Annotated in this window: 49 protein-coding genes (1 of these 49 running past the window's edge); 31 read left to right on the forward strand and 18 right to left on the reverse strand. The window is 68.4% G+C overall.

The window, feature by feature from the left end; translation table 11 throughout:
• The 7 genes from F3J18_RS03005 to F3J18_RS03035 form a co-directional block, all read left to right on the forward strand.
• On the forward strand, positions 1–719 hold the 3' portion of the coding sequence (locus F3J18_RS03005; RefSeq protein WP_025098562.1) for an ABC transporter ATP-binding protein. The gene continues 367 nt to the left of window position 1, outside the view; 719 of the gene's 1,086 nt are visible here — the last part of the coding sequence; its start codon lies beyond the left edge, outside the window; its stop codon occupies positions 717–719.
• 109 nt (positions 720–828) lie between these two features.
• Positions 829–1,650 carry an ABC transporter permease gene (locus F3J18_RS03010; RefSeq protein ID WP_240154643.1) on the forward strand — a complete coding sequence of 274 codons (822 nt, stop codon included), beginning with the start codon at positions 829–831 and terminating at the stop codon, positions 1,648–1,650.
• Positions 1,651–1,736: 86 nt separating this feature from the next.
• A complete protein-coding gene (locus tag F3J18_RS03015; protein ID WP_025098560.1) occupies positions 1,737–2,531 on the forward strand; it encodes an ABC transporter permease in 795 nt (264 codons plus the stop codon).
• Positions 2,532–2,600: 69 nt separating this feature from the next.
• Positions 2,601–2,954 (forward strand): (2Fe-2S)-binding protein, encoded by a 354-nt coding sequence (locus tag F3J18_RS03020; protein ID WP_166911282.1) that lies wholly within the window; start codon positions 2,601–2,603, stop codon positions 2,952–2,954.
• The gene (locus F3J18_RS03025; protein ID WP_166911284.1) at positions 2,951–4,420 is read left to right on the forward strand and encodes an NAD(P)/FAD-dependent oxidoreductase; all 1,470 of its coding nucleotides are present in this window, start codon (positions 2,951–2,953) and stop codon (positions 4,418–4,420) included. The genes F3J18_RS03020 and F3J18_RS03025 overlap by 4 nt, the downstream gene beginning before the upstream one ends.
• Complete coding sequence (locus F3J18_RS03030; protein ID WP_240154826.1) at positions 4,413–5,627, forward strand: FAD-binding oxidoreductase; 1,215 nt, start codon at positions 4,413–4,415, stop codon at positions 5,625–5,627. The genes F3J18_RS03025 and F3J18_RS03030 overlap by 8 nt, the downstream gene beginning before the upstream one ends.
• A gap of 71 nt (positions 5,628–5,698) precedes the next feature.
• Positions 5,699–6,745: an ABC transporter substrate-binding protein gene (locus F3J18_RS03035; RefSeq protein ID WP_166911288.1), complete on the forward strand. Its 1,047-nt coding sequence runs from the start codon at positions 5,699–5,701 to the stop codon at positions 6,743–6,745.
• Between the two features lie 46 nt (positions 6,746–6,791).
• Here F3J18_RS03035 and F3J18_RS03040 read toward each other — a convergent pair whose 3' ends face one another.
• A complete protein-coding gene (locus F3J18_RS03040) occupies positions 6,792–7,931 on the reverse strand; it encodes a zinc-binding dehydrogenase (RefSeq protein WP_166911290.1) in 1,140 nt (379 codons plus the stop codon).
• A gap of 136 nt (positions 7,932–8,067) precedes the next feature.
• The gene (locus tag F3J18_RS03045; RefSeq protein WP_025098554.1) at positions 8,068–8,982 is read right to left on the reverse strand and encodes a LysR family transcriptional regulator; all 915 of its coding nucleotides are present in this window, start codon (positions 8,980–8,982) and stop codon (positions 8,068–8,070) included.
• A 267-nt stretch (positions 8,983–9,249) separates the two neighbouring features.
• Here F3J18_RS03045 and F3J18_RS03050 point away from each other — a divergent pair, with 267 nt between their 5' ends.
• Entirely contained in the window at positions 9,250–10,224 is a 975-nt protein-coding gene (locus tag F3J18_RS03050) for an oxidoreductase (RefSeq protein ID WP_166911292.1), read from the forward strand.
• 90 nt (positions 10,225–10,314) lie between these two features.
• Here the strand turns inward: F3J18_RS03050 and F3J18_RS03055 are convergent, their stop codons facing one another.
• Positions 10,315–11,082, reverse strand: coding sequence for an SDR family oxidoreductase (locus tag F3J18_RS03055; protein ID WP_166911294.1), 768 nt, complete (start codon positions 11,080–11,082; stop codon positions 10,315–10,317).
• 96 nt (positions 11,083–11,178) lie between these two features.
• Here F3J18_RS03055 and F3J18_RS03060 point away from each other — a divergent pair, with 96 nt between their 5' ends.
• The gene (locus F3J18_RS03060; protein ID WP_025098551.1) at positions 11,179–12,114 is read left to right on the forward strand and encodes an AraC family transcriptional regulator; all 936 of its coding nucleotides are present in this window, start codon (positions 11,179–11,181) and stop codon (positions 12,112–12,114) included.
• Positions 12,115–12,121: 7 nt separating this feature from the next.
• On the opposite strand, the gene F3J18_RS03065 is transcribed toward F3J18_RS03060, so the two are convergent.
• Positions 12,122–13,066: an AraC family transcriptional regulator gene (locus tag F3J18_RS03065; RefSeq protein ID WP_025098550.1), complete on the reverse strand. Its 945-nt coding sequence runs from the start codon at positions 13,064–13,066 to the stop codon at positions 12,122–12,124.
• A gap of 103 nt (positions 13,067–13,169) precedes the next feature.
• On the opposite strand from F3J18_RS03065, the gene F3J18_RS03070 reads away from it, so the two are divergent.
• The 3 genes from F3J18_RS03070 (at position 13,170) to F3J18_RS03080 (ending at position 16,393) form a co-directional block, all read left to right on the forward strand.
• Positions 13,170–14,249 carry a zinc-binding dehydrogenase gene (locus F3J18_RS03070; protein WP_166911296.1) on the forward strand — a complete coding sequence of 360 codons (1,080 nt, stop codon included), beginning with the start codon at positions 13,170–13,172 and terminating at the stop codon, positions 14,247–14,249.
• Between the two features lie 155 nt (positions 14,250–14,404).
• Positions 14,405–14,836: a VOC family protein gene (locus F3J18_RS03075; RefSeq protein ID WP_013690350.1), complete on the forward strand. Its 432-nt coding sequence runs from the start codon at positions 14,405–14,407 to the stop codon at positions 14,834–14,836.
• A gap of 264 nt (positions 14,837–15,100) precedes the next feature.
• Positions 15,101–16,393 carry an MFS transporter gene (locus F3J18_RS03080; RefSeq protein WP_230954765.1) on the forward strand — a complete coding sequence of 431 codons (1,293 nt, stop codon included), beginning with the start codon at positions 15,101–15,103 and terminating at the stop codon, positions 16,391–16,393.
• A gap of 115 nt (positions 16,394–16,508) precedes the next feature.
• Here F3J18_RS03080 and F3J18_RS03085 read toward each other — a convergent pair whose 3' ends face one another.
• Together F3J18_RS03085 and F3J18_RS03090 are read right to left on the reverse strand one after the other, a co-directional pair.
• The gene (locus F3J18_RS03085) at positions 16,509–17,894 is read right to left on the reverse strand and encodes an MmgE/PrpD family protein (protein ID WP_166911298.1); all 1,386 of its coding nucleotides are present in this window, start codon (positions 17,892–17,894) and stop codon (positions 16,509–16,511) included.
• Between the two features lie 103 nt (positions 17,895–17,997).
• On the reverse strand, positions 17,998–18,690 hold the full coding sequence (locus F3J18_RS03090; protein WP_240155311.1) for an FCD domain-containing protein: 693 nt from the start codon (positions 18,688–18,690) through the stop codon (positions 17,998–18,000).
• A gap of 43 nt (positions 18,691–18,733) precedes the next feature.
• Between F3J18_RS03090 and F3J18_RS03095 the strand changes: the two genes are divergently transcribed.
• From F3J18_RS03095 to F3J18_RS03145, 11 genes are all read left to right on the forward strand, one after another.
• The gene (locus tag F3J18_RS03095; protein WP_155636777.1) at positions 18,734–18,949 is read left to right on the forward strand and encodes a hypothetical protein; all 216 of its coding nucleotides are present in this window, start codon (positions 18,734–18,736) and stop codon (positions 18,947–18,949) included.
• 64 nt (positions 18,950–19,013) lie between these two features.
• Positions 19,014–20,312, forward strand: a complete 1,299-nt coding sequence (locus F3J18_RS03100) for an MFS transporter (protein WP_166911300.1) — start codon at positions 19,014–19,016, stop codon at positions 20,310–20,312.
• Between the two features lie 142 nt (positions 20,313–20,454).
• Positions 20,455–21,750, forward strand: coding sequence for an MFS transporter (locus tag F3J18_RS03105; RefSeq protein ID WP_166911302.1), 1,296 nt, complete (start codon positions 20,455–20,457; stop codon positions 21,748–21,750).
• A complete protein-coding gene (locus tag F3J18_RS03110; protein WP_025098543.1) occupies positions 21,747–22,502 on the forward strand; it encodes an SDR family NAD(P)-dependent oxidoreductase in 756 nt (251 codons plus the stop codon). The genes F3J18_RS03105 and F3J18_RS03110 overlap by 4 nt, the downstream gene beginning before the upstream one ends.
• A gap of 124 nt (positions 22,503–22,626) precedes the next feature.
• Entirely contained in the window at positions 22,627–23,796 is a 1,170-nt protein-coding gene (locus tag F3J18_RS03115) for a porin (RefSeq protein WP_166911304.1), read from the forward strand.
• A 75-nt stretch (positions 23,797–23,871) separates the two neighbouring features.
• Complete coding sequence (locus tag F3J18_RS03120; RefSeq protein ID WP_036038759.1) at positions 23,872–24,426, forward strand: heme-binding protein; 555 nt, start codon at positions 23,872–23,874, stop codon at positions 24,424–24,426.
• 28 nt (positions 24,427–24,454) lie between these two features.
• On the forward strand, positions 24,455–25,216 hold the full coding sequence (locus F3J18_RS03125; protein WP_166911306.1) for a gluconate 2-dehydrogenase subunit 3 family protein: 762 nt from the start codon (positions 24,455–24,457) through the stop codon (positions 25,214–25,216).
• Positions 25,217–25,334: 118 nt separating this feature from the next.
• Positions 25,335–27,119, forward strand: a complete 1,785-nt coding sequence (locus F3J18_RS03130) for a GMC family oxidoreductase (protein ID WP_166911308.1) — start codon at positions 25,335–25,337, stop codon at positions 27,117–27,119.
• Between the two features lie 10 nt (positions 27,120–27,129).
• A complete protein-coding gene (locus F3J18_RS03135) occupies positions 27,130–28,455 on the forward strand; it encodes a cytochrome c (protein WP_166911310.1) in 1,326 nt (441 codons plus the stop codon).
• Between the two features lie 235 nt (positions 28,456–28,690).
• Positions 28,691–30,046: an MmgE/PrpD family protein gene (locus tag F3J18_RS03140; RefSeq protein ID WP_166911312.1), complete on the forward strand. Its 1,356-nt coding sequence runs from the start codon at positions 28,691–28,693 to the stop codon at positions 30,044–30,046.
• Complete coding sequence (locus F3J18_RS03145) at positions 30,039–30,770, forward strand: MmgE/PrpD family protein (RefSeq protein ID WP_166911313.1); 732 nt, start codon at positions 30,039–30,041, stop codon at positions 30,768–30,770. Before F3J18_RS03140 ends, F3J18_RS03145 begins: the two co-directional genes overlap by 8 nt.
• A 49-nt stretch (positions 30,771–30,819) precedes the next feature.
• Here F3J18_RS03145 and F3J18_RS03150 read toward each other — a convergent pair whose 3' ends face one another.
• Positions 30,820–31,560 (reverse strand): GntR family transcriptional regulator, encoded by a 741-nt coding sequence (locus tag F3J18_RS03150; protein WP_025098535.1) that lies wholly within the window; start codon positions 31,558–31,560, stop codon positions 30,820–30,822.
• 168 nt (positions 31,561–31,728) lie between these two features.
• Here F3J18_RS03150 and F3J18_RS03155 point away from each other — a divergent pair, with 168 nt between their 5' ends.
• On the forward strand, positions 31,729–32,112 hold the full coding sequence (locus F3J18_RS03155; RefSeq protein WP_166911315.1) for a VOC family protein: 384 nt from the start codon (positions 31,729–31,731) through the stop codon (positions 32,110–32,112).
• 232 nt (positions 32,113–32,344) lie between these two features.
• Positions 32,345–33,436, forward strand: a complete 1,092-nt coding sequence (locus F3J18_RS03160) for an alpha/beta fold hydrolase (protein ID WP_240154804.1) — start codon at positions 32,345–32,347, stop codon at positions 33,434–33,436.
• A gap of 95 nt (positions 33,437–33,531) precedes the next feature.
• Here F3J18_RS03160 and F3J18_RS03165 read toward each other — a convergent pair whose 3' ends face one another.
• From F3J18_RS03165 to F3J18_RS37780, 5 genes are all read right to left on the reverse strand, one after another.
• Positions 33,532–35,001 carry an efflux transporter outer membrane subunit gene (locus tag F3J18_RS03165; RefSeq protein WP_166911317.1) on the reverse strand — a complete coding sequence of 490 codons (1,470 nt, stop codon included), beginning with the start codon at positions 34,999–35,001 and terminating at the stop codon, positions 33,532–33,534.
• A gap of 8 nt (positions 35,002–35,009) precedes the next feature.
• Positions 35,010–36,218, reverse strand: a complete 1,209-nt coding sequence (locus tag F3J18_RS03170; protein WP_025098531.1) for an efflux RND transporter periplasmic adaptor subunit — start codon at positions 36,216–36,218, stop codon at positions 35,010–35,012.
• Positions 36,208–39,426: an efflux RND transporter permease subunit gene (locus tag F3J18_RS03175; protein WP_166911319.1), complete on the reverse strand. Its 3,219-nt coding sequence runs from the start codon at positions 39,424–39,426 to the stop codon at positions 36,208–36,210. The genes F3J18_RS03170 and F3J18_RS03175 overlap by 11 nt, the downstream gene beginning before the upstream one ends.
• A 254-nt stretch (positions 39,427–39,680) precedes the next feature.
• Entirely contained in the window at positions 39,681–40,475 is a 795-nt protein-coding gene (locus F3J18_RS03180) for a hypothetical protein (protein WP_166911321.1), read from the reverse strand.
• Positions 40,476–40,682: 207 nt separating this feature from the next.
• Positions 40,683–40,880 (reverse strand): hypothetical protein, encoded by a 198-nt coding sequence (locus F3J18_RS37780; RefSeq protein ID WP_167219454.1) that lies wholly within the window; start codon positions 40,878–40,880, stop codon positions 40,683–40,685.
• Between the two features lie 375 nt (positions 40,881–41,255).
• On the opposite strand from F3J18_RS37780, the gene F3J18_RS03185 reads away from it, so the two are divergent.
• The 3 genes from F3J18_RS03185 to F3J18_RS03195 all read left to right on the forward strand — a co-directional run bounded on the left by F3J18_RS03185 (position 41,256) and on the right by F3J18_RS03195 (position 44,222).
• Entirely contained in the window at positions 41,256–42,287 is a 1,032-nt protein-coding gene (locus tag F3J18_RS03185; protein WP_166911323.1) for a glycosyl hydrolase, read from the forward strand.
• A gap of 244 nt (positions 42,288–42,531) precedes the next feature.
• Entirely contained in the window at positions 42,532–43,620 is a 1,089-nt protein-coding gene (locus F3J18_RS03190) for a retroviral-like aspartic protease family protein (protein ID WP_166911325.1), read from the forward strand.
• A gap of 122 nt (positions 43,621–43,742) precedes the next feature.
• A complete protein-coding gene (locus tag F3J18_RS03195; RefSeq protein ID WP_166911327.1) occupies positions 43,743–44,222 on the forward strand; it encodes an Ivy family c-type lysozyme inhibitor in 480 nt (159 codons plus the stop codon).
• 323 nt (positions 44,223–44,545) lie between these two features.
• Here the strand turns inward: F3J18_RS03195 and F3J18_RS38515 are convergent, their stop codons facing one another.
• Entirely contained in the window at positions 44,546–44,674 is a 129-nt protein-coding gene (locus F3J18_RS38515; RefSeq protein ID WP_275691123.1) for a hypothetical protein, read from the reverse strand.
• A 313-nt stretch (positions 44,675–44,987) separates the two neighbouring features.
• On the opposite strand from F3J18_RS38515, the gene F3J18_RS03200 reads away from it, so the two are divergent.
• On the forward strand, positions 44,988–46,841 hold the full coding sequence (locus F3J18_RS03200) for an amidohydrolase (RefSeq protein ID WP_166911329.1): 1,854 nt from the start codon (positions 44,988–44,990) through the stop codon (positions 46,839–46,841).
• Between the two features lie 214 nt (positions 46,842–47,055).
• Here the strand turns inward: F3J18_RS03200 and F3J18_RS03205 are convergent, their stop codons facing one another.
• The 3 genes from F3J18_RS03205 to F3J18_RS03215 all read right to left on the reverse strand — a co-directional run bounded on the left by F3J18_RS03205 (position 47,056) and on the right by F3J18_RS03215 (position 50,229).
• Positions 47,056–47,847, reverse strand: coding sequence for an ROK family protein (locus F3J18_RS03205; RefSeq protein ID WP_205195278.1), 792 nt, complete (start codon positions 47,845–47,847; stop codon positions 47,056–47,058).
• A 103-nt stretch (positions 47,848–47,950) separates the two neighbouring features.
• Positions 47,951–49,630: a glucose-6-phosphate dehydrogenase gene (gene zwf / locus F3J18_RS03210; protein ID WP_166911331.1), complete on the reverse strand. Its 1,680-nt coding sequence runs from the start codon at positions 49,628–49,630 to the stop codon at positions 47,951–47,953.
• 254 nt (positions 49,631–49,884) lie between these two features.
• On the reverse strand, positions 49,885–50,229 hold the full coding sequence (locus tag F3J18_RS03215) for a cupin domain-containing protein (RefSeq protein ID WP_013690335.1): 345 nt from the start codon (positions 50,227–50,229) through the stop codon (positions 49,885–49,887).
• A 1,423-nt stretch (positions 50,230–51,652) separates the two neighbouring features.
• On the opposite strand from F3J18_RS03215, the gene F3J18_RS03220 reads away from it, so the two are divergent.
• On the forward strand, positions 51,653–52,357 hold the full coding sequence (locus tag F3J18_RS03220) for an autoinducer binding domain-containing protein (RefSeq protein WP_025098523.1): 705 nt from the start codon (positions 51,653–51,655) through the stop codon (positions 52,355–52,357).
• A 57-nt stretch (positions 52,358–52,414) separates the two neighbouring features.
• Here the strand turns inward: F3J18_RS03220 and F3J18_RS03225 are convergent, their stop codons facing one another.
• Positions 52,415–53,248, reverse strand: a complete 834-nt coding sequence (locus tag F3J18_RS03225) for an alpha/beta hydrolase (RefSeq protein ID WP_166911333.1) — start codon at positions 53,246–53,248, stop codon at positions 52,415–52,417.
• 38 nt (positions 53,249–53,286) lie between these two features.
• Entirely contained in the window at positions 53,287–54,528 is a 1,242-nt protein-coding gene (locus F3J18_RS03230) for a cation:proton antiporter (protein ID WP_166911335.1), read from the reverse strand.
• A 355-nt stretch (positions 54,529–54,883) separates the two neighbouring features.
• On the opposite strand from F3J18_RS03230, the gene F3J18_RS03235 reads away from it, so the two are divergent.
• A complete protein-coding gene (locus tag F3J18_RS03235) occupies positions 54,884–56,371 on the forward strand; it encodes an amino acid adenylation domain-containing protein (RefSeq protein ID WP_025098520.1) in 1,488 nt (495 codons plus the stop codon).
• The last annotated feature ends 23 nt before the right edge of the window (positions 56,372–56,394 follow it).

Raw genomic sequence — 56,394 nt, forward strand, 5'->3', positions numbered from 1 at the left:
TCGACGCCTATGCGCAGCGCTTTCCTCGCGAGCTGTCGGGCGGCCAGCGTCAGCGCGTTGCGATCGCACGCGCGGTGGTGATCGCGCCGCCGGTGCTGCTGCTCGACGAGCCGATGTCGAACCTCGACGCCAAGCTGCGCGAGGAGATGCAGTTCGAGCTGCGCGAGATCCAGCGCAAGCTCGGCACCACCACCGTGATGGTCACGCACGACCAGGCCGAGGCGCTGTCGATCAGCGATCGCGTGGTGGTGATGGAGGCCGGCCGCATCACCCAGGTGGACACGCCGTATCGCGCCTACGAACATCCGGGCAGCAGCTTCGTCTCGCAGTTCATCGGCAAGACCAACCTGCTCGACGGCAAGGTGGTGACGCTCGAAGGCGGGCGCATCCAGGTCGATCTCGGCGCCCGGCTGCACGAGGCGGGCGCGGCCGGCCAGCTCGACATGCAGACGCTGCGCGCGGGCGACGCGGTCACGCTCTGCATCCGCCCCGAGAAGCTCACGCTCGGCGCGCCCGGCACCGGGCGCCTGGCCGGCCGCGTGACCAGCCGTTTCTTCCTCGGCAGCCAGTGGCTGTACCGGCTCGACAGCGAGGCCGGCGAGATGCTGGCCTGCTGCCAGAACGAGGGCAGCGAGCCGCTGGTGGAGGGCGCGCCGGTCGGGATCGACTGGCGCAGCGAGGCGATGCGCGTGATGCCGCGGGAGGCCGCCCGTGGATGAGGTCCTGAAAGCGGCGGGCGGCAAAGCCGGCGAAGAAGCGCGCGACACCGGCGGCGCGCCGCGGCCGGCTTCGCGCCCACGCTGGCGCGCCTGGCTGCCCTTGTGGCTGATGAGCGCGCCGGCCGCGCTGCTGTTCAGTGCGCTGGTGCTGGTGCCGCTGGCCATGACGCTGGCGCTGTCGTTCTATCGCTTCGATCCCTCGGTCGGCCCGATCGCCGCCTTCGACTCGCATTACTACCTCGAGGTGCTGAGCGAGTCGTACTTCCACACCATCTTCCTGCGCACCTTCGGCATCGCCGCGCTGACCACCCTGCTGTGCATCGTGATCGGCACGCCCGAGGCCTACATCCTCTCGCGCATGCGCGATCCGTGGCGCTCGTCCTTCCTGCTGGTGATCCTCGCGCCGCTGCTGGTCTCGGTGGTGGTGCGCGCCTTCGGCTGGAGCATGCTGCTCAACACCAACGGCCTGGTGAACCAGTTGTTCGGCCTGTTCGGGCTGGGCCCGTTCAAGCTCGAATACACCACCTTCGCCATCGTGATCGCGCTGGTCCACGTGATGCTGCCGTTCATGGTGATCCCCGTCTGGACCACCCTGCAGCGGCTCGATCCGCAGACCGAGAACGCCGCGCTGTCGCTGATGGCCTCGCCGGCCACGGTGCTGCGCCGCATCGTCCTGCCGCAACTGATGCCGGGCATCCTGTCGGGCAGCCTGATGGTGTTCGGCCTGTCGGCCAGCGCCTTCGCGATTCCGGGCCTGCTGGGCGGGCGCCGGCTCAAGGTGGCCGCCACCGCCGTCTATGACCAGTTCCTGAGTTCGATGAACTGGCCGCTCGGCGCCGCCATCGCGATCCTGCTGCTGGTCGCCAACCTGGTCGTGATGCTCACCTACTACCGCGTGCTCGAACGGCGCTACACGCGCAGCCTCGGCTGAGGCCGGCCTCAGCCGCCACTCGCTGCCATTCGCTGCCATTCGCCACGATCCCAGCCGCCCACGAACCTCCAGCCCGCCACCTCGTCATGCGCAAAAACGGCCCGCTCGCCCTCGCTTTCCACACGCTCGTGATCCTGTTCATGCTCGCGCCGCTGGCGATCGTGGTGCTGGTCGCGTTCACGCCCGACGAAACCCTCACGCTGCCCACGCACGGCGTGTCGCTGCGCTGGTTCCGCGCGATCCTCGACTATCCCGACTTCATCTCGGCCTTCGCCAACAGCCTGAAGCTGGCGGTGCTGTCGGCCAGCTTCTCGCTGGTGATCGCGCTGCCGGCGGGCCTGGCGATCGGCCGCGCGCGCTTTCCCGGCCGGGAGTTCCTCAACGCGCTGCTGCTCTCGCCGCTGGTGATCCCGGGCCTGGTGCTGGGCATCGCGCTGCTGCGCTTCTTCGCGCTGATCGGCGCGACCGGCTCGTTCGCCTGGCTGGTGGTGGCGCACATGATCATCGTCACGCCCTTCGTGATGCGCCTGGTGCTGGCCTCGGTGGCGGGGCTCGACCGCAGCGTCGAGCACGCCGCCGCCTCGCTCGGCGCGAGCGTGTGGACCACCTTCCGCCGCATCACGCTGCCGATGATCGTGCCCGGCATCACCGGCGGCTGGCTGCTGGCCTTCATCAACAGCTTCGACGAGCTGACCATGTCGATCTTCGTCACCTCGCCGCAGACCGTCACGCTGCCGGTGCGCATGTACATGTACGCCACCGAATCGATCGATCCGATGATGGCCTCGGTCTCGACCCTGGTGATCGCGATCACGGCCGGCGCGATGCTGATCCTCGATCGCGTCTACGGCCTGAACCGGATCCTGATCGGTCAGCACTGACGCGAGCCTTCGCCGCCCGTTCGTCGTCTTGTCCAACTTCATGCCCACCGCGCCTCGCGCCCGATTTCGATGACCCATCGTTTTCCGCTTTCCCCGCCGCAACTGATCCGCGTCGCCGAGACCCGGCGCGCCAGCCTGTCCTTCGTGCTCGACGGCGTCGCGGTCGAGGCGCTGGCCGGCGACACGCTGCTGACCGCGATCCTCACGCAGCAACGGCACCTGCGCGTCAGCGAGTTCGGCGACGGCCCGCGCGCGGGTTTCTGCCTGATCGGCGCCTGCCAGGATTGCTGGGTGCGCGACGAGGGCGGCGCGCGGCTGCGCGCCTGCTCGACGCTCGTGCGCGAGGGGATGCGGGTGGTGACGGGCAAGCCTTGCCAGGCCAGCGCGACGGCTTGCGGCACGAACGCGGGAGGCGGGCAATGAGCGAGACGAGCACGGCCGCCGTCGATGTCCAAGGGGACGAGGACGGCGCGCGCGTGGTGATCGTCGGCGCCGGGCCGGCGGGGATCCGCGCCGCGCAGACCTTGGTCGCAGCCGGGCTGCGGCCGATGGTGATCGACGAGAACGCGCGCTGGGGCGGCCAGATCTACCGGCAGCCGCCCGAAGGCGCCGGTTTCGTGCGCGAGAAATCGACCTTGTACGGCTTCGAGGCGGGCAAGGCCGATGCGCTGCACCGCTGCATGGCCGAGCTGCTGCCAGGGCTCGACTACCGGCCCGACACGCTGGTCTGGTCCTGCGAGCCGGGCGCGCTCGACGTGCTGCGCGCGGGGCGCGAGGCGCGCCTGCGCTGGAGCCACCTGATCATCGCCAGCGGCGCGACCGATCGCGTGATGCCGGTGCCGGGCTGGACCCGGCCCGGCGTCTACACGCTCGGCGGCGCCCAGGTCGCGCTGAAGGCGCAGGGCTGCGCGATCGGCCGGCGCACCGTGTTCGCGGGCACCGGGCCCTTGCTCTACCTGGTCGCCTATCAATACGCGCGGGCCGGCGCCGAGGTGGCCGCGGTGCTCGATACCAGCCCCTACGCGCGGCAGGTGGCGGCCACGCCCAAGCTGCTGCGGCAGCCGGGCACCTTCGCCAAGGGCCTCTATTACCTCGGCTGGCTGCGCTCGCACGGCGTGCGCGTCGAGCGCGGCGTGACGCTGGACGGCGTCGACGGCGGGCCGGCGGTGCAGGCGGTGCGCTGGCGCTCGGCCGACGGCGCCCAGCATCGGATCGATTGCGATGCGCTCGGCCTCGGTTTCGGCCTGCGCCCCGAAACGCAGCTGGCCGACCTGGCCGGCTGCCGCTTCCGCTTCGACACGCTGAACCGCTGCTGGCTGCCGGAGCGCGACGCGGCCGGGCGCAGTTCGGTGCCGGGCGTCTACCTGGCCGGCGACGGTGCCGGCATCGCCGGTGCCGATGCGGCCGAGCTGGCCGGCCGGCGCGCCGCGCTGGCGCTGCTGGAGGATCTCGGCCTGAAGGCCGGGCGCGACGACGCGGGCCCCGGCGCGGCCGCGATCGAGCAGCGCCTGGCGCGCATCGGCGTGTTCCGCGCCGGCATCGAACAGGCCTTCGCGCCGCCGCCGACCGAGGCGGCCCGGCACTGGCCCGACGACATGATCGTGTGTCGCTGCGAGGCGGTGACGGCGGGCCAGTTGCGCGGCTGCATCCGCTCCGGTATGGCGAGCGAGGTCAACCGCCTCAAGGCGCTGACGCGGATCGGCATGGGCCGCTGCCAGGGCCGCATGTGCGGCGAGGCCGCGATGGCGCTGCTGGCCGCGGAAACCGGGCGCGCCCTCGACCAGGTGGGCCGCCCGCGCGGGCAGGCGCCGATCAAGCCGATCCCGATCTCGCCGATGCTGTTCGAGGACGGCGTCAGCGTGCTCGAGGAGGAGGCCCATGATGAGTGAGATCCGGCATGTGACGGTGGCGATCGTCGGCGGCGGGCTGGTGGGGGCTTCGGCGGCGCTGGCGCTGGCGCGGCAGGGCGTGGACGTCGCCCTGTTCGAGCGGCGCTGGTGCGGCGCCCAGGCCAGCGGCGTGAACTACGGCGGCGTGCGCACCCACGGCCGGCCCGAGGTGCAACTGCCGCTGGCGATGCGCGCGCGGCGGATCTGGAACCGGCTGCCCCAGCTGATCGGCTGCGACGGCGAGTTCGTCGTGTCGGGGCACCTGCGGCTCGCGCGGCGCGACAGCGACATGGAGGTGCTCGAAGCCTGGGCGGCGATGGCGCGCGGCCACGGCGCCAGCTCGACGCTGATCTCCGGCGAGGCGTTCCGCCGCCGTTATCCCTGGCTCGGCGCGGCGGCGATCGGCGGCGCGCTGTGCGAGAGCGACGGCCATGCCAATCCGCGGCTGGTCTCGCCGGCCTTCGCGGCGGCCGCCCGGCGCGAGGGCGCGCAGGTGTTCGAGCAGACCGAGCTTAGCGAGATCGAGTACGACGGCCGGCGTTACCAGCTGCGCGCCGGCGAGCTTCGCTTCAGCGCCGACTGGCTGATCAACTCGGCCGGCGCCTGGGGCAATACGCTGGCCGGCCGCTTCGGCGAGGCGGTGCCGCTGCGCTCGATCTACCCGAACATGTGGGTCACCGAACCCTTGCCGCCCTTCATCGAGCACAACCTCGGGGTGGTCGGCGGCGGCATCTATGCGCGGCAGGTGGCGCGCGGCAACTGCGTGATCGGCGGCGGGCGCGGCCATGGCGACGGCGAATACGCCCAGCCCTCGACCGAAACCACGCGCGCGGTGATGCGCGATGCCTGCGCGCTGCTGCCGGCGCTGCGCGAGGCGCTGCTGATCCGCACCTGGAGCGGTGTGGAGGGCGAGACGCCCGACAACCATCCCGTGATCGGGCCGAGCGGGACCACGCCGCAACTGCTGCACGCCTTCGGCTTCTCGGGCGGCGGTTTCCTGCTCGCGCCGGGCGTGGGCGAGGTGCTGGCCGACCTGGTGCTGCGCGGCGAGACCGAGACGCCGATCGAGGCGTTCTCGATCGCGCGCTTCGCCGCCGCGCAGGCCGGATCCACGCAAGCGGTCGCGTCGCCGAGTTCCGGCGGCTCGCTTGCTTCGTCGGGTTCGCCTGATTCCGCCGCCGCCTCATCGGCGCGGGCTTCCGCCTGAGCACGGCCTCGCATCGATATCGATTCCCATCCCCAGTCCAATACCCCGGAAAGCCACAAGGAAGATCCACGATGAAACTGTCACGCACCCTCGTTTCGCTCGCGGCGCTGTTCGCCGTCGGCCTTGCCTCGCCCGCCTGGTCGCAGACCAAGACCATTTATATCGGCATGAACGGCGGGCCGATGGAGAAGGCCTACACCAGCCAGGTGCTGCCCGATTTCGAGAAGGCCAACAACGTGCACGTGGTGGTGGTGCCGGGCACCTCGTCGGACGTGCTGGCCAAGCTGCTGGCCAATCGCAGCAACCCGCAGATGCACGTGGTGTTCCTCGACGACGGCGTGATGGCGCGCGCGGTGAGCCTGGGCGTGTGCGAGAAGCTCGACGACGCGCCGGTGCTCAAGGAGCTCTATCCGTTCGCGCGCATGAAGGGCGATGTCGGCGCGGGCGTGCAGCTCGGCATGACGGGGATCGGCTACAACACCAAGCTGTTCGCCGCCAAGGGCTGGGCGCCGCCGACTTCCTGGATGGATTTCGCCGATCCGAAATACAAGGGCAAGGTGGTGTTCCAGTCGGCCTCGAGCAGCACCTTCGGCCTGCACGGCTTCCTGGCGATCAACCGCATCCTCGGCGGCAGCGAGACCAATGTCGAGCCCGGCTTCACGAAGTGGGCCAGCACGGTGGGACCGAACGTGGTCGAGTACATCCCGAACTCGGCCAAGCTCTCGGAGATGGTGCAGACCGGCGAGGCGGCGATCTTCCCGCTCACGCCCACCGCCGTGGGTGACCTGAAGGACAAGGGGCTGCCGGTGGCCTATGCCTCGCCCAAGGAGGGCGCGGTGCTGCTGCTGGTGGACGTCTGCGTGGTGAAGAACAATCCCGATCCGCAACTGGCGCAGAAGCTCGCGCAGTTCCTGCTGTCGGCGCCGGCGCAGACCAAGGCCGCGGTGGCCGGCAAGCAGATCCCGACCAACCGCCAGGCGACCATGCCCGCCGACATGCAGAAGAACCTCGGCGACCTGGACCAGCTCGTGAAGAAGGTCACGGTGGTGGATTGGGATGCGATCAACGCGCGTCGCGCGCAATGGGATTCGCGCTGGAACCGGCAGATCGAGCAGTGAAGCACGGCGAGCCGGCGCGTGTCGCCGCCGGCTCGCTCGGCCAGGCTCAGGCGCCGAGGTTCGGCGCCACCAGGAATTTCTCGCCGGTCGCGCGCCGGGTGTAGCGCCGGATCGTCTCGGGCTCGACCAGTTGCGCCAGCGTGATCCGCTCGCCGTAGCGGCTGGCGAAGGTGGTCTCCAGCTCGGCGACGATCCGTTCGCGCATGCGCGCCGCCGTGGCCTCGCCGAACTGGCGCAGGCGCCAGGTCAGCAGCCAGCCGCCCACGCCCCAGGCCAGGCCCGAGCGCCGGGTCAGAATCGTCGGGCTCGGATCGAGCGTACCGTAGAGATAGACCTGGCGATGCGTCGACGAGCCGTAGCGGTCGTAGCGCGTCATGCGGCGCGTGGTGACCACGCCCATCGCCGTGAGCAGGCGCTCGGCCATGTCGCCGCCGCCGATCGCGTCGAACGCCAGCGTCGCGCCGGTGGCCTCGATCGCCTCGACCAGCGCCGCGTCGAAATCGGCGGCGCTGCTGTCCAGCACGTATTGCGCGCCGAGTTCGCGCAGCAGGGCCACCTGCGAGGCGTTGCGCACCACGTTGACCAGCGGCACGCCGTCGGCCGCGCAGATCTTCACCAGCATCTGGCCGAGATTCGAGGCGGCCGCCGTGTGGATCAGCGCGGTGTGGCCTTCCACGCGCATCGTCTCCAGCATCGACAGCGCCGTCATCGGATTGATCAGCGCCGAGGCGCCCGCTTCGGGCGCTGTGCCTTCGGGCAGCACCAGCACCTCGGCGGCGCTCACCGCGCGGTATTGCGCGTAGGCGCCGAGCGGGCTGCGCAGCGCCACCGCGCGGCCGAGCAGGTGGCGCGCCTGGTTGCCCGCGGCCACCACGATGCCGGCGCCTTCGTTGCCGAGGCTGAGCGGCAGGTCGTGGCGCGCCGCCGCCGAGGCCAGCAGTTCGGCCGGCACGTCGGCGGTGGTGACGGGCGGCTGCGCGGCGGCGTCGCGGGCCAGGGTGGCGATATCGGCCGGCCCGAGCAGGCCGAGGATGTCGGAGGGATTGACGGGCGCGGCCTCGATGCGCACCAGGATTTCGTCGTCGGCCGGCGCCGGCACGGGCGCCGTTTCGAGCCAGAGGCGCAACTGGCCCTGCGAGGTGATCAGCGAGCGGAGTTCGAGTGCGGAGGTCGGTACCTGGGTCATGTCGGCGTGTATCCATGGGCAGCATCGGATCCGCCAGTGTCCGCGTTCGATCCGCAAAGAACAACGGGGAAAATGCCGTCGATCGATCTGGAAATCCGATCGATCGGCGCATCGATGCGCGACGTCCGTCGCGGCGTCAATCGCGCGGTTTCGGCAGCGTGCAGTAGGTGCGCGCCAGGCGCAGCAGTAGCGCGTTGAGCTCGCCGATCAGCGGGCGGTGGTCGTCGCGGCGCCAGACCAGGGCCGAGGCGATCGGCGGCAGGTCGATCTCGGCGAAGCTGATGCCGGGCGTGGCGTAATAGCAGGCGGCCCGGCGCGTCAGCATCATCAGGCCCTGGTGCGCGGCGACCGCGGCCATCGCCTCGCGCAGCGTGCGGATCACCGGGCCGTCGCCGATCGGCGCGCCTTGCGGCGTGAAGCGCGGCAGGTGGAAATCGAGCCATTCCTCGCTGGCCACGCCGGGCACCATCCGCACCAGCGGTTCGCCGGCCAGCGCCTCGCCCGACACGCGCTCGCGCCGGGCCAGCGGATGATCGTTCGGCACGCACAGCATGCGGCGATCCTCCATCAGCACCGGGCCGTGCATCAGGCCCGGCGCGCCGAGCGGCAGCCGGCAGATCGCCACGTCCACCTCGCCGCGTACCACGGCCAGGAAATGATCGAGGAAGGACAGCTCGACGAATTCGAGCTCGATGCCGGGAAAGCAGCCGCCGAATTCGGCGACCAGCGGGCGGTGCAGCTCGTAGAGGCCGCCGCCCAGGAAGCCGAAGCGCAGCTTGCGCGCCTCGCCGGCCGCCGTGCGCCGGCAATCGGCGAGGGTGGTCTTGAGCGACATGTAGGCGGCCTCGGCGCCCTCGCGCAATGCCTGGCCGAGCGGCGTGAGCGCCACGCGGCGGCTGGTGCGATCGAACAGCGGCGCGCCGACGGTTTTTTCCAGCGCGCGGATCGATTCCGATACCGACGACTGGCCCACGTGCAGGCGCTCGGCCGCGCGGCCGAAATGCAGCTCCTGGGCGAGCACGAAGAAGCATTCGAGATGACGGAAATCCATGCGGGCCTCGGACGGTGAAGGGCACGACCGGGGCGCGACCGGGCGCGATGGCCGTGCCTCGATCGATCGACGATGCCGATGGATTCTACGGAAATCCGGGGCCGCTTGCCGGCCGTGCCCGCGCGCCGGATGAATCGGTGCGCAGCCTGTACGCGCGACGAGGAATTGCGGCCGATCGATGATGGGCAAGGCGGGCGCGATGCTCGACCATCTCCTGAGCGAGCCGGCCATGTCGACCGGCTCCGCCAGCACACAGGAGAAATGCCCATGTCATCCCAGCAGACCCCGATCGATTCCGGCTTCGATGCGAACCACGCCGCGCGCGAGGTGATCGCCGGCATCGACCTGAGCGGCAGCACCGCGATCGTGACGGGCGGCCATTCGGGCATCGGCCTGGAGACCACGCGCGCGCTGGCCGGCGCCGGCGCCACGGTGATCGTGCCGGCCCGCGATCCGGCCAAGGCGCGCGAGGTGTTGCACGACGTGCCGCGCACCGAGGTGGCCCGGCTCGACCTGCTCGATCCGGCCTCGATCGACGCCTTCGCCGCGCAATTCCTGGCCAGCGATCGCGCGCTGCATCGCCTGGTCAACAACGCCGGCATCATGGCCACGCCCTTGCAGCGCGACGCGCGCGGCTACGAAGGCCAGCTCGCGGCGAACCATCTCGGCCCGTTCCAGCTGACCGCGCGTCTGTGGCCGGCGCTTGCGCGCTCGGGCAAGGCGCGGGTCGTCAACCTGTCCTCGGGCGCGCATCGCCGCGCGCGCTTCGATTTCGACGATCCGAACTTCGAGCGGCGCGACTACGACAAGTGGATCGCCTACGGCCAATCGAAGACGGCCAACGTGCTGTTTACGGTCGAACTCGACCGGCTGGCCAGGGCGCATGGCGTGCGCGCCTTCGCCGTGCATCCGGGGCGGATCGAGACCAACCTGCAGCGCTCGCTGACGATCGAGGAGTTGCAGCGCGCGGGCTTTCGCGACGAACACGGGCAGATCCCCGCATCGCAGCGCGCCCTGTACAAGACGCCGGAGCAGGGCGCCTCGACCACCGTCTGGTGCGCGACCAGCCCGGCGCTCGACGGCATCGGCGGCGTGTATTGCGAGAACAACGAGGTGGCGCGGGCGGTGCCGGCCGATCACCAGCCGCTCGACGGGGTGCTGCCCTGGGCGATCGACGAGGCCGAGGCGGGCAGGCTGTGGACGCTGAGCGAGCGGATGACGGGCCTGAGGTTCGCGATCTGAGGCTCGCGACGGGCAGCAAGCCTGCAGGGAGAGGATGTGCGGGCAGCCGCGCCGCCCCTTCCAGGACGGCGCGGCTGCCGCGAGCGAGCCTCAGTGGCCGGCCGCGGCTGCCGCCGCCACCGCCACCGCATCGGCGCCGGCGGGGATCCGCATCGGCGCGGCCGGATCGGTCACCGCCCGCCAGACCGCCTCGGCCACGTCGCTCGACTGCGTGGTCGGCGTGCTGGTGTCGCGCACCGAGGCGAACACGCGATCGCGAAACGCGGCATACGGCGCCGGCACGTCGTCGCCCATCAGGCGGCGCGCGTTGTCGCCGAAGCGCGTGGTGGGCGCGCGCCCGGGCAGTACCAGGCGCACGCGCACCTCGAAGGGCGCCAGCTCCAGCGCCAGCGATTCGGTGAAGGCGTTCACGGCCGCCTTGCTGCCTGTATAAACGGCCAGCAGCGGCAGGGGGCGCACGGTCACGCTCGAGGTGACATTGACGATCACGCCGGCGCGCCGCTCGCGAAACTGCGGCAGCACCGCCTGCGTCATCGCGATGGTGCCGAGCACATTGGTCTCGAACACCTCGCGCACGCTGGCCGGATCGGTGCCTTCGAGCGGCGCGAGCAGGCCCACGCCGGCATTGTTGACGAGCGCGTCGATCGGGCCGGCCGCCGCGAGGCAGCGCGCGATGCTGTCCGCGTCGGTGATGTCGAGCGGCAGCACGCGCAGCCGCTCGGAGGCGGGCAGCAGGTCCTCGCGCGGGGTGCGCATGGTGGCCACCACGCGCCAGCCCTGCGCGAGGAAATGGCGCGCGATGTCGAGGCCGAAGCCCGACGAGCAGCCGGTGACGAGAACGGTGGAAGCTTGGGACATCGTGAACTCCAGTGGGTTGGGATGCCCTCCACGATAGGCGTCAATTCGCGGACGAACTATACTTCCGAATCCATGAATTTGTAGAGATCGTCCGGAATGTCTGTCGACCCGCTCGCCGAAGTCGTGTCCTTGCTGCAGCCTCGCGCGGCCTTCTCCAAGCAGGTGATCGCCTCGGCGCCCTGGGCGGTGCGCCGCGCCGAGACGGGGCGCCCGGTGTATTTCGTGGTGCTGGAAGGGCGCTGCCGGTTGCGCGTGGACGGCCCCGGCCAGGACGAGACGATCACGCTGGAGGAAGGCGATTTCGCCATGATTCCCGCCGCGCGCGGTTTCGCCACCTCGAGCCTCGATCGCGAGCCGCCGCGCGAGGGCGAGCCCATCACCACGCCGATCGTGCCGATGCCGGGCGGCGCGCGCGTGGGCGATCCGGACGGCGCGGTGGATGTGCGGATGCTGGTGGGCGTGTGCCTGTTCGGCTCGCCCGACGCGGCGCTGCTGGTGTCCCTGCTGCCGCGATGGATCTGCGTGCGCGGCGAGCGCCGGCTCTCGACCCTGGTGCAGATGATCGGCGACGAGTCGCGCGCCGAGCGGCCCGCGCGCGAGATCGTGCTGGAGCGGCTGCTGGAGGTGCTGCTGATCGAGGCGCTGCGCTCGACCTCGGGCACGGCCGCCTCGCCGGGGCTGGTGCGCGGGCTCGGCGATCCGAAGCTGGCCGCCGCGCTGCGGCGCCTGCACGAGCGGCCGGCCTCGCGCTGGAGCGTGGCCGAGCTGGCGCGCGAGGCGGCCATGTCGCGTTCGGCCTTCTTCGAGCGCTTCAGCCGCGAGATCGGCATGGCGCCGATGGAATACCTGCAGGCCTGGCGCATGGCGCTGGCCAAGCAGTGGTTGCGGCAGGGGGAACTGTCGATGGCCGAGATCGCCGAGCGTAGCGGTTATGGCTCGGTCAGCGCGTTCGGGGCGGCCTTCACGCGGCTGGCCGGGATGTCGCCGGGGCGGTATGCGCGCGGGGAGGTGGAGGAGGCGGGCCCGGCGTGAATGACGCTCAAGCAGCCCGCGCCCCCTCCTGCCCGCGTCGCGCGCTGCGATAACGCCCCGGGCTTTCCCCCGTGCTGCGCTTGAACGCGATGCTGAAGGCCGTATCCGACAGATAACCGACGCGCTCGGCGATCCGCGCGAGCGGTTCGTCGGTGTCGGCCAGCGCCGTCATCGCCAGCGACATCCGCCAGGCCTGCAGGTATTCGAGCGGCGCGCTGCCCACGCGCTGGCGGAACCGTTGCGCGAAGGCGGTGCGCGACATGCCCACCTCGCCGGCCAGCGTGTCGACGGTCCAGCGCTCGCCGGGCGCCGCGTGCATGCGCGACAGCGCGCGGCCGATGCGCGCGTCGGCCAGCGCGCCGAGCCAGCCGGCCGGCGCCTCGCTGGTGGCCAGGTAGGTGCGCAGCGCGTGCACCAGCACCAGGGTGGCCAGGCTGCCCTTGGCGACATCCGAGCCCGGCATCTCTCCCTCCGTTTCGGCGCGCATCAGCGCGAGCACGTGGCCGAGCGCGTGCGAGGCCACGTCGGCCGCGCGCAGATGGATCAGCGGCGGCAGGTGCGCGAGCAGCAGCGCCGACAGTTCGTTCTCGAAGGTGAAACGCCCGCTCGCGAGGCTGACCAGCGGCAGCTCGCCCGGGCCTTGCCAGCGCACCACGCCATCGGGGCCGCGCGCGGCGCGATAGTGGAGCGGGCCGTCGAGGGTCTCGCGGCTCGGGTCGCTGGCCGCGCAGAAGCTCGCGCCGTCGGTCAGCAGGTAGAAATCGCCTTCCTCCATGCGGTAGCGCCGCGTCTCGCCGACCATCCACAGATGAAGGCTGCCCTGCAGCACCGAGCCGAATTTCACGTGCTGGTAAGCAGGGAAATGAAAGGCCCAGGCGCCGCGTCCCTCGAAACGCGAGGACAGCGCACTGGAGACGCGCAGCATCGACAGCACTTCCGACAAGGCATCCATGAATGTACGAATGAATAGGAATATCGACCGGGGGATTATACAAACAACCGATTGAGGCGGGGATCATGGTGGCTGTCCATTCAGTCATCAAAAGGAGAAACCCATGAAAGCCTGGCAACTCGATCGCCTCGGCGGCGCCCTCACGCTCGTCGATCGTCCCGTGCCCGAGGCGCGGCCCGGCAGCGTGGTGGTGCGCATGCAGTGTTCGGTGCTGATGTCCTACATGCGTGATTACGTCGAGGGCAGGCTGCCCGTCTATCGGGCGCCGGCGCGGCCCTTCGTGCCGGGCGGCAACGGCGTCGGCACGATCCACGCGGTGGGCGCCGGGGTTTGGCATCTGCAGGCTGGGCAGCGCGTGGTGATCTCGCCGCATCTGGTCGCGCCGGAGAACGTCGTCGATCCGGCGCAGATGCTGCTCGGTGTCACGACCGTGAACGACGCGGGCCTGCGCATGCAGCAGGACTGGCCAGACGGCACGCTGGCCGAATACGCGCTGCTGCCCGCATCGGCCGTGACGCCGGCCGATGCAGTGCCGGATCTGGACGCCCGCGCGCTCGCCACCAGCATGCGTTACACGGTGCCTTACGGCGGCCTGCTCAAGGGCCGGCTCGCGGCCGGCGAAACGGTGCTGATATCGGGTGCGACTGGCGCTTACGGATCGGCCGCGGTGCGGCTCGCGCTGGCGATGGGCGCGGCGCGCGTGATCGCCTTCGGTCGCGACGCGAGCAAGCTGCAGCACCTCGCGCGGGAAGCCGGTGCTCGCGTGACGCCGGTCGCCGCCACCGGCGAGATGGCGGGCGACGTGGCCGCCTTGCGCGCCGCCGCGCAGGGCGCCGGCATCCAGCTCGGCTTCGACATGGTCGGCAATGCGCGCGATCCGAACCTGACGCTGGCCAGCCTGCGCAGCCTGGCCTTTGGCGGCCGCCTGGTGCTGATGGGCACCATGGCGGTGCCGCTGCCCCTGCCGTACACGGAGGTGATGATGAACGGCTGGGAGATCCTCGGCCAGTTCATGTATCCGCGCGATGCCTATCGGCGCTTGCTGACGCTGATCGGCTCGGGGCTGCTGCCGTCCGACGCGATCCGCGCGATCGATTTTCCGCTGGCCCAGTTGCCGGCGGCGATCGATGCGGCGGCCGGCGCGACGGCGTCCGAATGCATCGTGATCGACCATCAGGCCTGAGTTTCGAGGTGGGCGAGGGCTGTCCCGGGGTTTTCCCGGGGCACCGAATGAATATCGAATCATTCGAATGATTCGATTGACGTTCGCATGCGAGTCTCCTAGACTGGCCTCATCGCACGACAGGTTCGCGCGCCATCCACCCAGAGGAGACATCGATGCCGAATTTCATCAAGCACATCGCGTTCAAGGTCGAGGACGTCGAGCGCGAACGCGCCTTCTACGAGAACGTGTTTGGCTACAAGCACGTCAACACGGTGCGTCGCAAGGGCAAGAACGGCGACCACCTTTCGTATCACATGACCGACGGCTACATGGACCTGACCCTGATCCATTACGAATCGTCGAACTCGGACGAGGCGGACTTCGCCGGCCCGGCGCCCTGCATCCACCACATCGGCATGGAAGTGGAGGACCTCGAGGCCTTCATCGAGCAGATCAAGGCCAATGGCGGCGAGATCCTCACCGCGCCGGGGCACCTGCCCGTCAAGTTCCGCTCGCCCAACGGGCCGGTGGCCGAAGTGGTGCCGATGAAGCGCTGGGAGAAGGAAACGCTCGCGGCCGGCGTGCACGGCGAAGTGCTCGAGTAAGCAGCGTTTTTTCGCCTGCCTTGCCGCCGTTGCATCATCATGGGCGGCAGCAGGCAGGCGAGCAGGTCCAGGTCGTCCGGCAGCGAAGCAAGGGCGACATGCGCAGCACGACAGGCCCGCGAGGCAAGGCCCGAGGTCGACGAGGCGAACACGGAGCACTCGGCGGCGAGGCGCCAGGCGCGGGTACAGGCAGTCCAACGACGCGCCTTCCAGAAACGGCGCGCATGGAGACAGACGATGGCTTCCTCTCGCCCCACGAGACGGTTGAGCGCCACCCATGGCGTCTTGATCGTGCTGTGCATCATGTCCTTCCTGATGTACGTGGACCGCACCAATATTTCCACCGCCGCGCTCGCGATCCGGCGCGACCTGGTCCTCAGCAATACCCAGCTCGGGCTGGTGTTTTCCGCGTTCGCGATCACCTACGCGCTGGCGATGATTCCCGGCGGCTTCATCGGCGACCGGCTCGGCGCGCGCAAGATGCTGGCGATCTGCGGCGTGCTGTGGGGGCTCGGTACCTTGCTGACCGGCCTCGCCGGCGGCTTCACGACGCTGCTGCTGGCGCGCTTCGTGGTGGGCCTCGGCGAGAGCCCGATCGTGCCGGCCTCGGCGCGCGCGCTCACCGGCTGGATGAAGCCCGATCAACGCGGCTTCGCGCAGGGCGTCACGCATGCCTGCGCGCGCCTGGGCAACGCCTCGACGCCGATCCTGGTGGCGGGCCTGATCGCCGCCTTCTCGTGGCATGCCGCCTTCGTGATACTCGGCCTGGCCAGCCTGGCCTGGGTGGTGCTGTGGGTCTGGTACTACCGCGACAACCCCGCCGACCATCCCGCGATCAGCGCCGAGGAACTCGCGCGCCTGCCCGCGAAGCTCGGCAAGACACGCGTGCCGATGCGCTGGTCGCCGCTGCTGCGCGCGCTGTGGCCGGCCACGGTGGTGAGCTTCTGCCATGGCTGGATCCTTTGGTTCTTCCTGAACTGGATGCCCTCGTTCTTCGCGCAGGCCTATCACCTGAACATCCGCCACTCGGCGATCTTCAGCTCGGGCATCTTCCTGAGCGGGGTGGTGGGCACCACGCTGGGCGGCTCGCTGAGCGACCTGCTGCTCAAGCGCACCGGCAATATCCGGCGCTCGCGGCAGATCATGATCACGATCGGCTTTCTCGCGCCGATCGTCTTCTTCATCCCGATGTTCCTGCATCCCTCGGCCACCATGGCCGGCTTCTCGCTGGCCGCGGCGCTGTTCCTGTCGGAACTGGTGACGGCGCCCCTGTGGGCGGTGGCGATGGATCTCGCGCCGAATCACGCGGCGACCTCCAGCAGCATCATGAATACCGGCCTGGGGCTGGCCGCCTCGGTGTCGCCGCCGCTGGTCGGCTGGCTGGTCGACGCGCTGCACTCCTGGGAGCCGGTGTTCGCGCTGTCGATCTTCTTCCTGGTGCTCGGGCCGATCGCCGCGAACTGGATTCGTCCCGATCGTCCCTATCTCGGCGAGCGTGGCAGCCGGGACAGCGCGCAGCAGCCGGCCGGGCTCGCGCCGCAGCTCGATGCATCCTGAGCGGCGAGGTGTGATGCAGCGGGGAGGGTAGGCAAGGGTGGCCCGTCATCGAACGGGCCATCGCCTCGATAAAGGAAAACGCGCCGCGGTCGGAGGACGGCGGCGCGTTTGGTGTTTACTGGCGGAAGGCCGAGAGACTGTCGAACCCGGCGTAGGTGAAGGCGGCCTCGCACCAGGCGCGCGCGAACTCGGCGCGCTCGGTTTCCCAGCCGCCGTAGCGCAGGTTGTCGAGGAACTTGGCGCCCAGCTCGTCCTTCGAGAGCGGTTCGCGGGCGCCGCCGCGCATGTGCGGCTGGCGAATCTCGTGCACGCTGCCGTCGGCCAGCACGGCGCGCAGATGCCCCGTGAAGTTCTTCGGATACTCGTTCTCGGGATCGATCCGGTAGCGGATCTTCCCGGCCAGCTCGAGCACGGCGGCATCACGAATGCGCGCTTCGGTGAACTGCTCGAAGCCGGCCTTGCGGTCGAAGAAGCCTACCGCCATGCAGAACGGCGTGCTGAATTTCGCGGCATAGGCGGTGGGCGGGCGATGCTTCACCGCCAGTTCCTCCCACAGCCGATGGACCGTGCCTTCACCGACATCGCAGACGATTTCGCGGATCTGCGCGGCCTGCACGCCGCGCTCGGCCAGCGCGATCGCGCAGTCGATATAGGGTTGCGTCATGGTCCCGCAGGCATAGGGCTTGAAGGCGATCGTCTCCATGATCCAGCGTTCGCCGAGCTGGTCGAGCACCGGCACGAAATCGGGCGTGCGCGAGGGCGCGAAGGCCTTGAAGAAGCCGTGCGTGCCTTCCAGCACCGTGCGCGGGCCGTCGAAGCCGGCGCGCGCCATCAAGGCCGCGCGAATCCCCGATTGCGCCGCCCAGCCTGCGTGCATGCGCTTGGTGGAGGTGCCTTCCGCGAGATATTCGATGATCCCCGAAGCCATGCTGCCGGCGATGCCGAGCGCCGAGGTGGCGGCCCGCGCGTCGAGCCGCAGTGCGGCTGCCACGCCGGCGGCTGCAGCCAGCGCGCCGATCACGGCGGTGGGATGAAAACCCGCCGAGTGGATCGCGCGCGGCGCGACCAGCGAGAGCCGGCACATCAGCTCCGCGCCGACCGCGATGCCGCGCAGCAGGGCGTCGCCGTCCAGCCCCTCGCGCTCGCAGGCGGCGAGCACGGCGGGCACCACCACGGCGCCCGAATGAACCGGGCCGCCTTCGAAGGTGTCGTCGTAATCCTCGCCATGCGCCGCGGTGCCGTTGACGAGCGCGGCATCGAAGGCGCTCAGGCCGCCCGCGTGGCCGAGCGCCGTGCAGGCGCCCGCGCGATCGGTGGCGGCCAGCGTCGCGCCGATATACGGCTCGCCACGCCCGGCGATGCACAGGCCCACCACGTCGAGCAGCAGCAGCCGGGACGTTTCCACGGCGTTCGGGGGCAGGCGGGCGGCATCGATCGAGGCGATCCACGCACCGAGTTGATCAGCAATGCTTATTTTTACTTCCGGATGACTCGTGTTCATCGGGTGTTTCGCTCCAGTCAGGACTTGCGGAAAGATCGGTGATGCGTGATGCGTCATGTGCGGGGCACCTCGCCTGACCGAAGGCAGGCGCCCCGCGCGAGGCCTAGCGCGGCTGCCCGCTGCCGGCCGGGGTGCTGTTGAGCAGGTCGGCGCCGGGCTGGGCCGCGTCGCCGGCCGCGCCCGCGCAGTTCGCGCGCCGATAACCGGCCTCGACGTGCTCGCGCATGGTGCGCGCGACCGCGTCGGGATCGCGCGAGGCGAGGGCTTCGAGAATCTTGCGGTGTTCGTCGTGCGAGGCCTGCGAGCTGCCGGTCAGCGAAAAACCGCGTCGGCGCAGCAGGTGCATGCGATTGATGACCTGGCGGTAGAGCGCGAGCATGGTGGCATTGCCGGCCAGCTCCACCAGGCGATCGTGGAAGGCGATGTTCAGCGAGAAGTAATCGTTCAGCTCGCCTTCCTTCGAGCTGGCCTCGAGCCGGTCGAGCATGCCGCGCAGTTCCGCGAGCTCTCCATCGGTGATGACGGGAGCGAGGCGACGGCCCGCCATTTCGTCCAGGCCCGCGCGTACCTCGTACAACTCGGCCGCCTCGGTATCGGAGATCTCGCGGATATACACGCCGCGATTCTTCTCCAGCCAGACCAGCCCGGCTTCCTCCAGGGCGCGGAACGCCTCGCGCACCGGGCTGCGGCTGATCCTCAGATGTTCGGCGAGATCCATCTCGTTGAGCTTCATCCCCGCCTGCAGCTCGCCGGTCCTGATGCGGCGCAGGATTTCGTCCTGCACGAGGCCCGACAAGGTGACGGAGCGGAGGAGTTCAAGCGAATTGGCGGCGCGTTGCATGACGGACGGACCCGAGGAGGAAAGAGAACGGGAAGAAATTTTACAGGAAAGCTTGCGCATTGAAGATTGTCGACAATATACTTCCGGCAACGCGGAAACTCAAGACATTCGGAGCGGCACACAGTCAGCCGATCGTGCGCCCCTCAAGATTGTCGACAATATGCGTAATGCAAAAAAGGCGATGGAGCGCGCTAGCGACCGTCAGCCTCCATGAGACGAAAGGCGCGGCATCCCGCCAGGCAACAGGGCATGCGGCGTTCGAGCAGACAGGAGACGGAATGCTCGCCAGTGCAGAAGACCGGTCCGCCGCCCAGGCGGTCCATGCTGCGCGCCCGTATCGCGTGTTCTTCGCGACCTGGGCGGGGTGGACCCTCGATGGTTTCGACAACGCGATCTATATCTACGTGATCGTCGCGGCCCTGACGGACCTGCTGCCCGCCAGCGGCTATCCCGCGGATCACGCGCACATCGCGCGCTTCGGCGGCCTGATGTTCAGCCTGTTCATGCTCGGCTGGGCCTGCTCGATGCTGTGGGGCTGGTGCGCCGACCGCTTCGGCCGGGTGCCCGCCATGTGCGCGACCATTCTCATCTACTCGATCTTCACCGGCGCTTGCGGCCTGGCGCCGGGCATCGTGTCGTTCGCGGCGTTCCGCTTCCTTACCGGCTTCGGCATCGGCGGCGAGTGGGCGGCGGGCGCGCCGCTGCTGCAGGAGTCGGTGCCCGAGCACCTGCGCGAACGCCTGTCGGGCTGGCTGCATACCGGCACGCCGATCGGCTTCCTGCTGGCCTCCCTCACCGCGCTGTTCGTGCTGCCGCATTTCGGCTGGCGCGCGCTGTTCCTGATCGGCGCGGCGCCCGCGCTGCTCACCGTGTGGCTGCGCGCCGGCGTGCCCGAATCGCCGCGCTGGCGCGAGCAGCGGGACAGCGGCGCGCCGCTGGCGCCGTGGCGCGAGCTGTTCGGCAAGGGGCGCGCGCGCACCACCTGGTGCGCCGCGCTGATGATGACCTGCCTGATCTTCGGGCTCTGGTCCTCGACCTTCTGGATTCCCACCCTGGTGTCGACCTGGCAGGCCGCGCAGGGCGAGTCGGCGCAGGCGGCGCAGCATCTCGGCTCGCTGAGCGGCTTGATCATGAGCGTCGGCACGCTGGCCGGCTGCGCCGGCATGCCGTGGATCGTGCGCGTCTTCGCCACGCGCCGCCGCGCGGCCGCGTTCTTCTTCACCGGCGCCGCGGTGTGCAACATGCTCGCCTACGGCCTGCTGGTCATGACGCTGAAGAGCCTGGCGCTCTTCATGTGCATGCTGCCCTTGCTCGGCTTCTTCACCAGCGGGGTGTTCTCCCTCTACACGATCTGGCTGCCGGAAATGTTCCCGACCATGCTGCGCGCGCTCGGCTCCGGTTTCGCCTTCAGTTTCGGACGCATCGTCGGCGCGGTCGGCCCGGTGCTGGTCGGCGCGCTGGCGGCGGCGTTCAGGTCGTATCCGCTGGCCATCACGCTGGTCTCGGCGATCTACCTGGTGGGCCTGCCGCTGGTGTTCCTCGCCCCGGAAACGGCGGGCCGGCGCCTGCGGACCTGATCCGGCGCTGCCGCGCCGAGCCTGGCCACAGGCAGGCACGCGGCACGTCCACGATCCAGCAATTCCCCCACGACGGGCCGGCTGACGACCCGCGCATCACGGAGACAGACATGCAGTGTGGCATTGGAAGGAACCGGGCACGATGAAGACGACCATTTTCAGGGGCGCGACAGGCCGCGTCTTCATGCTGCTCTGCCTGATGTATTTCATCGAGTACATCGACCGGGTGAACCTGTCGGTGGCCGCGCCGCTGCTCAAGCAGAACCTGCACCTGAGCAACACGGAGCTGGGCGTGGCGCTGTCGGCCTTCGGCTATTGCTACGCCACCTTCCAGATCATCAACGGCTACCTGGGCGACCGCATCGGGCCGCGCCGCATGCTGGCGATCTCGGGGCTGCTCTGGGCGATCGGCACCATCGGCACGGGCATGGTCGGCGGGCTCGGTTCGCTGGTGTTCGCGCGCATGTGCGTCGGGCTCGGCGAGGCCGGCACCATCCCCAACGCCACGCGCGCCATGACCAACTGGGTGCCGGGCGTGCGGCGCGGTTTCGCGCAGGGCTTCACGCATTCCTCGGCGCGCGCGGCCGCGGCCATCACGCCGCCGCTGGTGGTCGCGATGATTCCGCTGCTGGGCTGGCGCGGCGCCTTCGTCGTGCTCGGTTGCCTGAGCCTGGCCTGGGTGGCCGCCTGGTGGCTGTATTTCCGCGACGACCCGCGCACGCACCGCGGCGTGACGCAGACGGAACTCGACGCCTTGCCGCCCTACGCGGGGCCGCGTCATCGCACGCCCGTGCCGTGGTGGCCGCTGGCGCGCCGCATCATGCCGGTGACGCTGGTGTTCTTCTGCCACGCCTGGACCCTGTGGCTCTACCTGAGCTGGCTGCCGAGCTTCTTCGTCGGGCAATACGGGATCGAGCTCAAGCATTCGGCGCTGTTCACCTCGGGCGTGTTCCTCGCGGGCGTGATCGGCGACACCGCCGGCGGCCTGCTCACCGACGCGATCTACCGGCGCACCGGCGATCTCAACCGCGCGCGGCGCAACGTGATCGTGTTCGGCTTTCTCGGCTCGCTGGTGTTCCTGTCGGGTGTGTTCTTCGTGCAGGACCCGACCCTCATCGCGGTGTGCCTGGCCGCCGCGCTGTTCTGCCTGGAAGCGACGGAAGGGCCGATCTGGGCGGTGCCGATGGACGTCGCGCCGGCCTTCGCCGGCGTCGCCAGCGGCTTCGTGAGCACGGCCGCCGGGCTGGCCGCGATCGTCTCGCCGCTGGCCTTCGGCATCGTCACCGATCTCACGGGCAGCTACCGCCTGCCGTTCATCATGTCGATCGGGCTGCTCCTGATCGGCAGCGCGCTGGCGTTCTGGATCCGGCCGGACCGGCCGGTCGACGCCAGCCGCCAACCGTCCAATCGTTCTGAAACCCTGGGAGCACAGTCATGAATGCAGTCACGCGCGAACGCGTCGCCGTGGTCACCGGCGCCGCGCGCAACATCGGACGCGCCATCGCGCTGGAGCTGGCGTCGGCGGGCGTCACCGTGGTGGTCAACGCGCGCAGTTCCTTCGACGAGGCCGCGGGCGTGGTCCGCGAGATCGAGGCGGCGGGCGGGCGCGCGGCCGTGGAGCTGGCCGACGTGAGCACGCCGCAGGGCGCGCAATCGCTGATGGAGGCCGCGGCACGGCGGTTCGGCCGCATCGACCTGCTGGTCAACAACGCCGCGCTGCGCCGCGAGGTGCCGTTCGAGCAGCTCGACTGGGTGCAGTGGCGCGAGGTGATGGCCGTGATCCTGGACGGCGCCTATCTCTGCGCTCACGCCGCCTTGCCGTATCTGCGCGCGGCCGGGGCGGGGGCGATCGTCAATATCGGCGGCATGTCGGCCCACGCGGGCTCGAGCGGGCGCGCCCACGTGATCGCCGCCAAGGCCGGGCTGGTGGGCCTGACGCGCGCGCTCGCGCACGACCTGGCGCCGGACGGCATCACCGCGAACTGCGTGGTGCCGGGCCTCATCGACACCCGGCGCGGCGGCGCGGCGGGCGACAGCGAACCCGCGCATCACGGGCAGCGCAAGACCCTGGTCGGGCGGCGCGGCGCGCCCGAGGAGGTGGCGGCGCTGGTGGGCTTCCTGTGCAGCGACAAGGCCCGGTACATGACCGGCCAGGTGATCCACGCCAACGGCGGCGCGTTCCTCGGATAGGGCGGAAGAACCAGGCAGGCGAACAAGGCAGGAACGGCGATCGATCGGATCGCCGTGAAGGGATTGGTTAGGCATGCAGATAAATAAAAGTTGAATCCGTCAATCGAATCAACAGGAGACAGGCATGAAGAAGGCAATCTTGGTGTTACCGGCGCTGGGCCTGATGGCAGGAGCCGCCCATGCGCAGAGCAGCGTGACCTTGTACGGCATCCTCGACGAAGGGCTGATGCTCAATACCAACGCGAAGAACGTGGTGAACGGCCGTAACGTGGGCGGGCGGCAGTTCTCGGTCGACTCGAACGCCGGCACCCAGGGCAGCCGCTGGGGCCTCAAGGGCCGCGAGGAACTGGGCGGCGGCCTGGCGGCGATCTTCCAGCTCGAATCGGGCTTCAACGTCAGCAACGGCCAGTTCGGGCAGGGCGGCACCGCCTTCGGCCGGCAGGCCTACGTCGGGCTGGCGAGCCGCCGGTTCGGCACGCTCACCCTCGGCCGCCAGTACGACAGCGTCAACGACTACGTGGGCAACTACGGATTCGCGGCCGCCTACGGCGGCTCCACCACCGAGCACCCCGGCGATCTCGACAACGTCAACCATACTTTCCGCGCCAACAACACCGTCAAGTACGCGAGCCCGAACTTCAGCGGCCTGACGTTCGGCGGCACCGCGACGCTGGGCGGCGTGGCCGGCCAGATCTCGCAGTCGAGCGGCTACACGCTGGGCGTGAACTATTCGGCGGGGCCGCTCGGCCTGGGCGCCGCCTACGAGTTCTTCAGGAATCCCTCGGCGACGGGCGCGATCCTTAACAGCAACGCCTCGGCCGCCAGCTTCAACTCGCTCAATTCCGGCTACCTCGGCACCAACCCGGCCAATTCGCTGCAGATCGTGGCGGTGGGCGGCAGCTACCGGCTCGGCGCCGCCGTGCTCGGCGCGGTGTATTCGAATACGCGCTACCAGAACATCGGCGCGTTCGGCGGCGCGAGCGCCACCTTCAACAGCTACGAAATCAACGCGCTGTACCGCTTCACGCCGGCCTTCTCGACCGCGCTCGAATACAACTACACGAAGGGCAACGCGGTGCGCGGCGAGCTCGGCGACCAGAGCTACAACCAGGCCTCGCTGCTGTTCGACTATGCGCTGTCCAAGCGCACCGACGTCTATCTGCTCGGCACCTTCCAGACGGCGAGCGGCACCAGTTCGACCGGCGCACGCGCGGTGGCGGACATCGGCGGGCTGGGCGATTCGTCGAACAACCACCAGGCCGTGGTGCGCGTCGCGATCCACCACAAATTCTGATATCGCCGGCCAGCGACGCGCCTCGCCCCGGGCGGGGCGCGTCGCTGGAACCACCTCGTCTCGACAGGAAACCTCATGCAGACATCACGCTTGCTCATGCTCCGCGCGCTGGCGCCGCTCGCCGTCGTGCTGGCGGCTTCGGGCGCCGCCCAGGCGCAAACGCCGGCGGCCCAGCCCGCCTCGCAACCCTCGGCGGGCGGCTTGCCGGCCCGCTCGCCGTTCGACGTGCCTTACGGCATGCCGATCGCGCTGGCCGACGCGAGCCGCGCACTCGACGCCGCGCGCGCCGAAGCCGCCCGGCACGGCTGGCCCGAGGCGATCGCGGTGACCGATCCCTCAGGCTCGCTGGTCGCGTTCGCCAAGATGGACGACACCCAGAATGCCTCGCCGGAGATCGCCTTGCGCAAGGCCTCCACGGCGGCCCGCTTTCGCCGCGATACGCGGACCTTCTACAACGCCTACGAAGGCGGCCATCTCTACTCGTCGACGCTGGATCCTTCCCTGGCCGCGTCGCCCGGCGGTTATCCGCTGTTGATCGGCGGCCGCATCGTGGGCGCGATCGGATGCAGCGGCGGCAGCGGCGACCAGGATGCCGACATCTGCAAGGCCGGCGCCGACGCCCTGAAGTGAGCGCCCGTCAGCCAGGAGGACCAAGACCATGAACCCGACTTCCGAAAAGACCGACCTGCCGGGTCCGCAAGCCCCGTCGCGCCGGCGCTTCCTGGTCACGACGATCGCGGCGCTGCCGGTAGCCGGCGGGCTGGGCGCCTGCGGCGCGCACGATGGCGCGGCGAGCGCATCGAGCCCGGGCGGCGGCGCCACCGAAGCCGGCGGCGAGGGCGCGCCGTACCAGCCGTCGTTCTTCAAGCCGGCGGAATGGCGCTGCCTGCAGGCCGCCGTCGATCGGCTGATCCCGGCCGACGCCGAGGGCCCGGGCGCGCTCGAGCTGGACGTGCCCGTGTTCATCGACCGCCAGATGGAAACCGGCTTCGGCCATGCCGCCGACTGGTACATGCGCGGGCCCTTCGTGCACGAGGTGCCGGCCTTGTCGGGCTACCAGAGCCCGATGACGCCGCGCGAGGTCTATCGCACCGGCCTCGCGGCGCTCGACGCCCATTGCCGCGCGCAGTTCGGCGGCCAGGACTTCGCGGCGCAGTCGCACGCGCGGCAGGAGGCGTTGCTGCACGCGATGGACGCGGGCACGCTGAAATTCGACAGCACCTCGGCCGCGCGCTTCGTCGGCCTGCTCTGGCAGAACACGCGCGAAGGCTATTTCGCCGACCCGATCCACGGCGGCAACAAGGGCGCGGGGAGCTGGAAGATGATCGGCTTTCCCGGCGCGCGCGCCGACTTCACCGACTGGGTGGACCAGCCCGGCAAGGCCTATCCGCTGGGGACTGTGACGATCGCCGGCACCTGATCCGGTCGCGTGGTGGAAGCCATCCGGCAAGGACGGCAAGGGCGGTTGGGGCCATCAAGGACCACGAAGGATCACGAAGGATCACAAAGGACCGCGAGAGGTCCGCAAGGAGACGAGCATGGCGGATATCCGCAAACCCCCGGTGGATGCCGTGGTGGTCGGCATGGGCTGGACCGGCTCGATCATGAGCATGGAGCTGGCCGAGGCCGGCCTGCGCGTGGTGGGGCTGGAGCGCGGCGAGCAGCGCGACACCGATCCCGACTTCGCCTACCCGCGCATCGCCGACGAGCTGACCTACGTGCAGCGCAACCGCCTGATGCAAAGCCTGTCGCGCGAGACCGTCACGATCCGGCGCAATGCGCAGGAAACCGCCTTGCCGCTGCGCCAGTACGGCCCCTTCCTGTTCGGCGACGGCGTGGGCGGCTCGGGCGTGCACTGGAACGGCTTCAGCTATCGCGCGCCCGAAGCCGAGCTGCGCCTGCGCAGCCATTACGAGGCGCGCTACGGCAAGGCCTTCATTCCGGAGCTGATGAGCATCCAGGACTGGCCGGTGAGCGCCGCGGAACTCGAGCCCTTCTACGATCGCTTCGAATACATGGCCGGCACCTCGGGCAAGGCCGGCAACCTCCGCGGGCAGCTCGTCGAGGGCGGCAATCCCTTCGAGACGCCGCGCGCACGCGACTACGCGCTGCCGCCGCTGGCAACCGCCTATCCCTCGCAACTGTTCGAGCGCGCCTCGCGCGAGCTCGGCCTGCATCCGTATCCCACGCCGGCCTCGATCGCCTCGAAGGCCTACACCAATCCCTACGGCATGCAGATGGGGCCCTGCAACTTCTGCGGCTATTGCGAGCTGTTCGGCTGCTACCTGTATTCGAAGGCCTCGCCGCAGGCCTGCATCCTGCCCGCGCTGATGAAGCAGCCCGATTTCGAATTGCGCGATCGTTCGCAGGTGGTCAAGGTCACGCTCGATTCGACCGGACGCAAGGCCACCGGCGTGATCTACATGGATGCGCAGGGCCGCAGCGTCGAGCAGCCCGCCGAGCTGGTGGTGCTGTGCGCCTACCAGATGCACAACGTGCGCCTGCTGTTGCTCTCCGGCATCGGCCAGCCCTACGACCCCGTCAGCGGCAAGGGCACCGTCGGCAGGAACTACGCCTACCAGCGCAACAGCAAGATCCAGTCGTTCTTCGGCGACGAGGTGATGATCAATCCGTTCATCGGCTCGGGTTCGGGCGGCATCGTCTACGACGACTACAACGCCGACAACTTCGACCACGGGCCGCTGGGCTTCGTCGGCGGGGCGATCACCTTCGCCACCGTGACGGGCGGCCGCCCGATCGCCCAGGCGCTGACGCCGCCGGGCACGCCCAAGTGGGGCTCGGGCTGGAAGAAGGCGGTCAAGGATCACTACCTGCATGCCTTCGCGATCTCGACGCAAGGCTCGGTGATGTCCTATCGCGACAACTACCTGGACCTCGATCCCACCTACAAGGACGCCTACGGCCTGCCGCTGCTGCGCATGACCTTCGATTGGAAGGACAACGAAGGGCACATGACCCAGTTCGTGAGCGCCAAGGCCGCCGAGGTCGCGCGTGCGATGAACCCGAAGCCGCACACGGTGGCCGTCAACGCCGGCAAGCCGGGCGACCGCTTCGACATGGGCCCTTATCAGAGCACCCACACCACGGGCGGCGCGGTGCTCGGCGATCGTCCCGACAACAGCGTGGTCAACAAGTACCTGCAGAGCTGGGACGTGCCGAACGTGTTCGTGGTCGGCGCAAGCATGTTTCCGCAGAACTTCGGCATCAATCCGACCGCCACGCTCGGCGCGATGAGCTATTTCAGCGCGAAGGCGATCCGCGAGACCTACCTGAAGCAACCGGGCCCGCTGGTCCATGCCTGAGGAGCGCGCCATGAAGCTCAGCATTCACCGCCTGCGCCCGACGATCGCCGCGCTCGCGCTGCTCGCGGCGCCGTTCGTTTGCGCCGGCACGCCGGCCGCGGCGCCGCCTTCCGGTCCTGCCGCGCATTCCGGCGCGCTGGAGAAGGGCGCCTACCTGGCGCGCGTCGGCGATTGCGTGGCCTGCCACACCGCGCCGAACGGCCGGCCGTTCGCGGGCGGCCTGTCGCTGGCCACGCCGTTCGGCACGCTCTATTCGACCAACATCACGCCCGACGCGAAAACCGGCATCGGCAGCTGGCGCTACGAGGACTTCGCCCGCGCGGTGCGTGAAGGCGTCGCCAAGGACGGGCACCGGCTCTATCCCGCGATGCCGTATCCGTCCTACGCGAAGGTGAACGAGGCCGACATGCGCGCGCTCTACGCCTACTTCATGCAGGGCGTGGCGCCGGTTGCCGCCGTCAATCGCGAGGATCGGCTGCGCTTTCCCTACAGCGTGCGCCCGCTGATGCGCCTCTGGAACGCGCTCTACGTTCCAGGCAAGCCCTACGCGGACGACCCGCGCCGCAACGTCGAATGGAATCGCGGTGCCTACCTGGTGCAGGGGCTCGCGCATTGCGGTGCCTGCCACACGCCGCGCGGCAGCTTCGGCCAGGAAGCCGCCTTCGACGAACGCGGCAGCGAGGCATTCCTGTCCGGCGGCAGTGTCGCCGGCTGGTACGCGCCGAGCCTGCGCGAGCATCCGGCCGGCAGCGCGAGCGCCAGCAAGGCGGCATTGAGCGCCTATCTGCGCAGCGGGCGCTCGGCGGACGGCGCCGCGTTCGGGCCGATGACCGAGGTGATCGACCACAGCCTCCAGTACCTGAGCGACGAGGATCTCGACGCGATCGCCGCCTACCTGAGCTCGCCGCCCTTGGACGGGCGACCCGGCGAGAGCCGCGCGCCGCCGGCCGCCCGGGACGACGCGAACACGGCCCTGGCCTTGCGCGCCGGCCATCCGGCCAACGCGGGCGCCTGGCTCTACCTGAACAACTGCAGCGCCTGCCATCGCTCCGACGGCGCCGGCGCGATGCCGACGTTCCCGGGCCTGGCCGGCAACGCCGCGGTGCTGGGCGCGAATCCCGATTCGCTGATCCATCTGGTGCTGAGCGGCTCGCACATGCCATCGACGAGCCGCGCGCCCACGCCGCTGGCGATGCCCGCTTTCGGCTGGCGCCTGAGCGATGCCCAGGTGGCCGAGGTGCTGAGCTTCGTGCGCGCCAGCTGGGGCAACCGGGCAAGCGCCGTGAGCGCCGAGGCGGTGAGCCGCGTGCGCGCGCTCGCGCTGGGTTCGCCATGAGCCAGCGTCACGGCTTGAAATCAAAGTGTCGACACTTTGATCGAAACTCCTTGGTTTTCCCGAATGGAGGCGGGTAGAATTTCGCAAAGTGTCGACGAAACTGCCAATCGGGCGATTCGCTGCCTGAGCCTGAAGCGGCTCCGCCCGAGCGGTTTTTCATGATGTGATCGATTGCCGATGCGAGCCGGGGAAAGGGTCTCCGGCGCGTCGGCCAAAGTCTGGAGGAATCGTCCGAATGAGTTCCATTGCCGCCGCGTTTGCGCACGGCCTGTACACACTTGCGGGGCAGTCGCTGCCTGCGAAGGTCGCCGACGAGGCCCGGCGCTCCCTCATCAACGTGATCGGGACGTCGATCGGCGCCTCGCGCCATCCCGGCGTCGACGCGATCCTCGCCGCCGCCGTCGAGATCGGCGCGCAGCCCGCCGCGCCGGTGCCGGGGCGCGTCGAGCGCACCGACCTGCATTTCTCCGCGCTGGCCACCGGCTTCGCGGGCCATCTCGACGATTTCGACGATACGCATCTCGCCACGGTGATCCACCCGGCCGCCTCGGTGTTCGCCGTGCTGACGGCGCTGGCGCCGTCCACGCAGCCGAGCGGCGCGCAGGCGCTGACGGCCTTCGCGCTGGGCTGCGAGGCGCAGTTGCGGGTGGGCGTGTCGATCTCGCCCGAGCATTACGACCGCGGCTGGCACATCACCGGGACCTGCGGCGTGATCGGCTGCGCCGTGACGGCGGCCCTGCTGCTGGGGCTGGACGCCGACGGCATCCGCCGCGCGACGGCCATCGCCGCCTCGATGTTCGTCGGCCAGCGCGAGGCCTTCGGCACCATGACCAAGCCTTATCACCCGGGCAAGGCCGCGGCCAACGGCATCGCCGCCGCGCAGCTCGCGCAACGGGGGCAGCCGGCCGAGGACGACATCTTCGAGGCGCCCGGCGGTTATTCGCATTCGCTGTCGACCAAGGTCGATTTCGCGCTGATGAACGGCGCGATGGGCGAGCGCTGGGAACTGCTGTCGAACACCTACAAGCCTTATCCCTGCGGCATCGTTGCCCACCCGGCGATCGACGCGGGACTGGCCCTGTCGGCGCGGATTCCCGAGGTCGGCGAGATCGAGTCGATCACGCTGCGCTGCCATCCGCTGGTGCCCGAGCTGATGGGCAACCCGCAGCCCAAGGATGGCCTGCAGGCGCGCTTCAGCGCGATCCACGGCGTCGCGGCGGCGCTGTGCGACCGTCGCGTCGGGATCGCGCAATACGAGGACGCGCGCGTGGTGCAGCCCGACGTCAGCGCGATGCGTGCCCGCACGAAGCTGGTGCCCGACAGCGCCGTGAATCGCGACGAGGTGTTCATCGAGGCCCTGCTCAAGGACGGCAGCAAGGTGGCGCATCACGTCGAGCACGCGCGCGGCAGCCTGGCGCGCCCGCTTACCGACGACGAGCTGCGGGAAAAGATCGAGCTGCTGATCGATCCGATCCTCGGCGACGGCGCCACGCGACGGATCGCCGAGCTGGTTCGCGATCTCGAATCCCGGCCCGACCTGCGCGCGCTTTTCGAACTTTGCCTTCCCACCGAGGACCAGAATCATGCATGAGGCCGCCACCCATTCCGACGTTTCCGCCGCGCTGGTGAGCTTCGCGCTCGCGCCGCTGGCGAAGGAGGCGCGCTCCGCCGTCGCGGCGGCCCATCGGGCGATCGCCGAGGCGCGCGCGATCCTGTCATCGACCTCCGCCGATGCGGCGGTTGCCGGGCTGCCGGCGCAGGCGGGCTCGTCGAGCGACCTGCGCCTGCGTGCCTGGAGCCTGGGCGCGCAGTTGACGGCGCAGGCCGTGCCCTCGCTGGCGACGCCGGTGGTCGCGGCGGCGCTGACGGCGGGCGAGCGCTTCGGCGCATCGGACGAGGCCATCGCCGAAGCCGTGGCGATCGGCACCGAGGCCGCCACGCACACGCTGGCCGCGCTCGACAGCAGCGAATACCGGGCGCGCTGGAACCTCGTGTCCTCGATCGGGGTGCTGGGGGCCACGCTGGCCGTGGCGCGCCTGCTGGGGCTCGACGCGCCGCGTGCGCAGCATGCGCTCGGCGTGGCGGCGACCCAGGCGGCGGGGTTCGCGCGCAACGCGGGCAAGGCGATGGAAGCCATCGAGGTCGGCAAGGCGGCCGCCGACGCGATCGAATCGGCCCTGGTGGCCAAGCACGGCTTCACCAGCGCGGTGGCCTCGATCGACGGGCGGCGCGGCCTGGCGGCGCTGATGGCCTATCGCTTCGACGCGGCGCGGATTGCCGGCGAGCCGGCGGTCTGGTGGTCGACGGTGGCCTGAGCCGCGAGTTGCTTGCGAAGACCGCCGCAGGCATCGCGGCGGCGGTCTTTCAGTCCTGCAGCCCGCGCGTGTTGCGATACACGCAATGGCTCGATTCGACGAAGCGCACGCGATGCTCGACGGGCTTGTCCTTGAAGGTATAGGCGGTGCGCTCGACGCGCAGCACCGGCGTGCCGGGCTGTACCTGCAGCGCATCGGCCACCTTCTGGTCGGCGACCGCGCCGGCCAGGTCCTCCACCACGCGCACCACCGAGATGCCGAAATGCTCCTGGTAGAAGCCGTAGATCGAGCCGCGCCGCGCCGCGAAGTGCTCGGCGGTGAGCTTCGGGAACAGGTCGAGCGGAATCCACAGATGGTCGAGCATCACCGGCACCTCGCCGAGCAGGCGCAGGTTGTCGACGCTGGCCAGGCGCGCGCCGCGCTCCAGCTTCAGGATCGAGGCCAGCGCCGGCGTGGCGCGCTCCTTGCCGAAACGCAGCAGCCGCGCGCCCACCGTCACCGTCTCGCCGGTGTGGTCGACGAAGTTGAAATACTGGTCGAAGGCATGTTCGTCGGCGAATTTCGCAACGATGGTGCCGAGCCGCGCGCGCCGGATCAGCAGGCGCTCGGCCACCAGTTCCTCCACCGCGCGGCGGATGGTGCCGATGCCCACGCCGAAGGCCTCGGCCAGTTGCGGTTCGGTGGGGATCTTCTCGCCGGCCGCCCAGACGCCGGTGCGCAGACGCTCGAGGATTCCTGCGCGGACGATTTCATACAGCGGCTGGTCGGCTGAAGGGCGGGTGGCTGGCATCGATCTGACAAGGATTGGGCTGGACGCGCGAACCTGCGAAGGATACAGGATCGGAACGCTGGTTCGGCGCGAGCGTTCCCCGGCCGGAAAGCGGGCGGCGGCGCCGATCGCGCCGAAAACCCGCATCATGGCGGTCTTGCCATCCTGTTCGCCCCAAGGAGCCCGACCATGCCGCTGATCGACCATCTCGACCACCTGGTGCTGACCTGCGTCGACCCCAATGCCACCCGGCATTTCTATACCGAGGTGCTGCAGATGCAGCTCGAGAGCTTCGGCGCCGGGCGCCTGGCGTTTCGCTTCGGCAATCAGAAGATCAACCTGCACGTGCGCGGCGCCGAGTTCGAACCGAAGGCGCATCTGCCGGTGCCGGGCGCGCTCGATCTGTGCTTCATCGCGGCGGTGCCGCTGGACGAGGTGATCGCGCACCTGGCGCGCATGAGCTGGCCGATCGTCGAGGGCCCGGTCGAGCGAACCGGCGCGACGGCCCGGATCCGCTCGGTCTATGTGCGCGACCCGGACCTGAACCTGATCGAGATTTCCGAATTGCTGTGAGCGGCGGTGCCGCCGCGCGGCCCGGTGCCGGGCGGGGAGCCGAAAGCTTTGTCGCGCATCGATAACGCGTACAGGAAAACCGGAAGATTGTCCCATCCGCCGCCGCCTGCCTTCGCTACATTGGAGCAACGGCCGGCGGGGCGGACGGCATCTGTCATGCCGCCGGGCACCCGCGGCCGGAACTCCGATTCGATGCGAACGGATCCCCGAACCTGCAATGACAGAGAAAGCCATGAAAAGCATTTTGTTGGGCTGCGCCGCGATGACGGTCTGCGCGCTGGGCCACGCGCAGACGCCGGCGCCCGCCGGGGCGGCGGACGCGGCCGAAACGGCAGGCGACTACCTCGCCCGCGATTTCCGTTTCGCCGACGGCTCGGTGCTGCCCGAGGTCAGGCTCCATTACACGACCCTGGGCCGGCTGCGGCGTGACGCGGCGGGCCATGCCACCAACGCGGTGCTGCTGCTGCACGGCACCACCGGCAGCGGCGCGCAGTTCCTCACCAAGAGCTCGCGCGAGGCGCTGTTCGCGCCGGGCGCGCCGCTCGACACCAGCAAGTATTTCGTGATCGTGCCGGACGGCCTGGGCCGCGGCGGGTCGAGCAAGCCCAGCGACGGCCTGCGCGCGCGCTTCCCGCAATACGGCTACAACGACGTGGTGCAGGGCCAGTACCGGCTGGTCACGGAAGGGCTCAAGGTCGACCACCTGAAGCTGGTGCTGGGCACCTCGATGGGCGGCATGCAGACCTGGCTGTGGGGCGAGCAGCACCCGGCGATGATGGACGCGCTGATGCCGATCGCCTCGCAGCCGATCGCGATGGCCGGCCGCAACTGGCTGTGGCGGCAGATGGTGGTGGGCGCGATCGAGCATGATCCGGGCTGGCAGCAGGGCGATTACGCCAGCTCGCCGCAGCAGTGGATCCGCACCATGCCGGTGTTCGCGATCATGACGCAGAACCCGCGCCAGTTGCAGCTCGCCGCGCCCGATCGCGAGGCCGCCACGAAGCTGTACGACTCGATCGTCGCGCAGTACGCGAAGTACGACGCCAACGACGTGCTGTACTGGTTCCGCTCCTCGTCCGACTACGATCCCGCGCCGCAGCTCGGCAAGATCCGCGCCAAGCTGTTCGCCGTCAACTTCCAGGACGACCTGATCAACGCCACCGATCTCGGCGCGATGCAGCGCCTAGTGCCCGAGGTGCCGGGCGGCCGTTTCGTGGAGATTCCGGAAGGCGCGGGTTCCTATGGCCACCAGACGCTGGCGCATCCCGAGGTCTGGGGCAAGTACCTGGTGCAGTTGCTCGACGAGGTGGGCACGCCGCGCTGAGGCGTGCGAGCCGGGCCCCCGGCCTGATTCCCGGGCCCGGCCCGATACGACCGCGCGCGCCGGGCGACGAGATCGCCGGCGCGCGCGGCGTGGTTTCAGCCCGCCTTGGGCGGCGGCGCCGTGGCGACGGCCGGCGCCGCCTCCGGCTTCGACAGGTCGTCCAGATCCCCGTCCGACCAGCCGCCGCCGAGCGCGCGCACCAACTGCACGTTGGCCACCAACTGGCGAGTCTGGATGTCGAGCACGCTGCGCTCGGTGCTCAGCGCGGTGGTCTGCGCCTGCACCACGTCCAGGTAGCTGGCGATGCCGCGCTGGTAGCGCGTCAGCGCCAGCTCGACGGCGCGCTGGGCGGCATCGGCCGATTCGCGCTCCTGGTCTAGCGCGGTGCCCAGGTCGTGCAGCAGGGTCAGGCTGTCCTCGACCTGCTGGAAGGCGGCCAGCGCCGTGCCGCGGTAACGCGCGGCGGCCTCGTCGGTGGCGGCCTTGACGGCATCGAGCTGGGCCCGGCGCAGCCCGCCGTCGAAGATGTACTGCGCGATCGACGGCCCGACCGACCAGAAGAAGTTAGGCGCGCTGAAGAAGTTCGTGTAGTTCGAGCTCTGCAGCCCGCCCTGGGCGCTGAGCGTGATCTGCGGGAAATAGGCGGCGCGCGCCACCCCGATCCGCGCATTCGACTCCGCCACGCGCCGCTCCGCCGCCGCGATGTCGGGGCGCCGCTGCAGCAGGGCCGAGGGCACGCCCACCGGCACCGGCGGCAGCACCACTTCGGCCGCCGAGGTCTCGACCCGGAAGTCCGAGGCCGAGGCACCCACCAGCACGGCGATCGCGTGTTCGTTCAGCGCGCGCTGGGCGAGGTTCTGCGTGAGCTGCGATTTCGCGTCGGCCAGCAGCGCGGTGGAGCGCGTCACGTCGAGGCCCGATACGGCGCCGGCGTCGTGCAGCCGCTGCGTGAGCTGCTGGGCGCGCTGGAAGGCGGCCACCGTGTCATTGAGCAGCTTGGTCTGGCGATCCAGGCCGCGCAGTTGCAGGTAGCTCTGCGCGAGCTGCGCCTCCAGGCTCAGCTGCACCGAGGCGAGATCGGCCTTGGTGGCCTGCGCCTCGTCCTTGGCCGCCGCCACCGTGTTGCGCACGCGGCCCCACAAATCGAGCTCGTAGTCGATCTCGCCGCCCAGCGAGACGGCGTTGTACTCGTTCGGGCTGCCGGCGCCGCGCAGCGGCCGCGTGTCCGACTGGCGGTTGCGCGTCGGGCTGGCGGTGGCCGAGACGCGCGGCAGCTCCGCCGCGCTCTGCTGCGAGACGAAGGCGCGCGCCTGCGCGTAATGCGCGAGCGCGGCGGCCAGGTCGGCGTTGCTGGCCAGCAGGCGAGTTTCCAGCGCGTCGAGCGCAGGCTCCCGATAGGCCTGCCACCAGGCGTCGCGCGGGATCTGGTCGGACGGCTGCGCCGGCGCCCAGGGGCCCACCGTGCGATAGGCCACCGAGGCCGGCACCGGCGGCACCTTGTAGTCGGGCGCGAGCGAACAGCCGGCCAGCGCGAGCGCGGCCGCCAGCAGCGTCAGACGGGACATCGGCCGCTTCATGAACGGGCCCTCTGGGCGCCGCCGTCGGCGTTGCCGCCATTGCCTGCGTTGCCGCCAGTCGCGATGTGCACCGCATCGCCGTCGGCGAGCCCGTCGGGCGGCGTATCGACGATCCGCTCGCCGGCCCCGATCCCGTCGGCGATCTCCACCTGGGTGCCGAGATCGCGCGTGATCTTCACGCGGCGGTAGTGGATATGCCCGTCGGCGCCCACCGTCATGACGCGCGTGCCCTGCGCGTCGAACAGGATCGAGCTGGCCGGCACGCGCAGCGTATCGGCCGAGGCCGGCAGCGCGAAGGCCAGGTTGGCGAAGGCGCCCGGCAGCAGCGCGCCGTCCCGGTTGTCCACCACCAGCTGCACGAGCGTGGTGCCCGATTGCGGATTGACCGCGCCCGAGGCGGCCACCACCTTGGCGACGAACTTGCGCTGCGGGTACTCGGGCACGGTCAGCGTCGCGTCGGTGCCGGCTCGCACGCTCGGCGCGTAGTTCTGCGGCACCTGCACGTAGACACGCAGCCGCGTCACGTCCGACACGGTGAACAGTTCCTCGCCGGTCGAGCCGCCGGCGTTGACCAGCGCGCCCACGTCGGTGCGCCGCGCGGTCACCACGCCGTCGAACGGCGCCACCAGCCGCGCGAAGCCCTTCAGCGCGACCAGCCGGTTGACGTTGGCCAGCGCCGAGTCCACCGCGGCGCGGCGGGCCGCGTAGTCGCTGGTGCGCTGGTCGACGTCCTGCTTGGAAACGGCATCCGAGCCCAGCAGCGACTGCCAGCGCTTGGCGGTGATCTCGGCCAGCGAGGCATTGGTACGCGCGCTCTCCAGGTCGGCGCGCGCCTGAAGCAGTTGCTGGTCGACCTCGGGCGTCTCGATCACGCCGAGTTCCTGCCCGCTCTTCACGTGCGAGCCGATGTCGTACTGCCAGGACTTCAGGTAGCCGCTCACGCGCGCCAGGATCGGCGCGCTCGACCAGGCCTCGAGCCGGCCCGGCAGGTTCAGCGCGGGCCCGGCGTCGGCGCGCGACACGGCGATCACGCGCACGGTCGGCACGGCATTGGTGTCGGTCCAGGCGCGCACGCGCGAGGCGTCATGGGCGCGTACCGCGATGCCGGCGGCCACGATCGCCACGGCGATCACCACGCCCGCCACGGCGGCGGTGCGCAGCCGGCGGCGGGAGACCGATCGTGGACGGGAAACTTCAGACGACATGGCCGGTTCCTTGCTCAGAAATATCGGAAGAGGGCGCCTGGCGCGGGCGCGCATGAATCATGGAGAACACGGCGGGCACCAGGAACAGCGTGGCCGCGGTGGCGAACATCAGGCCGCCGATCACGGCGCGTCCGAGCGGCGCGTTCTGTTCGCCGCCCTCGCCGAGGCCGAGCGCCATCGGCGCCATGCCGATCACCATCGACAGCGCCGTCATCAGCACCGGGCGGAAGCGCGTGAAGCCGGCCTCGATCGCCGCGCGCAGCGGGTCGCCGTGCTCGGCCAGCGATTCGCGACAGAAGCTGACCACCAGGATCGAGTTGGCGGTGGCCACGCCCATGCACATGATCGCGCCGGTCAGCGCCGGCACCGACATGGTGGTGTGGGTCGCGAACAGCATCCAGATGATGCCGGCGATCGCGGCCGGCAGCGCCGTGACGATCACGAAGGGATCCGACCAGGACTGGAAGTTCACCACGATCAGCAGGTAGATCAGCACCACCGCGCCGAGCAGGCCGAACAGCATGCCGCCGAACGCGGCGTTCATGGTCTGCACCTGGCCGAGCAGGGCCACGCTGGAGCCGCGCGGCAGATCCTTGGCGTGCGCCGAGACGATCCGGTTGATGTCGCGCGAGACCGAGCCCAGGTCGCGGTCCTGGGTGGTCGCGAAGATCTCGACCATCGGCTGGATGTTGTACTGGCTGACGATCGAGTTGATGTCGGCGCGGCGGATGGTGGCCAGCCCGCCGAGGATCTGGGTGGCGTTGCCGGCCGCGGCGGCGTTCGCGCCGGTGGCCGAGATCGGCAGGTTCTGCAGCGCCGCCAGCGTGTCGAGGTTGTACTGCGGCGTCTGCATCACGATCGGGTAGGAGATGCCGTTGGCCGGGTTCAGCCAGTAGGTCGGCGCCACCTGGCTGGAGCCGGCCAGGTTCACCACCAGGCTGTTGGTCACGTCGCGCTCGGTGATGCCCAGCAACTGGGCGCGGGTGCGATCCACGTCGACCGAGAAGGCCGGGCTCTGCTGCGACTGCTGGATGCGCGCGTCCACCACGCCCGGCACGCGGCGGATCTCGCGCAGCAGCGTGTTGGTGTAGTCGAAGTTGGCGGCCAGGTTGTTGCCGCGCACCTGCAGGTCGATCGGCGCCGGCGAGCCGAAGTTCAGGATCTGGCTGATGATGTCGGCCGGCGGGAACGAGAAGGTCACGCCGGGGAAGCGGCGCGGCAGTTCCTCGCGCATGCGGCGCACGTAGTCGGCGGTGGGCCCGTGACCCTCGTTCAGGGTGATCTGGATGTCGCCGTCCTGAGAGCCGATGGTGCCGGTGTTGTTGTAGGCGGTGTTGATGCCGCTCGAGGACAGGCCCATGTTGTCGACCATGGTGCCGAGCTCGGCGGGCGGGATGATGCCGCGCACCGCCTGCTGCACCCTGGCGAGGATCTCGGCGGTGCGCTCCACGCGCGTGCCGACCGGCGCGCGCACGTGCATCACGATCTGGCCGGCATCCACCGAGGGGAAGAAGTTCTGGCCCAGCAGCGGCACCAGCGCGAACGAGACCAGCACGAAGCCGAAGAACACCGAGACGAAGGGCTTGCGATGCGCGAGCGCCAGCTCCAGCAGGGCGCGATAGCGGGCCCGCACGCGCTCGAAGCGCGCCTCGAAACCGCGCTGGAAGCGCACCAGCGGGTTGCGGCTGGGCGCGCGTTCGGCGCCGTGCCCGCCTTCGGCATGCGCGTGCGGCTTGAGCAGGTACTTGGCCATGGTCGGCACCAGGGTGCGCGACAGGATGAACGAGGAGATCATCGCGAACATCACCGCCTCGGCCATCGGCACGAACAGGAAGCGCGCGATCCCCTGCAGGAAGAACATCGGCACGAACACGATGCAGATGCACAGCAGCGAGACGAAGGCCGGCGTGACGATCTGCGCGGCGCCGTCGAGGATCGCCGGCTCCACCTGCTTGCCCTGTTCCAGGTGCCAGTTGATGTTCTCGATGGTCACGGTGGCATCGTCCACCAGGATCCCGACCGCCAGCGCGAGGCCGCCCAGGGTCATGATGTTGAGCGTCTCGCCGAGCGCCGAGAGCGTGATGATCGAGCCGAGCACGGCCAGCGGGATCGAGGTGGCGATGATCAGGGTCGAGCGCCAACTGCCGAGGAACAGCAGGATCATCAGGCTGGTCAGCACCGCCGCGATCACGCCCTCGCGCGCCACGCCGCTGATGGCCGCCGTGACGAACAGCGACTGGTCGCCGATCGGGGCGATCTGCAGGTTCTGCGGCCAGCCGGCCTTGCCCTGCTCGACGTGCTGCTTGATGCCCGAGATGATCGCCAGCGTCGAGGCCGCGCCGTTCTTGAGCACCGTGATCAGCACCGAGCGGTTGCCGTCGACGTGCACGATGTTGGTCTGCGGCGCGCTGCCGTCGTGCACGTTGGCGATGTCGCGCATGTAGATGGTGGTGCCGTTCACCGCCTTGACCGGCAGGTTGGCCAGCTCGCGGATATCGCCGGGCGCGTCGTTCAGGTTCAGCGTGTATTCATAGTCGCCGATCTTCTCGGTGCCGATCGGCGTGAGCAGGTTCTGGCCGGCCAGCGCGTTGGCCACGTCCTGCGCCGACAGCCCGCGCGCCTGCAGCGCGGCCGGATCGACGTCGAGCTGGACCTGGCGCGTCTTGCCGCCGAACGGGAACGGGATCGCCGCGCCGGGCACCGTCACCAGCGCCGGGCGCAGCGTGTTGAGGCCCAGGTCGGCGAGGTTCTGCTCGGACAGGCCCTTGCCCGACAGCGCGAGCTGGATGATCGGCACCGTCGAGGCGTTGTAGTTCAGGATCAGCGGCGGCGTGGTGCCGGGCGGCAACTGGCGCAGCAGCGTCTGCGAGACCGCGGTGACCTGCGCGTTCGCCGTGTTGATGTCGACGCCGGGCTGGAAGAAGATCTTGATCACGCCGAAGCCGGTGATCGACTGCGCCTCGATGTGCTCGACGTCGTTGACCGTGGTGGTCAGCGTGCGCTCGAAGGGCGAGGAGATCCGCCCGGCCATCTGGTCCGGCGACAGGCCCGTGTACTGCCAAATCACCGCAATCACGGGGATGCGGATGTTCGGGAAGATGTCGGTCGGCGTGCGCAGTGCTGCGAGCGGCCCAATGATCAGGATCAGGATTGCGAGGACCACGAATGTATACGGTCTTCGCAAGGCAACGCGTACTAGGCCGAGCATGTATCTTCCGGAATCGCGACAAATTGAGGAAAAGTCCGCCGCAGCGGGCATCGCGCCCGTCGCATCGGCGGGATACTACCGGCTCAATTTCCGCCCAGCCAACAGGTTTTTTGTTTGCTGTCAATGCTGCCAGATTCCCGTCAGGCAGGCGTTCCCCGGCGGCCTGCTCGACGCCGCCAGGAGGGGAAAAGGGCAGAGGAAAGCGGGCCGCGGCGCGTGCCCGGAGCGCCGAGGTTCGCCGCGGCCCGGCGGCGTCAGCCGTGTGCCTTCGCCTTGGCGGCGGGGCGCTTGCGCTCCTCGGCCGGCGCCGGCTTGCGATCGTCGACCGGCGTGAAGTGGACGGTGAGGGTGGTGGCGCGGTTCAGCTTCTTGTCCCGCGATGCCGACAGGTCGACGAGGTAGAAGGAAATGCCGCCGCCGGCCTTCGATTCGGTCGAGATGCCGACGTCCACCGAGATGCTGTCGCCCTTGTAGGCGTCGTCGGTGGCGTGGAAGCAGGGCCTCACGGCGGTGGCGCGGATGATCGAGTCGCGCAGGTTGTCGAGCAGGGGCGTGAGCACGGCATCGTCGCGGATCGCCGGGTCGTTCGCGCCGGCCTCGCCCAGCGCGTTCAATTGCTTTTCATAGTCCTGGCTGGTGGGCGGGAAATAGGCATAGGTGACTTTGTTCGAACCCGAATGCGTGGTCGACAGCGAGCCGCTCAGGTCCGGCTTCACGGTGGCCGGGATCGACAGGCCGGCGCCGCCGCTGAGCGACAGGTTCGAATCGGCCGACATTTCGATCGTGACGCTATCGATCCGGAAGCCGACATAGCCATCGCCGCAGGTCGGCGTCGCGATGTCGAGCCGGTTGCGCAGCTCGGGCCATTGCTTCTTCACCTGCACGCTGTCGTAGAGAAACAGCCCGACTTCCTGTTTGACGCGAATCAGCGCCTGGTACATGTCGGCCGACGAGATGGTCTGTTCGGCCGGCCTGGCGACCGGGCCGCTCTGGCAGGCGGAAAACAGCAAGGCGCAGGCGCATGCCGCGGCAAGGGGGAGAGTTTTCATCGCGAGATCCTTATTGTTGGGACCACCAGGCCGGAACGGCGAATGGGTGGGTGCCGCCCTGGTGTCGCAATGTTTTATATAGGGATCCGATGAATCGGGAAGCCGGCTTATTGAAATTCCAATAAATTTAACGCATTGAGAAATGATAAAAATTGTCGATGACGGCGTCGGCGGGTTATCAGTTTTACTGATTTTATTTCAAATTCATTACATTCCTCGCCGCGGCTGATGGCCGGCATTGAATGGTCCGCTGGCGATCATGGCGTTTCCGGATTCGAAAAAATCATCCAATAAATTCATCGAATATCGTTCCGTAAATTTTTGCATGCTCCGGATTTTCGGAACGAAATCCTTTGCTGGACAGGCTTTCGGCCTGATCTCGATCTCCGGCGCGGAAATCTCCATATCTAAATGAATATCGAATTGCGTTCGCCATGGGCGTTACGCATACTCGATTCCGCCTTTTCGATTTCACGACAATCATTTACCTGATAAACGTTTCGCGGGACAGGTATCGCGATTCGATTCTTACAAAGCCTTCGATCGACTCGCGAGTCGATCGGAAAGGCGCACTCGCAGCATCTGGATTGCAGTTCGACGTGAGGATTTTTCGATTGCGGGCCGGCGCCGCCGCGAGGGGCGGGGCGCCGGCCGGCGGGTCCGGCCTCGACAGGCGAGGCCGGGCAGGGAAGTCGCGCCACGCAGGATGGTGGCGTCACCAACAGCGGGCGAATCCACGCCCGCGCATCGTCGTCTCACACTCTCTTCAGGAGAATTCAGATGAAATCGCTTCGACTCAAGGGCCTGGCCGCCTTGCTCTGTCTCGCCGCTTCCGCGCCGGTGCTGGCCGAATCGGCGGTCACCGCCGCGGTGGCCTCCAACTTCATCTACAGCCCGTATTTCTACTCGGGCGACTTCAGCGGCGCCCAGCTCAACACCACCGTCACCGGCAGTTCCAAGACCTTGCTGAGCGTGATGCCGGCCAAGCTCCAGGCGGTGACCTGGGCCTTCGCGACCGGCAACTGCGGCAGCGAGGACTGGAGCGGCGTGTCGGCCTCCTCGTTCGCGAAGGCGAACGTGCAGGGCTTCGTGAACGCCGGCAAGAAATACATCGTCTCGACCGGCGGCGCCGGCGCGAGCTTCCTCTGCACCTCGGACGCCAACTTCCTGAAGTTCATCCAGACGTACTACAGCGCCAACATGCTCGGCGTGGATTTCGACGTCGAGAACGGCCAGAGCCAGAGCGACATCAACAACCTGGTGGCGCGCGTGGCGAACGCGCAGAACACCTATCCGAACCTGCGCTTCAGCTTCACGATCGCGACCGAGGGCGGCAACGCGGGACAGAGCCTCGGCGACATCGGCGTGAAGGTGATGACGGCGATCCAGAACTACGGATTGAAGAACTACACGATCAACTTGATGACCATGGATTTCGCGGATTCGGGTGACGAGGATCCCTCGCTCTGCACGCTCAACAGCAGCGGCAAGTGCGACATGGGCAAGTCGACCATCGCGGCGGCCGAGAACCTGCACAACCACTGGAAGGTGCCGTACAACCAGATCGAGGTGACGCCGATGATCGGCGGCAACGACAGCATCGACGAGACCTTCACGCTGGCCGACGCGGTGGCGGTGTCGAACTACGCGCTGTCAAAGCAGATCGCCGGGATCCACTTCTGGGCCTTCTCGCGCGATCGCGATTGCAAGCCAGCCACCTCGGACAACAACTCGTCCGATACCTGCAACAACTACGGGAAGGCCGGGACGCTCGGCTACACGAACCAGTTCATTTCCTCGCTGGGGCTGTGAGCCGGGGGAAGGGGATCCGGTGAAGCAGGGCCGGGCCGCGAGTCCCGATACTCGCGGCCCGGCCCGGATTGGATGGGAAAGCGAGGCCCTCGCGCCGGTATTCCTGATCGCGAGTAGTCAATCGCGATCCGCCTGGCCGAGCGGGCGCATTCACGTCGCGACTTCCGTGCTAGGCTTTCGAAAAATTCGAGCGCTGCTCGTCAGCGCCGTGTGTTCCGATCTCCTTCCTCGCTCCAACAATAAGATGACGAGAATGATGGCCCGGCCGGCCAAGCTGTTCGTTCTTTGCGCGATCCTGCTCTCGCAGGCTGCCTGCGACGAATTCAAGGTACCCATTCCCAAGGACATCAAACCCGCCGTCGACACCTATCGACTGTCGAGCGTCGCCATTTCCGACCTGAGCAAGCCCGATATCCGGCGCCCGCTGCTGCAGTTGAGCCGCGAGGCCTGCAATCGCGACGCCATGGGCCGCCTGGCCGCCGAAATCGACGCGCTCGGCTACCGGCGCGAGAGCGCCGACGCACTGGTCGCCTTCGTGGATCGCTGCGGCAGGGCGGACGGCTTCCTCAGCGCGGCCATCGAGGACCTGATCGCCGCGAGCGACTACCAGGGCGCGGTGGCGATCGCCAACCGCCTGCTGGCGAACGATGCCACCGAGCCGCAATACTATTTCGATCGCGGCCGCGCCTACGAGGGCGCGCAGCAGGACGAGGCGGCGCTGGCCGACTACATGCAGGTGCTGGCCTTGTCGCCGGACCGCGCCTCGATCACCAGCAACCTGTTCATCCGCATCGCGGACCTGCATGCCAAGGCCGGCCGCTACTGCGACGCGGTGAGCGCGATCCGCATGTGGGTGTCGGCCGATCCCGAGCGCGCCGACAACGCGCAGGCCAAGGGCATCATCGCCCGTTATGCCTCGCATGCCAGTTGCCCGACGAGTTATGCATCCGGGCAGGAAAGCTTCGCGCGCAAGGGCAGCAATACCATCCAGGTGAAGGCGCGCATCAACGGCGTGGAAGGCACCTTCATCGTCGATACCGGGGCGAGCTATGTCGTGATGAGCCAGGCGTTCGCGCAGCGGGCCCGGATCGACACCGCGCAGGCGCGGCACATTCGCCTGCAGACCGCCAATGGCCCGCGCGAGGGCCTGCTGGCCCAGGCGGATTCCGTCAAGCTCGGCCAGGTCGAGGCTTCCGCGGTGCCGGTATCGGTCGATCCGGCCAGCAAGGCGCCGTTCGGGCAGGGCATCGACGGACTGCTCGGGCAATCGTTCCTGTCGCGGTTCGAGGTGTCGTTCGCGCCGACGAGATGGTCGATCCGGCAGCATTCGTGAGCCGAGCCGGCGCGGGGGGCGCGACGCAATCCGGCGCGTTCCGCAACGCCTGGGCAGGAAACTTACGGCTGACTTTCGGCACTAAGACGGCACCGATATCGAATGGATCCAGGAGGTTCCGCATGTCATTGAAGATTTCCTTGCTTGCCGTCGCCGTCCTGGGCATCGGCCAGGTCGGCCAGCTCGCGTGGGCTGATGAGGCCGCCAAGGTCGATCCGCAGTCGTTCAGCGCGATCGCCGGCAATCGTGATGCGGCGGCGGCCTTTGCCGCCATGAAGAAAGGGCATCGATTGCCCGACTGGGTGGCGCGAGGCGGCACCGAATCGCCGGCGAGCACGGTGTCGTTCGGCGGCCACGACGTTTATGTCATGAGCGCCTGCAAGCCGCATGATTGCGGCGCGCAGCGAATTGCCGTGATGTACGACCCGCAGGCGAAGCGGATGGTCGGCGTGCTGTCGGTCGTCGATTCGAAGCGTGATGTCGAAAGGCTGACGTGGTTGAACATCGGCGGCGACAACGAGTCGATCGACGGCCGCACGATCCTGTACGCGGCGCTGACAGGAAGCCTGGAGAATCATCCGGGAGCGTTCAGCTACAAGTAGGCGGGCGGCGGGCCCGGCCCGCGGCCGGGCCGCCGAGCCAAGCCAGTGACGGACGCCGGGCCGAACGGCTGCGCTCTTGGACGATTGCGAATTCGATCGGCGACGATGCCAAAAACTTGAGGCCTTATTTATAAAGAGTCGTCGCGTCAATGATGCAGATCAAAGCAGCAGCCGAAATAATAATATCTACATCAATCAACTGAGACTTCCGTGCTAGTTTCGCATTTGCCCGCGAAAGCAATCGGTGCCGTGCCATTTGCAAGATGCCGAGATCGAGTCATTCGGTTCGCGCGGTGAAGATGCTTCCTTGCAAGCCGAAATCATCATTCGGCATTCAAATAACGAATAAATCTCTCCGGGGTAGCTGTGATGGCGAGGATTTTGGATTTCATCGGAACCGAGTGGAAGCTGGGCGTGACATTGCCCGTCACGCTCGCCGTGGACGTCTCCATTCCCATTCTCGATATCGCGAGGCCCGGATTCGATAGGCTCGGCATTCGCTTTCGATATTGACAGCATCGTTTTGCCGAACCCTTGGCTGTGTTTCGGCCATCGTTAAATCATGCCGCCGCGACTTGCAGCGTTGTCGGAGGAATGACGCGGCGTTGAAGGCTGTTATTCGACACGTCGCAGCGGCGGTCAGGAAGAGCAGGGCGTTCGAATATCGATGCGCCGCTCGAAGCGAATGCCGAGCTTATCGAATCCGCGTCTCGCGATATCGATCGTGATTATCGAGACCGCGGTGAAAAACCAAGAGGAACCCCTATGTCGGAACGTCTCCAATTCGGTTGTGCCTGTTGCAGCCCGCATCTGCTGCCGTCCTACCGCCACGATCACCACCAATGGCAGGCCGCGCTCGATGGCGCCGTGCCTCGGCCGGCTTCCCGGGGACCGTCGCAGTCCGTGATCTTCCATGGTGGGCACATCCACCCGGACCCGGAGCATCCCGAGCAGCGCGTCAAGGCGCTCGGCATCGCGGATGGCCAAGTGATCGCGAGCGGCGATCTGGCGGATGTGCGTAAGGCGATGGCCGACTACGCACCGGTGATCGAACGGCCGCTCACGGCCGACGAGACGCTGTTGCCCGGCCTGATCGATCCGCATGCGCATCTAGTGACGAGCGCCCTGATGACAACCTGGGCCGACCTGTCGCCGTTCGACGGGCAGAACCTGAACCCGCGGTATGACCGGCAAGAGATCGCGCGGCGGCTCCAGGACGCGGTCGCGGCGGCGCTCGCGGCGACCCCGCCGCGCAAATGGGTGACGGGCTACGGCGTCGATCCGTCCTTGATGACGGTCTGGCAGGATGTCGACGCCGGGTTTCTCGACGACATCAGCACCGACGTCAAGATCTTCCTGCTCAACGCGTCCGGCCATATCAGCTATGCCAACACGCCCGCGTTGAAGGCGGCCGGCCTCGACGGCAGCCATAAGGACGGCGTGCTGACCGAGCAGCAGTCGGCGGCGGTGCTGGCCGCCATGCCGCCCGTCACCGCCGAGCAGATCCTCGCGGGCCTCGCGATCGTGTTTCAGCAGGCCAACCAGCGCGGCATCACCACCGTGTTCGATGCGAGCGTCGGGCTGATCGCGGGGCCGGGGGAAGTCGCCATGATGAAGGCGCTGGCGAAGACGCCGGCGATGACCGTGCGGGTGGGTGGCGCGCTGTACGGCAACGGCAACGACCTGATGACCTGGCTCAACGCCTACAAGCCGGAACTGGAGAGCGACCCGAACGCGCTGTTCACGCTGCGCGCGATCAAGCTGATCGCCGACGGCTCGAACCAGGGGCTGACGGGTTTCCAGAGCCGCCCGTACCAGTGCTGCGACGAGCACACGGTGCCCGGCGTCGGGGCTTACGGCCTGTTCAATTTCGACCCGGTGCGCAAGCTGGCCGACTTGATGGCGATGGTGGCCGACGCCGGCTGGCCGATTCTCACGCACGCCAACGGCGACGAGGGCATCGCCAACGTGCTGGCGGCCTACCAGACCGCGCTCAGCACGGTGCCGCCGCCTCCGCCGCCGAAGCAGCCGTATCCGACCCAGCCGGCCTGGGCCACGCAGCGTCACCGTATCGAGCACGCCTCGCTGCTGCACGACGACGCGATTGGCCAGATGCGGCGGATGGCGATCTCGCCGAGCTTCCTGATCGGCCACGTGGGCTACTGGGGCGCCGCGTTCCGCGACACCATCCTGGGTGCCGAGCGCGCGCAATTGCTCGACCGCGGCGCCTCGGCATTGAAGGCGGGCCTGAGGATCAGCCTGCACAGCGACCACTTCGTGACGCCGTTCGGGCCGCTGCGCTGCATGGAGCAGTCGATCGGGCGCGTGATGGAGGCGCTCGAGCACGGCTCGCCGTCGTCCGGCGGCACGGAGAACGTGCTCAACCCGCGCGAGCGCCTGGACGTCTACCAGGCGCTGCGCGCCGTGACCATCGACGCGGCGTGGCAGTGCCATCTCGATCACCAGATCGGTTCGCTGCTGCCGGGCAAGCAGGCCGACCTCGTGATCCTGGCGAAGAACCCGCTGCGATGGAGCGAGCCGAATGCCGCCGGCATGCGCGACATCGGTGTACTGGAAACCTGGGTGAACGGCAGCAAGGTGTTCACGGCCGTGCAGTAAGGGTGGCGAGGTGGCCGGCCAGGCGCTGTCCGTGCCTGGCCGGCTTGCCACTGACATTTCCTCGTGGCTTGTGTTTGTCGTCGTTGTTATTTGACATAACGCGAATTAACGACAATTTGTCTGTTAGTCCTAAGTTGAAATGTCGTGTTTCCGCTAAGTTGAAATGTCGCGTTCCGACCTCGATACGCCAGCTGGTTCCCTGCGAGACCAAGGCTCAGCGCGTCTCGCGCACCGAGCGCGGATGCCACAGCAGCGCGCCGCCCTCGATGCCGCGATCGTTCGGCACGGTCGCGACATTGGCCGGCAGCTCGAATTTGAGACGCGCGGCGTTGCCGCCGCCGATCCAGAGCTTGTCGAAATGCACGAGCGATTCGAGGATGCCGATCACCTTCTCGACGCGACGGTTCCACCGCGCGTTGCCGGCCTTGCGGCGCGCGGCGTCGCCGATGTATTCGTCGTACGCGTGCTTCTTGCTGACGCGATGATGGGCGAGTTCGAGATGCGGCATCAGCTCGCCGTCGCGAAACAGCGCCGTGCCCGCCCCGGTGCCGAGCGTCAGCACGAACTCGAGGCCGCGCCCCTCGATCGCCGCGAGGCCCTGCATCTCGGCATCGTTGATCATGCGCACGGCGGCGATGCCGAGCCGCTCCCCAAGCCTCGCCGCGAGCGGCACATCGCACCACTCGGGGCCACCCAGATGGGGCGCCGTCAGCACGTGGTTGTCGCGCACGAAACCCGGAAAGCCGATCGAGACCTGCGCGACCGGATCGCGCGCCAGCAACGGCGCGACCAGCCCGTGCAGCGTTTCGACCAACAGGTCCGGCGGACACGGATGCGGCGTCGCCACCCGCACACGCTTGGAGCGCAGCGTGGCGTCGGCGTCGACGATCGCCGCCTTGAGACCGGAGCCGCCGATGTCGATCGACAGGGTCGGCCCGGCGTCGCGCGCGCCGGTGGAATCGGCCGCGTCATGCGGCTTGGTGCTCGGTTTCTTGCCTGGTTTCATGAAATGCGTCTCGCTGTTCGTCTCCATGGATTCGTACACCCGTTCGCCTCGCCGCACGCTCCGCCCTGCCTCGGCGAATACCTGCGCGCGCGGCGCGCGGGCCTCACGACGGGTCGTGCTGGCCGGCTTGCTCCGCCTTCGGCTTGTCCGGCTCGCCCGAGTTGTCCGGCTCGGGCCGCATGAGCGGCTGCCACGCGCGGCCGTCCCGCCCGATCAGCGCGTCGGCCTCGGCCGGCCCGTCGCTGCCCGCCGGATAGGCGTGCACCGGGATCGTCTCGCCGTCGGCCGGATGCAGCACACCCTCCACCGCCGCCCAGGTCGCCTCGATGCTGTCGGCGCGCTGGAACAGCGTCTCGTCGCCGAGCAGGCAATCGTAGAGCAAGGTTTCGTAGCCGACGTTCGCGCGCTCCGGGAAGAACGCGTCGTAGTCGAACGACGAGCGCACCGCGCCGATCTGCATGACGGGCCCCGGCGTCTTCACGTTGAAATCGAAGCTCGTGCCGTGCGACGGGTCGATGCGCAGCGTCAGCACGTTCGGCGTGAGCGCGTCGGTGGGCGTGTCGCGGAACAGCCGGAACGGCACCTGTTTCAGCTGCACCGAGATTTCCGTGCGCCGCTCGCGCAGGCGCTTGCCGGTGCGCAGATAGAACGGCACGCCGGCCCAGCGCCAGTTGTCGATCTGCACGCGCGCCGCGGCATAGGTTTCGGTGCCGCTGTCGGCCGCGACGTCCGGCTCGTCGCGATAAGCCACGCCGGCCGGGCCCGCCGCGTACTGGCCGAACACCACGTCGCGCGGCGTCAGCGGCTTCAGCGCGTCGAAAATCTCGGCTTTCTTGTCGCGAACGGCGTGCGCGTCGAACGAATTCGGCGGTTCCATCGCGACCATGCCGAGCAACTGGAACAGATGGTTCGGCACCATGTCGCGGAACGCGCCGGTCTGTTCGTAGAAGCTGCCGCGCCGCTCCACGCCGATCACCTCCGACGCGGTGATCTGCACGCTGTCGATGTATTCGCGCCGCCAGATCGGCTCGAACAAGGCGTTCGCGAACCGCACGGCGAGAATGCTCTGCACCGTCTCCTTGCCGAGAAAGTGGTCGATCCGGTAGATCTGCGATTCGCGCACGAAGCTCAGCAGATGCTGGTTCAGATCGCGCGCCGAGGCGAGGTCGTCGCCGAACGGCTTTTCGATCACGATCCGGCGAAACGGGCCGTCGCCGTCGCCGCGTTCCTCCAGCAGGCCGGCGTGGCCCAAGCGCTCGACGATCGGCTTGAAGAAGCGCCCGCTCACCGCGAGGTAGAACACCACGTTGCCCTGGCCGCCCTCGCCTTCGTCCTTGCCTGCGCCGAGCCGTTTCGCGAGACGCTGGTAGGCGGCGGCGTCCTCGAAATCGCCCGCCATGTACTCCAGGCGCTGCGCGACCCAGTTCCAGGCCTTGTCGTCGAGCTTGCCGGCGTGGAAGGTGCTCGCCTTGTCGGCGGCGAGTTTCTGCAGCGCCGTATGCAGATCGTCGCGCCACGCGTCGGTCTCGCGCTCGCCGTGATTGACGCCGACGATCCGCATGCCGTCGTCGAGCAGCCCGTCCACCGCGAGGTTGTACAGGGCGGGCATCAGCAGGCGGCTCGTCAGGTCGCCGCCGGCGCCGAAGATCACCAGCGTGCACGGCGGCGCGCGGTGTCGGCCGGCAGCCGAGGCGGGCGCGCCGGCCGCCGGCGTCGGCAGCTTGGCGCTCGCGGACGCGCCGGATTGATCGGAGGACTGGGGAGTGGAATCGTGGGTCGGCATGATCTCGTCGAGGCGGGGTGGAGCTGGACGGAGAAGCAAGCCGGATACCTGAAAGAAATAGGCGCTTGATGGGTTTGGGAAGCCTTGCGGCGCGGCGTTGGCCGGCCTGACATCCCGCGACGCTTCGGATGGAAAAAACTACAAGCGAGTTCTTGATTCGACCGTATCGCGATCGACGATGCGCAACCACGCGGCGATCGAAGCGATGCCGCGAGAATCCGCGGCTCGCCTGGATCGCGCCGCGTCGCGTTCGTTCAGGCAAAGACGAAGTACTTGCGCACCGTCTCCACCACCTCCCAGGTTCCTTTCATGCCGGGCTCGATCACGAACACGTCGCCGCCCTTCAGATGCACCGGCGCCTCGCCTTCCGGCGTGATGATGCAATAGCCTTCGAGGAAGTGACAGAATTCCCACTTCTCGTAGTTCACCTCGAACTTGCCCGGCGTGCAGATCCACGTGCCCATGATCTTGCTGCCGTCCTTGGACAGGTAGGCGTTGAGATTCACGGTGTGCGGATCGCCACCGATGCGCTTCCACTTCGTGGCATCAACGACCGGCATCGGGCAGGTTTCGCGCAGAACGGTAATGAAGTCAGACATGTCGTGTGGGTCCAAACGGGCTGGTGGGAAGGCCTTCACGGTAGTGAAAAACCGCTGGCGGTGCCGTTACGCGTCCGACGTCGATTTGTGGTTTTTCGACATCGGCGCGCGTGGGTCGGTGAACGGTCATGACATTGTTCGTTACGGCCGTCTCACTAGCGTGCGCGCGGCTGAGCAGCTCGGGCTCACCGAACATTCATCGACGACGCGAGCAACCGCCTGATCGACCTTCCGCGCAATGCCGATACGCGCACGCCCTCCCTCGCCCCCTTCCTTACATCCGCATTTCACCAAGCCATCGGCGGGCCTTGCCCGGCATTTTTCCAGCCTCGACATCGCGATATCGTCGAGGAGAAATACGATATTTTCCCTCGTCACTCGTAGCCATCGGAATCCATCCATATTTACTTCGAAGTGCTATTGAATCGATCCGGGCGACATGCAGTTCGGTATCCCAATTAAATCACGCGCCTCCTGACAAAGCATCTTTCCCTCGACGTCACCGACCCGGCTCGATCCATTCGACGGAAGGGCCACTGCCTCATCCCCTCGAATCATTGACAAAATCAAAACAAAGCTCGTATCAAAACCAGATATTTACATTCCGCCAAAATCCTGGCCTCCGAATCCGGTTTTGATGGCGTCGCCGGCTCCCGCGGCAATCTTTTTGTTCGGAAATTCGTGATACGAAGGAATTTCTGGAGCTTTCGTATCTCAATGCAGGGATGCTTGATGAAAATTTTTCCGCCAATAAAAATAAGCTTATCTATCTTTCTTAAATTAAAATTTTCCCCTAGAGTAGCAATGCTTCGATCGCTGTGCTCGCGATCATGAACCTGAGATGAGTTGAGAGAAAATGAACAATTCCACCGTTGCATCCCGTCATGCAGATCCGACCCGATGCGGGATTAATCCCGACCCGTTTCTTGCCTCGATTAATCACGGCGTAACGCGTCGGTACGAGTCGAGGGCGCTCGTCGCGGGCAGCCGGAATATGTCGTCTCCACCACCCGCCTGGCCTGGCCGGGTCGCATGACGCGGCGCCGCCGCGACACTGCCGCGCGAGGTTCGTGCTGACGGGCCCGGCAAGGCTTCGGGTATCACGCACACACACAATCGAGCATCGACACTTGTGGAGCGTCGCCTCCAGGGAGGCGATTTCCCGGCTTCCTGAGCAAGCCTCGCATCCCGGTGGCGATTCAGCTTGCGATTCCGGCTTTCCGATCAGGACGCCTCGCACGTCGTGATTCAAAAACGACGCCTCGCGCGCCGTGGCTCGACGCGGCCTGAAATCTTTCCTTGATGCGCCGGCTCATTAATTGCCGGCGCTGACTTATATGTATTCCGATAACGATTTCCTCACGCTCCAATTCCATGGGCGAGGAAATTGAAGGATCTTCTGCATATCAATGCAAGGTGTCCAATGCAAGATTTTCTACAGATTTGGCTATACGAATTTTCCCGCATCGAGAAACCCCAGCATATCGGCTCCCTATTGGGCCGGGTCGCGGCAATACTCGGCTATGAGTTCGTGGCTTATGGAATAAGGCGGCCGTTTCCCCTGAGCAATCCTCCCTCGCTGACGGTATCGAACTATCCGGCTCGCTGGCAGGAGCGCTATCTGGGGCTGCGGCTCGCCGAGATCGACCCGGTCGTGCGGGCGGCGAACGCGAGCGACCGGCCGGTGGTGTGGTCGTCGCAGGGTAATGGATCGGACCAGGCGTTCTGGGAGGAGGCCTCGGCGTTCGGGCTCATGCACGGCTGGTCGTCGGCCACGCGCGGCGCGGAAGGCACGCTGGGCGTGCTGTCGCTGGCACGCGGCGGCAATGCGATCGACTCGGTCGAGCGCGATCGCAACGAGCTGATCGTGCACTGGCTCGCCAACGCCGCGCACGCCGCGATGGCGCCATTCCTGCCCACGGCCGGCGAACCCGACGCCAATCTCACGCCGCGCGAAACCGACGTGCTGAAGTGGACCGCGGACGGCAAGACCGCCTATGAAATCTCGCGAATCCTCAGCATTTCGGAGAGCACCGTGAACTTCCACGTGAAGAACATCATGTCGAAGCTCGGTACCTCGAACAAGATCCAGGCCGTGGCGAAGGCGGCACTGACGGGCATGCTGTGAGGCTTGCCGGGGCGGGGCCGTGGCCCCTGCCCCACTGTCGCCGCGGAGCTCCGCGGCTCAGGCGGGCGCCGCTTCTCGCGCGCCCAGGAAGGCGCCGATGTGCGCGACGAGTTCCGGGTTGCCGCGGCACAGCTCGTAATGATCGCCGGTGACGCCCACGCTGCCCGCATGGCCGGGCAAGAGCGCGCCGATCGCCATCGACCCGGCCGCGGCGACATGCAGGTCACTGCCGGACACCACGGTCAGCGCCGGATGCGCGACCTGCCGCGCCACCTCGGCCATGTCGATCGCGCGATACGCCAGATAGTTGATACCGTAGCGATGCAGGTGACGATCGGACGAGAACGGTTCGGTCACCTGGAACTCGTTGCGCGTTCGCTCGGCGCTCGCCGCGAGTTTTTCCTGGATCGAACCCGCGAGCGTGCGGCTGCGCGCTGCCAGTGACAGGAAGATGTCCATCTGGCGCTGGATATCGGTGGGTTCGGCGTGCGCCGTCGAGGGCAGGTACTCGCCGCCCACCAGCACCAGCCGCGAGATCGCCTCGGGCGCCAGCCTGGCCGCCAGCAGCGCGACACCGGCCCCCGAGCAATAGCCCAGCACGTCGGCGCGGGCGGCCGGCGCGGTGGCGCGGATCACGCTCGCCAGGTCGCGAGCATGCAGGCAGGCGTCGAACGCGCTGCTGTCCTCGTCGCGCTCCACGTCGAGCAGGAATCGCGATTCCCAGGTGATCACGTCGAAGCGCGCGTGCAGCGCCGCGTACGCACGTGACAGCATCGAGTGGCGCGCGCCGAACGGCAGCGCCACCACGACGGCGGGCATTCCCGCGCGAACGGCGGAGCGGAACACATTCAGCTCGCGTCCGTCGTCGGCGAAGATCGACTCTCGAATCATTCGAACCATCCCTTGCTAGGCGATCTGAGCGGCCGCGCTCAGGCCGGACGCAGCGCCGCGCGGCGCCACAGATGGACGAACGGAGTGGTCATCGCGGTCGTCGCGAGGGCAACCAGCAGCAGCACGGCGTACGCGCCCGGCGAGAGCGCATTCATCTGCAGCCCGGCTGACAGCACCACCAGCTCCACCAGCCCGCGCGTGTTCATCAGCGAGCCGACCAGCGCCGCATCGCGACGCGGCAGGCCGGACCAGCGCGCGCCGAGGTACGAGCCGCCGAACTTGCCGACGAAGGCCACCGCGAGGAACGGCACCAGCCAGCCCCACTGCGTGGCGCCATCGAAGGACTCGAAACTCACATGCAGCCCCGAATAGACGAAGAACACCGGCAGCAGCACCGCGTTCACGAATCCCTCGATCTGCCGCTCCCAATGCGCCTGGAGCCCGGGCACGCCGCGCAGCATCACGGCGGCGAGCAGCGCGCCGAACGCACTGTGCACGCCGATCGCGGTGGTCGCCCAAGCCGATACCATCACATAGGGCACCACCACGGCCAGCAGCGCGCCCGGCGAATCGCGCCGCGTCGCCTCGCCGGCGAGCGGCGCCACCACGAACTTCACGACGAGCTTCGAGACCGCGAGGAAGGCGGCGATGCCCGCCACCACGTGCCATGCGCCCGACAGGTCGGCCTTGGCCACGGAGATCGCCGACACGAAGGCCAGCATCACCCAGCCCGCCAGGTCGGTCAGCATCGCGGCGGACAGCGCGAGCATCGACGGCGGCGAGCCGACCAGGTCGGTGTCGGTCACGATGCGCACCATCACCGGCAGCGCGGAAACCGACAACGCCACGCCGCAGAACAGCGTATAGGGCAGCGCGGCGACCTGGGGCGCGAGCGTATCGTGCGACAGCCAGCCGATCGCGCAGCCGCCCGCGAGCGGCAGCAGCATGCCGATCGCGGCGACCTTCACGGCCGGCGGCGCGGCGCGGGACGCTGCGCGCCCGGCCTGCCGAGGATCGTCGCCGACCCGCAGGTGCAGGCCGATCTGGAACATCAGCATGATCACGCCGACCTCGCCGAGCTGGGTGAGCCCGGCCGACACGGCCGGCCCGAACAAGGCCGCCTGCAGGTTCGGATCGACCGCGCCGAGCACCGCCGGCCCCAGCACGATGCCTGCCGCCAGTTCGCCGACCACTCTTGCCTGGCCGACCCGCTGCGCGAGCCAGCCGAAGCACCCGCACGCGGCAACGATCAATGCCAGTTGAAACAGCCAGGTGACCATCCAGACGCTCCCTCGATTTGTATAGGTACGGTGCCGCGCAAGCTGTCGATTCACCTGCCGCCACGGCACCGCAAGTACAAAACAAGCCGCGGTTCCCGGCAACTATCAACTCTGATAGGAGCGGCCATCGCGGGCAAGGCATGCCGGCCCCACCTATAGAAGTTCATAGTTTTGCAAACCGATCGCATCGTCTCTAATGAGCGCAGTCATCCCGGGCGATCGGAAACGATCGTCGTCGCCATCGCCGGCGCGGCCCCGCCTGGGCCTTGGCGAGCACGGCAAGTCTCGATCCGGTGCCCGCTTCGCGGCGAGCATCGTTCGGCATCCTATTTTTATTTCGGGGAGATTCATCATCTTGACCTCCGTCAGCGTCAACCGGCTGTTCGATTCCCAAGCCCGCTTGCACCCCGATGCGATCGCCCTGTCGGGCGGCGCCACGCAGCTCACCTACGCGCAACTGGCGCGCTGCGCCGATCATCTCGCGCGACGCCTGGTCGAGGCCGGGGTCCGGCCGCTCGACCGCGTGCTGCTCTGCCTGCCCCGCTCGGTCGATGCGGTGATCGCGATGCTCGCCGTCGCCAAGACGGGCGCGGCGTTCGTGCCGGTCGATCCCGGCTATTCGGCTCCGGTCCTGCATGGCTATGCGCTCGACAGCGGCGCGCGCCACGCCCTGGTGCGCCCCGGCGACGGCGCGGCGCTGGGCGACGCGGTGCGGCTCGTCGAGGTGCACGACCTGGGCGCCGCGCGCGAGGCCGAGGCGCCCGTCATGGATGCCGGCCACGACGGCGAGGCGCCGGTCTACGTGATGTTCACCTCGGGCAGCACCGGTCGTCCGAAGGGCGTGATCGTGCCGCATCGCGGCGTGGTGCGGCTGGTACGCGACACCAACTACATCCGCATCGACGCGACCGACACGTTCGCCCTGCTCTCGCCCATCACCTTCGATGCCTCGACGTTCGAGATCTGGGGCGCGCTGCTCAACGGCGCGCGACTCGCGGTGTACGAGGAGCCGGGCTTCGATCCGAACGCGGTCGGCCGGCTGGTGGCCGAGCAGCACGTGACGGTGATGTGGCTGACGGCGGCGCTGTTCCATCTGGTGGCGCGCCGCTTCGTGCGGCTGCTCGACGGCGTGCGCGTGTTGCTCGCCGGCGGCGACGTGCTGCACACGAAGGCGATCCACGCGGTATTCGACGCGCACCCGGACATCACCCTCGTCAACGGCTACGGGCCGACCGAGAACACCACCTTCACCTGCTGCCACGTGATGACCAACGCCGAGCGCCCGCATGGCTCGGTGCCGATCGGCCGCGGCATCACGGGCACCACGCTGTGGGTGCTCGACGACGCGCTGCGGCCCGTGCCCGACGGCTCGGAAGGCGAACTCTGCGTCGGGGGCGCGGGCGTCGCGCTCGGCTACCTGAACGCGCCCGAGGCGACGCGCGCCGCGTTCGTCGCCTGGCCGGACCAACCCGGCCCGCTGTATCGCACCGGCGATCGGGTCCGGCGCGGGCATGACGGCGTCGTCGAGTTTCTCGGCCGCAAGGACCGCCTGGTGAAGATCCGCGGCTATCGCGTCTCGCTCGACGAGCTGCAGAAAACGATCGCGGCGATTCCGGGCGTGGAAGAGGCGATCGTCTCGGTGTCGGAGGACACGCTCGGCGAGCGACGGCTCACCGCGACGCTGCAGGCCGCCGACGCCGGCCCCGAGCAGCAGGCCTTCGTGCGCCGCGAGCTGCGCAAGCGCGTGCCGCCGTTCCAGATTCCCGACGAGATCCATATCCATCCCCATCTGCCGTTGAACGCCAACGGCAAGCTCGACCGGCACCGTTTGCCGGCCGCATGACGAGCCCCCTGCCTATCCGGAGA

This window comes from Burkholderia sp. Ax-1720, from assembly GCF_011753035.1.
Lineage (GTDB): Bacteria > Pseudomonadota > Gammaproteobacteria > Burkholderiales > Burkholderiaceae > Burkholderia > Burkholderia gladioli.

What these genes read in the sequence shown, in the direction of transcription:
- F3J18_RS03010 (WP_240154643.1), top strand. Translation starts at nt 829, where the DNA reads ATGAGCGCGCCGGCCGCGCTGCTGTTCAGTGCGCTGGTGCTGGTGCCG.
- F3J18_RS03015 (WP_025098560.1), top strand. Translation starts at nt 1,737, where the DNA reads ATGCGCAAAAACGGCCCGCTCGCCCTCGCTTTCCACACGCTCGTGATC.
- F3J18_RS03020 (WP_166911282.1), top strand. Translation starts at nt 2,601, where the DNA reads ATGACCCATCGTTTTCCGCTTTCCCCGCCGCAACTGATCCGCGTCGCC.
- F3J18_RS03025 (WP_166911284.1), top strand. Translation starts at nt 2,951, where the DNA reads ATGAGCGAGACGAGCACGGCCGCCGTCGATGTCCAAGGGGACGAGGAC.
- F3J18_RS03030 (WP_240154826.1), top strand. Translation starts at nt 4,413, where the DNA reads ATGAGTGAGATCCGGCATGTGACGGTGGCGATCGTCGGCGGCGGGCTG.
- F3J18_RS03035 (WP_166911288.1), top strand. Translation starts at nt 5,699, where the DNA reads ATGAAACTGTCACGCACCCTCGTTTCGCTCGCGGCGCTGTTCGCCGTC.
- F3J18_RS03040 (WP_166911290.1), bottom strand. Translation starts at nt 7,931, where the DNA reads ATGACCCAGGTACCGACCTCCGCACTCGAACTCCGCTCGCTGATCACC.
- F3J18_RS03045 (WP_025098554.1), bottom strand. Translation starts at nt 8,982, where the DNA reads ATGGATTTCCGTCATCTCGAATGCTTCTTCGTGCTCGCCCAGGAGCTG.
- F3J18_RS03050 (WP_166911292.1), top strand. Translation starts at nt 9,250, where the DNA reads ATGTCATCCCAGCAGACCCCGATCGATTCCGGCTTCGATGCGAACCAC.
- F3J18_RS03055 (WP_166911294.1), bottom strand. Translation starts at nt 11,082, where the DNA reads ATGTCCCAAGCTTCCACCGTTCTCGTCACCGGCTGCTCGTCGGGCTTC.
- F3J18_RS03060 (WP_025098551.1), top strand. Translation starts at nt 11,179, where the DNA reads ATGTCTGTCGACCCGCTCGCCGAAGTCGTGTCCTTGCTGCAGCCTCGC.
- F3J18_RS03065 (WP_025098550.1), bottom strand. Translation starts at nt 13,066, where the DNA reads ATGGATGCCTTGTCGGAAGTGCTGTCGATGCTGCGCGTCTCCAGTGCG.
- F3J18_RS03070 (WP_166911296.1), top strand. Translation starts at nt 13,170, where the DNA reads ATGAAAGCCTGGCAACTCGATCGCCTCGGCGGCGCCCTCACGCTCGTC.
- F3J18_RS03075 (WP_013690350.1), top strand. Translation starts at nt 14,405, where the DNA reads ATGCCGAATTTCATCAAGCACATCGCGTTCAAGGTCGAGGACGTCGAG.
- F3J18_RS03085 (WP_166911298.1), bottom strand. Translation starts at nt 17,894, where the DNA reads ATGAACACGAGTCATCCGGAAGTAAAAATAAGCATTGCTGATCAACTC.
- F3J18_RS03095 (WP_155636777.1), top strand. Translation starts at nt 18,734, where the DNA reads ATGACGGACGGACCCGAGGAGGAAAGAGAACGGGAAGAAATTTTACAG.
- F3J18_RS03100 (WP_166911300.1), top strand. Translation starts at nt 19,014, where the DNA reads ATGCTCGCCAGTGCAGAAGACCGGTCCGCCGCCCAGGCGGTCCATGCT.
- F3J18_RS03105 (WP_166911302.1), top strand. Translation starts at nt 20,455, where the DNA reads ATGAAGACGACCATTTTCAGGGGCGCGACAGGCCGCGTCTTCATGCTG.
- F3J18_RS03110 (WP_025098543.1), top strand. Translation starts at nt 21,747, where the DNA reads ATGAATGCAGTCACGCGCGAACGCGTCGCCGTGGTCACCGGCGCCGCG.
- F3J18_RS03115 (WP_166911304.1), top strand. Translation starts at nt 22,627, where the DNA reads ATGAAGAAGGCAATCTTGGTGTTACCGGCGCTGGGCCTGATGGCAGGA.
- F3J18_RS03120 (WP_036038759.1), top strand. Translation starts at nt 23,872, where the DNA reads ATGCAGACATCACGCTTGCTCATGCTCCGCGCGCTGGCGCCGCTCGCC.
- F3J18_RS03125 (WP_166911306.1), top strand. Translation starts at nt 24,455, where the DNA reads ATGAACCCGACTTCCGAAAAGACCGACCTGCCGGGTCCGCAAGCCCCG.
- F3J18_RS03130 (WP_166911308.1), top strand. Translation starts at nt 25,335, where the DNA reads ATGGCGGATATCCGCAAACCCCCGGTGGATGCCGTGGTGGTCGGCATG.
- F3J18_RS03135 (WP_166911310.1), top strand. Translation starts at nt 27,130, where the DNA reads ATGAAGCTCAGCATTCACCGCCTGCGCCCGACGATCGCCGCGCTCGCG.
- F3J18_RS03140 (WP_166911312.1), top strand. Translation starts at nt 28,691, where the DNA reads ATGAGTTCCATTGCCGCCGCGTTTGCGCACGGCCTGTACACACTTGCG.
- F3J18_RS03145 (WP_166911313.1), top strand. Translation starts at nt 30,039, where the DNA reads ATGCATGAGGCCGCCACCCATTCCGACGTTTCCGCCGCGCTGGTGAGC.
- F3J18_RS03150 (WP_025098535.1), bottom strand. Translation starts at nt 31,560, where the DNA reads ATGCCAGCCACCCGCCCTTCAGCCGACCAGCCGCTGTATGAAATCGTC.
- F3J18_RS03155 (WP_166911315.1), top strand. Translation starts at nt 31,729, where the DNA reads ATGCCGCTGATCGACCATCTCGACCACCTGGTGCTGACCTGCGTCGAC.
- F3J18_RS03160 (WP_240154804.1), top strand. Translation starts at nt 32,345, where the DNA reads ATGAAAAGCATTTTGTTGGGCTGCGCCGCGATGACGGTCTGCGCGCTG.
- F3J18_RS03165 (WP_166911317.1), bottom strand. Translation starts at nt 35,001, where the DNA reads ATGTCCCGTCTGACGCTGCTGGCGGCCGCGCTCGCGCTGGCCGGCTGT.
- F3J18_RS03170 (WP_025098531.1), bottom strand. Translation starts at nt 36,218, where the DNA reads ATGTCGTCTGAAGTTTCCCGTCCACGATCGGTCTCCCGCCGCCGGCTG.
- F3J18_RS03175 (WP_166911319.1), bottom strand. Translation starts at nt 39,426, where the DNA reads ATGCTCGGCCTAGTACGCGTTGCCTTGCGAAGACCGTATACATTCGTG.
- F3J18_RS03180 (WP_166911321.1), bottom strand. Translation starts at nt 40,475, where the DNA reads ATGAAAACTCTCCCCCTTGCCGCGGCATGCGCCTGCGCCTTGCTGTTT.
- F3J18_RS37780 (WP_167219454.1), bottom strand. Translation starts at nt 40,880, where the DNA reads ATGGAGATTTCCGCGCCGGAGATCGAGATCAGGCCGAAAGCCTGTCCA.
- F3J18_RS03185 (WP_166911323.1), top strand. Translation starts at nt 41,256, where the DNA reads ATGAAATCGCTTCGACTCAAGGGCCTGGCCGCCTTGCTCTGTCTCGCC.
- F3J18_RS03190 (WP_166911325.1), top strand. Translation starts at nt 42,532, where the DNA reads ATGACGAGAATGATGGCCCGGCCGGCCAAGCTGTTCGTTCTTTGCGCG.
- F3J18_RS03195 (WP_166911327.1), top strand. Translation starts at nt 43,743, where the DNA reads ATGTCATTGAAGATTTCCTTGCTTGCCGTCGCCGTCCTGGGCATCGGC.
- F3J18_RS38515 (WP_275691123.1), bottom strand. Translation starts at nt 44,674, where the DNA reads ATGGAGACGTCCACGGCGAGCGTGACGGGCAATGTCACGCCCAGCTTC.
- F3J18_RS03200 (WP_166911329.1), top strand. Translation starts at nt 44,988, where the DNA reads ATGTCGGAACGTCTCCAATTCGGTTGTGCCTGTTGCAGCCCGCATCTG.
- F3J18_RS03205 (WP_205195278.1), bottom strand. Translation starts at nt 47,847, where the DNA reads ATGAAACCAGGCAAGAAACCGAGCACCAAGCCGCATGACGCGGCCGAT.
- zwf (WP_166911331.1), bottom strand. Translation starts at nt 49,630, where the DNA reads ATGCCGACCCACGATTCCACTCCCCAGTCCTCCGATCAATCCGGCGCG.
- F3J18_RS03215 (WP_013690335.1), bottom strand. Translation starts at nt 50,229, where the DNA reads ATGTCTGACTTCATTACCGTTCTGCGCGAAACCTGCCCGATGCCGGTC.
- F3J18_RS03220 (WP_025098523.1), top strand. Translation starts at nt 51,653, where the DNA reads ATGCAAGATTTTCTACAGATTTGGCTATACGAATTTTCCCGCATCGAG.
- F3J18_RS03225 (WP_166911333.1), bottom strand. Translation starts at nt 53,248, where the DNA reads ATGATTCGAGAGTCGATCTTCGCCGACGACGGACGCGAGCTGAATGTG.
- F3J18_RS03230 (WP_166911335.1), bottom strand. Translation starts at nt 54,528, where the DNA reads ATGGTCACCTGGCTGTTTCAACTGGCATTGATCGTTGCCGCGTGCGGG.